Origin of the sequence: Campylobacter concisus, assembly GCF_003048575.1 — a bacterium.
Taxonomy (GTDB): domain Bacteria; phylum Campylobacterota; class Campylobacteria; order Campylobacterales; family Campylobacteraceae; genus Campylobacter_A; species Campylobacter_A concisus_U.
This window is the reverse complement of sequence record NZ_PIRZ01000005.1, coordinates 57,672-114,256: the sequence shown is the minus strand read 5'-3', so window position 1 is coordinate 114,256 and position 56,585 is coordinate 57,672. Positions and strand designations below refer to the sequence as shown.

The following is a 56,585-nucleotide window of genomic DNA, read 5'->3' as shown; positions in this document are numbered from 1 at the left end:
TCAAGGTTCCATTGTTCAAAAATTTTAGCCGTAACTTCTTCATTTGACATATCTAAAATTTCTGTTTCAAATAGGGCAAGATCGATTGGACTAGATATATTTTTAAGTTTTTCTCTAAATTCGACGTCTTGCTTATTTTCAGCTAATTCATGAGCAAGAACTATCTTGCCAATCTCAAGCATAAATGAAGCTGGAGATAGAATTTCTAGACTTTTAGGATTAACTTTAGAATGCCAATTGTACATCAGTGCATTTTGTATTATTGAGATATTTAAAAAATCTTGTGTAGTAATGCCATAAGGTTCTAAATTTATAGAAAAACTCTTTTTAATCGTACTTGAAAGTGCAAAACCACGAATGGTAGCCATACCAAAAAGAGAAATAGCTCTTGCAATGGTTGTGATCTCTTGAGAAAACCCATAAAGTGGAGAGTTTGCTGAACGCAAGATATTTGCTGTTAGCATCGGATCCTTTTCGACCACTTTTGTAAGATCACTTATTGAGCTATTTTCGTCCGCATGTAAGCGTTGAATTTGTATAACTGTGTCATCTAATGGTGGAAGTGCTTTGATTTTTTTAAAAACTGATTCATTCATTGAGTTATCTCTTTTTTTGAAATTTCAGCGTATTTTATCAAAATAAATTATCATAAAACTTAAAAAGAGTTTCTACATATTTCAGCCGAATTTTTGCTGGCTAAAGTTATAATTTTGCCAAATTTTAATAATAGGAGTAACAATGGCTATAAATGTTTATTATGATAAAGACTGTGATTTAAGCCTTATTCAAAGTAAAAAAGTAGCAATCATCGGCTTTGGCTCACAAGGTCATGCACATGCTGAAAATTTAAGAGATAATGGTGTAAGCGTTGTAATTGGCCTTTCAAAAGGTGGCAAAAGCTGGGCAAAGGCTGAGGCAAAAGGCTTTGAGGTAAAAACTGTAAGCGAAGCTACAAAGGGTGCTGATGTGATTATGATTTTAACTCCAGATGAGCTTCAAGCAGAAATTTATAAAAACGAGATCGAGCCAAATTTAAAAGATCACGCTGCTATCGCGTTTGGACATGGTTTTAATGTTCATTTTGGCCAGATAAAAGCTCCAGCAAATATAGATGTCATTATGATCGCTCCAAAAGCTCCAGGACACACAGTTAGAAGCGAATTTGTAAGAGGCGGTGGTATACCTGATCTTATCGCTGTTGAGCAAAATGCAAGTGGAAAGGCAAAAGAGATCGCTCTAAGCTATGCTTGCGGTATAGGTGGCGGCAGAACCGGCATCATCGAGACAACATTTAAAGATGAAACTGAAACAGATTTGTTTGGTGAGCAAGCTGTGCTTTGCGGCGGTCTTTGCGCACTAGTAAATGCTGGCTTTGATACGCTTGTAGAGGCTGGTTATGAGCCTGAGATGGCGTATTTTGAGTGCTTGCATGAGTTAAAACTAATCGTTGATTTGATGTATCAAGGTGGCATGGCCGATATGCGTTACTCTATCTCAAATACAGCTGAATACGGTGATTACGTAAGCGGTGTAAGAGTGGTTGGCGAAGAGAGCAGAAAAGCTATGAAAGAAGTTTTAAAAGAGATTCAAAATGGTAAATTTGCAAAAGACTTCATCCTAGAGAGAAAAGCAGGATATGTTAGAATGAACGCTGAACGCGGTATAGCTGAGAGAAGTTTGCTAAATCAAACTGGAAAAAAACTTCGCGCAATGATGCCTTGGATAACTAACGGCAAACTTATAGATCAAAATAAAAACTAAGCCTTGAGCGAAAAAAAGACTACAAAGAAGCGACCTACAAAAAAGAGTGTAGGTCGCTCTCACAATAAAACCTATCTTGGTATCGGCATTATCGCGGCTATTTTGATAATAGCACTTAGCGTAGCTCTTAGTATAAAAAATAATGGTGCAGAACAGATAAGCAAAACAAATGAGCCAAAGATAGAGAAGCAAATTCCAAAAAAAGCTGAGCCAAAGGTTGCTAATAAAGAGAAAAAACAAGAATACGAGAAGAGAAAATACCCTCTAAAATTTGATGAAGATGAAAATTTAAGTAAAATTTTTACCGATCCTAAGCATAAAAGTGAGCTTGCTTTAAATTCAAAAGTTGAGCCAAAAGAGCAAAAAAAGATAGCTGAAGTAAAAAGCGAAGTCAAAAAAGAAGAGATAAAAAAAGAGCAAAACGATACTAAAAATTTGCTTGCAAGTTATAAGAATACAGAGCCTAGCGTAATAGAAAATGAACAAAAGATAGAGCCATTTTATAGCTCAAAAACCGAACAAGAAACTGAGTTAAAACCTCAAAATTTTGAAGCAAGAATTGATCAAAATAAAAGCACTGAATTTAAAAGTGAGAACACAAAAGTCGAGCCAACTAAAAAAGCTAAAAATTTAACTACCAAAAAGATAGAAAAAACAAAATATGAAGAAAAAAATATAAAAAAAGATAGCTTTGAAGCGGTACCTTTTACGCCAAACGCCAACATAAAAGGGCGCGCAAAGCTCGTTATCATAATAGACGATGTAGCGACATTTGAACATGCGAGTATGATAAAGTCGCTTGGTCTAAAAATCACGCCGTCTATTTTTCCAGCGACAAAGACTCATCCAGATACGCCAAATATCGCAAGAACATTTGAGTTTTATATGATACATCTTCCGATGCAAGCAAAACACTTTGATAGCCCAGAGATAGGCACTCTCACGATCAACGAGAGCTTTGAGAGTATGCTTGAGAAGATAAAAAAGATACGCAAAGACTTCCCGCGTGCAAAATATACAAACAACCATACAGGATCGCGCTTTACAAGCGATTTTGATGCTATGGATAAGGCATATAGGGCGCTGATAGAGCAGGGCTTTATTTTTGTTGATAGTAAAACTATCGCTCAAACCGCAGTAGCAAGAGCTGCAAAAAAACATAATCAGCCATACATTTCAAGAGATATATTTTTAGACGACGATCCATCGGCTAGTGCTGTTAGACGTGAGCTTGTGGCTGCTGTAAATTTGGCTAAAAAAAGAGGCTATGCGATCGCCATTGGACATCCAAAGAAAAATACGATCGCAGTGATAAAAGAGAGCAAAAATAATCTTTTAAAAGATGTTGATGTGGTTTATTTAAAAGATATTTTATGAGACTTGACTTTATCCCAGAGTCACTAAATAGACTAAAAAATCCACCAAAGCAGCTAAATTTTATCGGAGATACTTCGCTTTTATCTTTACCAAAGATCGCAGTTGTTGGCTCAAGAAAGGCAAGTGTTTATACAAAAGAGTGTGTTGTAGCACTTTGCGCAGCACTAAAAAGTGCAAATGTCTGTGTGGTAAGTGGTGGAGCAATCGGCGTTGATATCGTAGCTCATAAAGCTGCTATGCCACGAACAATTGGCATTTTTGCGAGCGGACTTGACACCATCTATCCAAGCCAAAATAAAGCGGCGATAAAAGAAATTTATGAAAAAGCCTTGGCTCTTAGTGAGTATGACAAAGGTGAGCCGCCACTTGCTTATAGATTTTTGGAGCGAAACCGCATAGTAGTGGGGCTTTGTGAAGCTCTAGTAGTCGCGCAAGCTGATCTTAAAAGTGGCTCGATGCAAATTGCAAGGCTTGCAAATGAGCTTAAAATTCCAGTTTATGTGTTGCCACAACGCATGGGTGAAAGCGATGGGACAAATTTTTTGCTTGCAAATAAAAAAGCTGAGCTTATTGATGACTATCATAAATTTGCTTCACTTTTTGGTGAGATAAAAGAGCAAGAAAAAACTAGTGACGAGATCTTAAAATTTTGTAAAAATGGTGTAAGTCTTGATGAAGTTTTGGCAAAATTTGGCGATATCATCTATGAGTATGAGCTTGAAGGACTAGTTGAAATTTCAAATCTAAGAGTAAAGAGCTTGCTATGAGAGAGAAATTTATGGCTATTGATGTTGGGCTAAAGCGAATAGGACTTGCCTTTGGTTTTGGCGAGATCGTGACTCCGCTTGATCCAGTTTTTAGAAAAAATAGAAATCAAGCCGCAAGAGATGTGAGCCAAAAGATAAATGAATATGCTCCAAATACGCTAGTGGTGGGCGTGCCAATCGGTGGTAGTAGCGAAGATGAGATGAGAAGACGCATCGAGCATTTTGTCTCACTTCTTGATGTAAAGGCAAATATTGTCTATCAAGATGAGGCCTTTAGTAGCAGTGAAGCTAGTGAAATTTACACAAATACAAAGCGAGATGGTAGGCTAGATAGCATTTCAGCCACTATTATTTTAAAAAGATATCTTGGGATAAATTAAAAAGCAAAAATCGGTCTATTTCTCAAGCGAATTTTTAAAAGCTAGCTGAAAGCTATCTGTGCTAAAGGGCTGCTTTAATACTGTGACATGATTTGGCAGATCGTTAGCCGACTCATCGTTTTTGCAAATGGCTACAATACGAAAATTTTTAATATTTTTAAACTCAAGTATATCTTCTAGCATCGCTTCATTTTTTAAAATTTTACCATCGATAAAAACAACAAATGGAGTAAAAATAGAATCTTTTATGTGTCTCATTAGATTACTAAGGTCGTTTTTACCGATAACCTTTAGACCTAAAAAATTTATCTGAGTACTAATGGTGTCAAACAAAGCATCGTCATCGCAAGCGATCAAAATATTTGTATTTGTTTGATTTTTGATATTTATTTGTCTTTGGATAGCTCTATCGCCTGTTAGTGCCGCACTAAAAGATATTAAAAATTCCCCATCATTGTGAGAGATCATAGATTCATTTGCTTTTTTTAGATAATCATTTATTTTGCTAAGATAGTAGTGACTTGGTCTCATTACGCTATGGCTAGATTTTATCTTAATGTCAAAATGCACAGATTTGGGACTATAATTTTTAAGCTGAAAGAGAATGTAAATGTCCGCATATTCGGTAGAGTAAAGGAAAAATTTGCAAATATTTTCAAGTGTTTTTATGAGATTTGTGGCATCAAATTTTAAAAACCTTGGATAACTTGGATCGTAACTAAAAATGATGGAATTTTTAGTGTCTTGCGCATCTTGGTATATGGCGCTAAGAAAAATTTCCATTCTGTTTATGATATCGATAGGCTTATCTTTCATATTATCAACATCCCGTCGCCGTATGAGTAAAATCTATATCTTTGCTCAACCGCCGTTTTATAAATTCTCATCGTCTCTTCAAGCCCTATAAAGCTGGTTACTAGCATTATTAGGGTTGATTTTGGTAGATGAAAATTTGTAAGAAGGTAGTTTTGTCTAATTGGCTTATTATTTAGGTTTAAAAATAGCTTGCAAAAGCCGCTTGCTTGCTTACTTCTTGCAAATTCTTCAACGCATCTAGTAACTGTCGTACCAACGCCAAGGATTGGTTTATTAGAATTTATAATCTCTTGAGCTTGCTCGCTTAGCTCGTAAAATTCTGAGTGCATTTTATGGTCATTTATATTTTGGCACTCCACGCCTTTAAATGTCCCAGCGCCAACATGAAGCGTAATGTAGGCTACTTCATGCTTTGCTTTTATCCGCTCTAGCATTTGTTCACTTATGTGAAGGCTGGCTGTTGGAGCTGCCACTGCGCCGCTATTTTTGGCAAATATGCTTTGATACCAGCTCTCATCATCCTTTGTATCAGCCCTTTTAATGTATGGCGGAAGTGGAACATGACCAATCTTTTCAAGTTCACTAAAAAGGTGAACATTATCAAGCAAAATGCCATTTTGCGTAAAATTTACCACTCTTGTGCCATCGTCATTTAGCTCAAGCACATTTACTTTTAGATTATCAGGAAAATTTAAAACGCTACCAGAGCTTACTTTACCTCTTATATAGACGCTAAATTTATTTTCGCCTATGGGCTGATTTAGCATTACTTCGCAAGCCCCGCCGCTTTCTTTTTGTCCTAAAATGCGAGCTTTGATAACTTTTGTGTTATTAAAAATGACCGCTGCGTCCTCTGGGATGAGGTTGGAGAGATCTTTAAATTTGTAGTGTTTTATCTCTTTTGTATTTTTAAAATAGACAAGCAATCTTGCCTCTTCTTTTGGCAAAACTGGCTCTTTTGCGATGAGCTCTTCTGGCAAAAAATAATCATAACTTGAGACGTCGTTTATATTACTCATCGCTTGCTACATCGCTGTCTTGTTCTTCTTTTTCGTCTTCATCGTCGCTCTTGCTAGCTCTTTTAGCGACGATTATTGAAATTCCATAAAGTCCGATGAGTGGTAGTGCCATTAAGACTTGACTTATCACATCAGGTGGTGTAACGATAGCTGCAAAGATAAAGATAATAACAACAGCGTATCTGAAGTAATCTTTTAGCATTTTGTCATCGACAAGTCCGATCTTTGCTAAGAAAAATGTAATGACTGGTAGCTCAAATGAAATTCCAAAGCCAATTAGTAGTTTTGCAAAAAAGCCAACATACTCGCCAATGCTTGGTAGTGCCGTAAAGAGCTGGCCACCAAAATTTACCAAAAATGCAAAGCCAAGTGGAATCACCACGTAATAACAAAATGCCGCTCCACACGCAAACATAAATGAAGCTGAGATGACAAATGGGATCACATATTTTTTTTCATTGTCATAAAGTCCAGGGGCGACAAATAGCCAAAACTGCCAAAAAATGATAGGTAGCGCGATCACGACACCAGCAAAAAATGCAACCTTCATCGCTGTAAAAAATGGCTCTTGAATTTGAGTGAATATGATATTTGAGCCAGCTGGCAAGACCTGTTTTAGCGGTTCGCTCATCCATGCAAGCAGTGGGTTCCAAAACGTAAAGCAGATGCCAAAGCAGACAAAAACGCTTACTATGCTTATAAAAAGTCTCTTTCTAAGTTCGATTAAATGGGGTCTTAACTCTTCAAACATTACGCCTCTTTTTTATCGTTTAAGATCGCATCTTTAACTAAATTTGTTGGATTTTGTATATTTTCTACTGTTGTTTTCGTGTCGCTTACGACATTTTGTATATCGTTTGTGATATCATTTGCGCTTTTTTTGATCTCATCAAGCTCTTCAAAAGTAAGCTTTTTGCGCACACTTTGCGTGCTTTTGGTTATGCTTTCTTTATATTTTTGAGCATCTTCTTTAAGCTCAGCTATCTTCATCTCTTGATCAAAGGTTGATTTTGCGTCATTTATGCCTTTTTTAAACATTTTTAGAAATTTTGCAATCTGAACCATCGCGCTTGGCAGCTTGTCAGGACCTAAAACTAACACTGCAATAATGGCGATAACTAAGATTTCAGAGAAACTCATTCCAAACATTTTTGCCTCTATTAAATTTTATTTAAGCTTTGTATTTTATCTTGACTTTGCTCAAAATTTTATAAATTTAGCCCTCGATAAAGAGTGCGATCTCGTCGCTTAGTAAGAAATTTGGATTGTAAAATTTACCATTTTTAAAGAGTAGTTTTTCATTTTCTACAAGCAGATTTGCTCTTTTTATCTGAGCCTCACTTAAGCGCCCAGCCTCCACGCCAACTATACTTCTAAGCCCTAAAAATATATGCTCTCTTGCTAGCTCACTCTCGTTTAAAATTTCCTTTTCCCTATATGTTGGTTTGGCGATGTAGGTATCTATGTTATTTTTGGCGTAGTATCTGGTGCCATCCACAAAACCCACACTAAAAACCCCTACGCCAAGGTAGTTTTTGCCTTGCCAGTAGCCAAGATTGTGCTTGCAAATTTGACCAAAATTTGAAATTTCATACTGCTTAAAGCCAGCAAGTCCAAGTTGTTCTATCATAAATTTAGCCAGGCTGTCGCTATCCTTTTTATAGCTTTTTTTGCCAGCAAATGGGGTGTTTTCCTCAAGTGTGAGCGAGTATGCGCTAATGTGGGTGATATTAAGATCTTTTAAATTTGCCACTTCAGCTAAAAGGCGTTTTTTAGTATCAAATTTAGTGTCGTAGATAAGGTCTAAATTTATGTTGTTAAAGCCGGCTTTTCCAGCATTTTCTACAGCTTTAAAAATTTGCTCCCTACTGTGAATGCGACCAAGAAATTTAAGCTTATCTTCAAAAAAACTTTGAGCTCCAAAGCTTATGCGATTTGCACCTAAATTTTTTACATGCTTTAGCCAGGCCAAATTTGCAGAATTTGGATTTGCCTCAAATGTGATCTCAGCTTCAGGCGTGCAAAGTGGAGCTAAAATACTAAAAATTTCATCATAAAATTTAGCATTTACAGCACTTGGTGTACCTCCGCCAAAAAATATGCTTGAAATTTCTCTTACATTTTGGCTTTTTAGCTGAAAATTTAGATCAAGGCAAAGCGCCTTAAAATAGGCGCTAACCTTGTTAAATTCATCGTCACTTGAGCCAAAAGCACAATAAGGACACTTGCTTTCGCAAAATGGCACATGGATATAAACTTGCAAATTTCTCTCTTTTTAAATTTTGAGGATTATAAGAAATTTGGCATTTATAGTAGTTTAAAAGTAGCTTTTGGTCTTTAAGAGTTTGCTTGGTAAAAAGCCAAAATTTATCTTAAAAATTTTTGCAAAATGTGCAGTATTTGTATAGCCTACGATATTTGCAGCTTCTTTTATGCTGATATCATTTTGCTTTAAAAGAGTAAAAGCGAGCTTTAGACGCTCTTTTGCTAAGAGCTGGTAGATCGTATCTTTGAAAAATAGCTTAAAATTTTTCTTTAGCCAAAAGTCATTTGTGCCACAAAGATGGGCTAGCTCCTTGATGCTTGGAGGATTTTGCATACGACTTAACAAGATCGTTTTAGCCTTTAAAAGAATCTTTTCTTCATCTCTACTAAGTGAAATTTCGCGCTCTTTTTGTATTTTGCTTTTATAAATAAGCTCTAAAATTTTTGACTCGGTAAAAATTTCCCTCATTGCGCCTTCATATAAATTTGTCGTATCAAGTTCATTTAAAACGCAAATTTGAGCTAAATCTTTTTTGTGTTTCAAAAGCTCAAATTTATCATCAAATCTAAGCCCAGCAAATATCTCAAGCTTATTTGCGTAGCTTTCGTCAAAAAGTAGTGTTTTTGTCTTATAAAATTTATTTTGATACTCAAAGATACCTTTAAAATCGTCATTAACAAGCCCAATGCAAAATTCATCTTTGTTTAAGATATACTCTTTTTTATCAAGCTTAAAGCAAAGATCGTTTTTAGCCTCATTAAACATTAAAAATAGGTATTTTTTAGACTTTTGACGATCTCTTTTTATCCTGCCGTTACATAAAATTTCACTTTTTAGATAGCTAATACCGCTGCTTTGTTTGAAAAACTCTACGCTTATTTGTTTTTCCTTTTGAGATATCTTTCTCGTTCCATATTTTTTGTCTAAATTTATCATTTTATCCCTCAAGCGTTAAATTTAATCCCTTTAGCGTTACGTATGATATTGATAACGATTATTTAATTTTAGTAAAATGTGCATTAAATTTTTATAAGGAGTTTTTGTGAAAAGTGCATTAAAATTTTCTATTTGTGCGGCAATTTTTATAAATTTACCGCTTTTTGCAAATGAAGATAAGGTTCTACCAGAAGTTAAAGTAGTGAGTGCAACAGGGTTTGAGCAAAATATCAAAGACGCACCAGCAACGCTTAGCGTTATAACCAAAGAGGCATTAGAAAAGAAAAATCACAAAGATATCGAGAGCATGACCAAAGATATCCCAAGTCTTTTTGGGACAAGTCCCGCAGCGGCAAATAGACGAGGAATTTCTATACGTGGATTCTCTCCAAGATTTACTAAAATTCTAGTAAATGGCATGCCAGTACCAGGCGATAACGCCTATAAAGGACTTAGAAGTGTTGGAGGCTCATATAGTTTCGTCCCACCAGCAAGTGCGATAAGCCGTATTGAAGTGATACGTGGACCTATGAGCTCGCTTTATGGAAGTGACGCACTAGGCGGAGTTATAAATATCATAACAGATGAGTTTAGCAATGAATTTGGTGCAAATCTTGGCTCAAGCTATAAATTTGCAAGAAATAAAAATATAAGTGGCGAGCTTTACAATAGCCTTTATTTGCACTCTGGACTAATTGATGATGTTTTAAGTGTTTCTGTTTATGGTAAAAATTTAAATAAATCAGAAGATAAAATTTCTTATGGAATCAGAGAGCAAAAGGATAGAAATTTTGGTGCAAAACTATTTTTTAAGCCAAATGAAAATAATGATCTTATACTTGAGCTTGCAAGAAGCGATGTGAAATATAAAAGAACTAAAGGCAAAACACTATCAACTGGTACTAACTCGGTTGCTAGCGAGAGAATAGAGGGAGATATGATAAATTTAAGCCACGAAGCAAGGCTTGATAATATCTTGCTTCAAAGCTATTTATCTTATGGCAAGATAAAAGAGACAGCTCAACAAAATTTGACGTTAAAGACTCTAAATTTTGATACAAAAGGCTCATATTTTACTGATAATAATGCCTTTACATTAGGACTAAACGCTAAAAAAGAAAAGCTTGACGAAAAGGCTACCACAGCAGATGCGGCAAATGTAAAAAGGTATGATGTTTCGCTTTACGGCGAAGATGATTATCATCTTACAAAAGACTTTATCTTAAGTACTGGTATTCGTTATAACTACGATGAACACTATGGATCGCACGTTTCACCAAGAATTTATGGCATCTATAGCTTAAACGACTTTTTCGCCTTAAAGGGTGGAGTTAGCACAGGTTATGCAACACCCGATATCAAGCAACGAACACAAGATCTTGCGTTGCCATTTGCTGGAGGACGTGGAGCACAGCTTGGTAGAAGCAGTCTTAAGCCAGAGTCAAGCGTAAGCTATGAATTTGGCGGCGTTTATAATAATAATGAAGGTTTTGAAACGTCTTTAACTGGCTTTTACACAAGTTTTAAAGATATGTTAAGCTATAACCCTATCTGCTCAAGAGGCAGTGTTTGCAGGCATAAAGGCAAAATTTATCCAAATGGTATTTGGGAGAGTATAAATATCGGTAAGGCTGAAATTTACGGAGTTGAGCTAACAAATGAGTGGCAGGTGACAAATGCTCTTAGACTAAATCAAAGCTATGTTTATACAAAATCAAAACAAAAAGATGGACCAGAAGCTGGTAAAACCTTAAACAACTATCCGCTTCATACATTTAAATTTGGAGCGAACTACGAGCTAAATAGATGGCTAAATTTCTGGTCACAGATAAATTACTATGGTAGAACTAAAAACTCTTTTAACTATGCTAATGATATGAGAGCTTACGTTATTGCAGATCTTGGCATAAACTACAATGTAACTAAAAATTTCAGCCTAAATTTAAGCGTTTATAATCTCTTTAACGAGTTTTTTACGACAAGATCAAACGGATATGATATCTTAATAGCCGATGGGCAAAAGATCGAGCTTGGCTTTAATCTAAAGTTTTAAAATGTTTAAAATTTGGCGGAAATTTCATTTAATTTTAGCTCTTATCTTTGCTTTGCCACTTTTGATAATCTCAATTAGTGGAGCGATTATTTCGTATCACGATGAGATAATTGAGACTTTTAGCAAAGATGAGATAGAGATAACGACTAATAAAAGTGCTCTAAAAATAGATGAAATTTTAAAGGTCTTTAGTAAGACTTGGCCAAATTTTAACCTTAGTTATATAAAGATAAAAGGCGAGGCAAATAGAGCTTATGTGGTAAGCGGCACAAGCCAGAATGGCGAGTTTAAGTCATTCTTTGTAGATCCTTATACGGGCGAGGTAGTCTCTGAAAATAGCGTGGAAAAATTTATAGGGCTAGCCTTAAATTTGCATAAAAATCTAGGACTAGCTCTATTTAAAAATGAAAATTTATCTAAATTCGCAAGTGAGCTAGTGGCGATTTCGACGCTTGCACTACTTGTGACTTTAATAACCGGGGTACTGATACATTTTTGGAGATTTAGAAGTAAATTTATTAGCGCCTTTAAGCTAAATCTAAAGGCGAAGAAATTTGCATTTTTATATTCGCTACATGGATTTTTAGGGCTTTATTTGGGGGTTATTTTGCTTATTATTTGTGTTAGCGGTCTATACTTTTCTTATGAGAGCTTTGCTAAGGTCATAAATCAAATTTATGGCGAGCAAAAGGTATTTAAAAAGCCAAATTTCACTAGCAAAAATGGCTTTAGTTTAAATGATGAGCCAAAGGTAGAAAACCTTCAAAAAGCTTATGAAATTTTTACTTTAAAATTTGGAAATGAGTTTGATGCTTTAAATTTTATCCTCAATAAAGACGGCGTAAAATTTATGATCTTTTACTTGCCAAAAGGTGCTAGTGAGAGTGACGGCGTTAGGCTTATAGTCGATACGGCAAGTGGAGAAATTTTAAAAAATACCATGCCAAAATCTTTTGAAATTTATAAATTTATGCTTGATCTGCACGCTGGATATATATTCGGAGAGGCTGGGAAATTTATCTTTTTTATGGCTTCTTGTGGAGTTGGCGTGCTACTTTTTAGCGGCTGTGTGATTTATTATAGACGGCGTAAAAAGTAGTTTTTATTTATCTATCTCTTAACTCTTTTTAGTTATTATCCCAAATAAAATTTTTGGAAAAATCATGCAAAAAAAATACAGACCAAATGTGGCAGCTGTTATTTTGTCTAGCTTGTATCCATTTAAATGTGAAATTTTAGTCGCAAAAAGGGTGGATATGGACGATATTTGGCAGTTTCCTCAAGGCGGAATAGACGAAGGTGAGAGTCCAAAGCAGGCTTTAAAAAGGGAGCTTAAAGAAGAGATCGGAACTGATAAAATCGATATTTTAGATGAGTATCCGCAGTGGCTAAGCTACGACTTTCCAGCAAACGCGGCAAAGAAATTTTATCCATTTGATGGACAGACACAAAAGTATTTTTTGGTTAGACTTAAAAATGGTGCCAGCATAAATTTAAAGACAGAGCATCCAGAGTTTAGCGAGTATAAATTTGTAGATTTTGGTAGAAGTTTAGAGGGAATAAATCACTTTAAAAAGCCTATTTATGAAAAGGTTTTGAGTTATTTTAAAGAGAAAGGATATTTTTGATGTTGATCGTTCAAAAATTTGGCGGAACTAGCGTAGGAACACTTGAACGCATCGAAGCTGTGGCAAATAGAGTCATTGAGACAAAAAATAGCGGTGCAGACGTAGTTGTGGTAGTTTCTGCGATGAGCGGAGTTACAAATCAATTGGTTGAATATAGTGAGTATTTTTCAAAACATCCAGATGGCGTCGCCACTGATATGCTTTTAAGCTCTGGAGAGCAAGTAACGACCGCGCTTTTAACGATCGCACTTAATGCAAAAGGCTATGCGTGTGTGGGTATGACAGGTGCGATGGCAGGCATAATTACTGATGATATTCATACAAAAGCAAGGATCGAAAGGATAGAGACTGCTAGGCTAAAAGCCGAGCTAAAAGCTGGCAAAATCGTAGTTGTGGCTGGCTTTCAAGGTATAGATGAAAAAGGTAATATCACAACCCTTGGTAGAGGCGGTAGTGATCTTAGTGCGGTTGCTTTAGCAGGGGCGCTTGATGCTGACCTATGCGAAATTTTTACCGATGTTGATGGCGTTTATACGACTGATCCAAGGATAGAAAAAAAGGCAAAAAAACTGGAAAAGATAAGCTATGATGAGATGCTAGAGCTCGCTTCTGCTGGGGCAAAGGTACTACAAAATCGCTCAGTCGAGCTAGCAAAAAAACTAAATGTAAAACTCATTACAAGAAGTAGCTTTAATCACAACGAAGGTACATTAATAGCAAAGGAAGATGACAATATGGAAGCAGTTTTAGTAAGCGGAATAGCACTAGATAAAAATCAAGCAAGAGTAACACTAAGAGGCGTAGTTGATAAACCTGGCATCGCAGCAGAAATTTTTACAGCTTTAGCTCATGAAAACATAAACGTAGATATGATAATCCAAAACGTAGGACATGACGGTACTACAAATTTAGGCTTTACAGTGCCACAAAACGAGCTTGAGCTAGCAAAAGAGACTATGCAAAAGCTCTCAGCTGCAAAACATATAGAATTTGATGACGCGATCGTAAAAGTTTCAGTTATTGGCGTCGGCATGAAGAGCCATAGCGGCGTAGCATGTCTAGCATTTGAAACGCTTGCAAAAGAGGGTATAAATATCCAAATGATCTCAACAAGCGAGATAAAAATTTCTATGATCGTTGATCAAAAATATGGTGAGCTAGCAGTTCGCGTACTTCATGATGCTTATAAGCTAGATAAATAATGCAAGATTTTATTCAGTGGACGTTAAAGGCTATTAGGGATGAGGGCCCTTTGATGAGCTGGATGGAGGAAAGGCGTGTCGAATGGACGCCTTTACTCGCATCTAGGCTTAAATTTTTGCTTGAGGGAAGGGCTTTTATAACTATAAGTGATGAAGAGCGAAGATGGTTTGAAATTTATCTTTTAAAAAAGATGAACCATTCAAAAAGCATAAGGCCATTTTTGCCATTTTTTAGCCTAAGATCACTCTATCCATCACTTGATGAGATAGAGACAAATGAGCAAAAGCAGCTTCTAAAAGATATGCTAAGTCTTGCTTTTCCAAACGGTTACTTGTTTTTTTATATCGGAAAGAGCCTTGATAAATATGCGAATTTAGCCAAAAGCGATGAGGATAGCTATATGTGGTTATTTGACGAGCAGGCACAAAATAGCTTTACGCTTAGCTCAAGTGATGAAAATTTAGACGTTAAGCTAATAAGCCTTTGCAAAATTTTTGATAAAAGCATCGATGCGGCGCTTTTTGCCAAGGTGATACTCTAAATGCTTAATAAAATCGTAGTTACAAGCGATTTTGAAAATTTAAAAGCCAAACTTGAAGATGAGTTTGGCATTAATAATTTAAGATTTTATATAAGTGATGATTTTTTGCTAGAAAATGCAAAGGAGGTCATCGCAGAAGCATACATTGCTGAAAAAGATGAAAAAATTTTAGTAATACATGCTAATTCTTTTAGGACAGAGGCTCAAAATGCACTTTTAAAGATCATCGAAGAGCCTCCAAGAAATATCAAATTTATAATAGTAACGCAGAGTAAAAATTTACTTCTACCAACGATTAGATCAAGAATGCTCATAGAAAATAATCTCACAAAAAAGCCAAAAATAACTCTTGATCTAAACTTAAAATCGCTTAGTTTAAAAGAGCTAACAAGCTTTATCGATCAAAAGATCGCAGACGAACAAGCTCAAAAATTTGGCAAAAATGAGCTAAAAGAGCTTGTGGGCGTTATCGTGACAAAGGCGGTTGATAGCGGGTATAAATTTAGCGGCGATGAGATGGATTATTTTTTCTCGCTTATTAAGCTAGCAGATCTAAATGCCAAGTCTCACGCCGTGCTAACGCCACTACTGCTTACTATATTTCAAAAAGGACGACGTTGAAATTTTATAAGATAAATAACAAAAGTGACTTTGATGAAATTTGCAAAGCCATCTCGCCAAGTCCTGCTGGCATTAAGCTTATGCATGAAAAAAGTGAGATAAATTTTATTTACATAGATGAGATAAAAACCCCAGCGGCAAATATCCTAAAGCAAGATGCGCTTAGTGTTGGAGCCGAGCTTGTGACGCATAGAGATACGATCTTGGGCAAAGAGAGCCTAAGCAAAGCCTTACTAATGGCGACAGATGCGCAGCTAAGCCAGCTAGCTAAAAAAGAGAAGCTACAAGACTTTGGGCTTAAAAAGCTTGCCGTCTTTTTAGAGACTAAATTTATAAAGCCCGCAAAGCCTCTTATAATGGGCGTTGCAAATATAAACACAGATAGCTTTAATGAACAAAGCCGTATAAATACTCAAAATGGCATAGCAAAGATAGAAAGTATGATCGAAGCAGGTGCAGACTACATCGACCTTGGTGGCGTTAGCTCAAGGCCAGGGAGCGAGTACTGCGGACGCGAGGAGGAATTTAGGCGTATAAAAGATGTCGTGGAGGAAATTTACAAGCTAAATTTACATGAAAAGGCGAAATTTAGCCTTGATAGCTTTGATCCTTATTGCCTTGAATTTGCTCTAAATCACGGCTTTAAGATGATAAATGACATCACGGCAAATGCCTCACTTGCCACGCTTGCGGCGCGATATGATGCTGAGTTTTGCATGATGCATATGCAAGGCGATCCTGCGACTATGCAAGTCGCGCCAAAATATAGTGACCTAATCGGCGAGATAGCAGGCTTTTTTGAGCAAAAGATAGTCCTAGCAAAGGAGCTTGGCGCTAAAAAGCTAGTGCTTGATGTGGGTATTGGCTTTGGTAAGACGGCTGAACAAAATTTGCTGCTTATCAAGCATTTGGAGCATTTTTTAAAATTTGATTGCCCACTACTAGTAGGTGCGAGCCGCAAATCAGTCATAAATCACTACCACCCAAGCGAGGTCAAAGACCGCTTGCCAGGCTCGCTTTATCTGCATCTAAAAGCCTTCGAAAACGGCGCGCAGATCATTAGGACGCACGATGTAGCCGAGCACAAGCAGCTTTTTAATATGCACGAGGCGATGAAGCAAACCACGCTTTGGTAGAGTTTATGGCTAAAAGCCGAGCGCGTGGTGATATAGAAATTTGGAGCAAATTTTGGCTGCTAAAGATCCGGCACAGATGAAGGCGCTTGGCAGGCAAGTGCGTAGCTTTGATGCTAAGGTCTGGGATGAGGTCAAATTTAGTGTCGTGCTAAATGCGAGCTATCTAAAATTTAGCCAAAATACCCCTTTGCGAGACTTTTTGCTCCAAACTGGGAGTAAAATTTTAGTTGAGGCAAGCCCAGTTGATAAAATCTGGGGCATAGGTTTGGCCGCAAGCGATGAAAATGCGCAAAATCCTATGAAGTGGCGAGGGCAAAATTTACTTGGCTTTGCGCTGATTAGGGTGAGGGATGAGATAGCAAAGGTCTATAAAAATGTCCATCTTTGTGACGCAAGAGAGCTAAATTTGGATCATTTATAAAGTATGTTTAAGATAAAATGCGGTGTAAATTTGGAGCAAAAATGACAAAACAAGAGTACGAACGAGCGATAGATACGCTAAATGCGTGGGCAAAGGCCTACTACGATGACGATGAGCCACTTGCAAGCGACGAGGAGTATGACGCACTCTATCACGCAGTGTTGGCCTTCGAGCAGGCAAATCCAAGCGAAATTTCTATCTTCTCACCGACAAAACGTGTAGGTGGTGCCGTAAAAGAGGGCTTTAGTAAGGCCAATCACATCAAGCGCATGTGGAGTATGGAAGATATCTTTGATCTTGGCGAGCTTGATGCGTGGCTAAAGCGTGGCGAGAAAGAGAATTTAACTTTTGTAGCCGAGCCTAAATTTGACGGAGCGAGCTTAAATTTACTCTATGAAAATGGCGTTTTGGTTAGGGCGATTACTAGGGGTGATGGCATTACAGGCGAAGACGTGACGCAAAATGCAAAGACGATAAATTCTGTTTTAAAGAACATTGATTACAAAGGGCTTATAGAAATCAGGGGTGAGGTAGTTATAAGAAAGGAAGATTTTGAGCTACTAAACGCAGAGCGCGCAAAAGAGGGCGAGGCACCACTTTCAAACCCTAGAAACGCCGCAGCTGGTAGTCTAAGACAGCTTGATAGCGCAGTGACTGCTAAAAGAAAGCTACTTTTCATACCGTGGGGCGTTGGAGAGCAGAGCCTTGGGCTAAAAGATCACAGCGAGGTGATGAAATTTGTGCGTGATCTTGGCTTTGAAAGAGATGATTTTTTTAAAATTTTAACAAAAGACGAGCTTGAGGCTGCATACAACGAGCTTTTGGCGAATCGTGACTCAAAAAGCGTGATGATGGATGGTATGGTGATACGTGTAAACGATCTCACACGCTGCGAAGAGCTGGGCTATACTGTTAAATTTCCAAAATTTATGGTGGCGTTTAAATTTCCAGCTATTGAAAAGGTGACTAGGCTAAAAGATGTTGCACTTCAGGTTGGTAGAAGCGGTGTAGTAACTCCTGTTGGCGTGCTTGATGAGGTAAATATAGATGGCGCAAATGTGAAATCTGCCACGCTTCATAACTTTGATGAAATAGAGCGCCTTGGAGTGATGAAAAACGACTATATCGGCATTATCCGCTCAGGAGATGTCATACCAAAGATCACAAAGGTTTATAAGGATAGGCGCGATGGCAGCGAAGAGGCGATAGATAGGCCAAAATTTTGTCCAGTTTGTGGCTCGCACCTACTTGATGAAGGGGTCTTTGTAAAGTGTCAAAATTTAAGCTGCAGGGCAAGAGTGGTAGGCTCAATAATTCACTACGCATCGAAAAAATGCTTAAATATAGACGGTCTTGGCGATGCGATCGTAAATTTGCTATTTGACAAGGGGCTAATTTCCTGCATAAAAGACATTTACGGCCTTAAATTTGATGATCTCATTGCGCTTGAGGGCTTTAAAGATAAAAAGATAAATAACCTTTTAAATGCGATCGAAGCTAGCAAAGGTGCGGAGCTATCGCGCTTTATCACCGGCCTTGGTTGCGAGCACATCGGCGAGGTGGCGGCTAAAAAGCTTGCAAGTAGCTTTGGACATGGCTGGCTTGATGCTAGCTTTGATGAGCTTGTCTCGCTTGAAGGCTTTGGTGCGGAGATGGCAAATAGTTTAACAGACTTTGCCGAGGTAAATAGGGACGAAATTTTAGCACTAAGCCAGATCGTGCAGCCAAGCGTGACGCAGGTGCAGAGCATCTCAAATGCACTAAGCGGCAAGACTGTCGTTATAACTGGCACGCTAAGTCGCCCAAGAGATGAGATAAAAGCCGAGCTTGAGAGCTTTGGCGCAAAGGTTTCTGGCTCAGTTTCTAAAAAAACGGACTTCGTGCTAGCTGGCGAGGAGGCTGGCAGTAAGCTAGAAAAAGCAAATGAGCTAGGCGTGCCGGTGATCGATGAGAGCGAATATGAGAGGCTAAAACTTGAGGTTTGATAACTACGTCGCAAGCGTTTTAAACATAAGTAGAAACAAGGCGAGCGAGCTTATAAAATCTGGCAAGGTGCTAACAAACGGCGAAATTTGCACCAAGGTTTCAAGCGAGGTTAGCGAGGCTAAAATTTCACTGCTTGATGAAATTTACGTTGGGCGAGGTGCTTTGAAGCTAAAGAGCTTTTTAGAGGCGATGAAATTTGATCTAGCAGGCAAAAACGCACTTGATATCGGCAGTTCAACTGGTGGCTTTATGCAAATTTTGCTTGAGCGTGGCGTAAAGAGCGTGACTGGCGTCGATGTTGGCACCGATCAGCTGGACACTAGCCTAAGAGGCGATGAGCGAGTAAAAATTTATGAAAAAACTGACGTCAGGGAGTTTGCCAAAACACACCAAAATAAATTTGATCTAATAACTTGTGACGTGAGCTTTATCTCTTTGGCTGAAATTTTGCCTGCCATTTGTGAGCTAGCAAGTGAGAATTCGCTCATTATCACGCTTTTTAAACCGCAGTTTGAAGTGGGTGTTGGCGTAAAACGAAATAAAAAAGGTGTCGTCACTGATATGAAAGCTATAAATTTAGCGATGAAGAGATTTGAAGTGATGGCTAATAGCTTAGGATTTAAAATGATAGCTTGCAAAGAGTGCGAAGTAAAAGGGAAAGAGGGAAATGCCGAATTTTTCTACGCTTTTAACAAAAGATAACATCACTGCCGTTGCGATCGGGCATTTTGACGGCGTGCATAGAGGGCATAAACAGCTTTTAAAGCAGCTTGGCGAGTTTGGCGGACTTGTCGTGATCGATAAAAATAAAGCCAACATCACGCCAAAGCTAAAGCGAGCGGAGTACTCAAATTATCCTTGCTTTTTATATGATTTTGATACCATTAAAGGGCTTAGCGGTGAGGAATTTATCGCGCTGCTAAAACATGATTTTAAAAATTTAAAAAAGATCGTTGTTGGATTTGATTTTAGATTTGGCAGAAACAGAGCGTGGGACAAGCACGATCTGAAAAGAATTTTTGATGGAGAGGTGGTTGTCGTTGATGAGGTTTGTTATGACGGCATGGGCGTGCATAGCTCATCCATCAGAGAGCTGATACGCCAAGGCAACATCGATGAGGCAAACAGGCTAATAGGCAGGGAGTACTCGATCGAGGGTAACGTGATAAAAGGGCAGGGTATCGGCGCAAAAGAGCTGGTTGCCACGCTAAATTTGGATGTAAAAAATTATCTTTTGCCTAAAGACGGTGTGTACGCCACAAGAACTAGGATAGGCTCATATACCTACGGCTCGGTCACATTTATAGGCAATAGGCTTAGCACAGATGGAAATTTTAGCGTCGAGACACACATCTTAGACGAAGTCGCACCAAAAGTAGCGAAGCATGTCGCGGTTTGTTTTATAAAACGTTTGCGAGATAATAAGAAATTTAACACACTTGAAGAGCTAAAAGAACAGATCAAATGCGATATAAACGGGGCTAGAGCTTGTGTTGGAGTGTGCGATCTTTTTGGCAATGAGACAATGAGATACTTTGATGGATACGGAGCCGGCATATGAGAGATGAAATTTTTAAAGAGCCTATAAGTAAGCAGTTCGAGTTTGACGACTTTGTGGCGAGCGTATTTGATGATATGATCTCGCGCTCGGTGCCATTTTACGATGTGAGCTCAAATCTAAACGCAAAACTGCTAGCTAAAATTTTGCCAAAAGATGCAAGTGTATGCGACCTTGGCTGCTCGACGGCAAATAGCTTACTTTTACTAAATAATCTTAGAAACGATCTCGTGCTAAGCGGCGTGGATAACTCTGAAGCTATGCTAGCAAATGCCAAAAACAAGGCAAAAGCTTATGGGGCAAAGATAAAATTTTTACTTGATGATATTTTAAAGTGCGAGCTAGCGGGCTTTGATGCAGTTTTAGCAAACTATACTTTGCAGTTTATTAGACCACCAAAAAGAGCTGATCTGGTGCAAAAAATTTATAACGGACTAAATGAAAATGGAGTTTTTTTGTTTAGCGAAAAGATCATCTTTGAAGATAAAAAGCTTACTAAAAGTGTCATAGAAATTTATGAAGACTACAAGCAGGCGCAAGGCTACTCACGCTACGAGATCGCTCAAAAAAGAGAGGCGCTTGAAAATGTGCTGGTGCCATACACCGAAGAAGAAAATAGAAATTTAGCCCTAAATGCTGGCTTTAAGCGAGTCGAGAGTACATTTAAATGGGGAAATTTTATGAGTTTTTTGGCGTTTAAATAAATTTAAAAATATCTGCTTTTGTGTTTAATATAAAATTTAACTACAAACAGTAAAGTTAAAATTTAGATTTTTTGGCTTCGCAATGTCAAAATTTTTGGATTATGAAATTTGGTAGTAAAGAAATTTAGCGGGAGTTACCCGCTAAATTTACTCATTTATCGCTGCATTTCCGTGATGGTGGAAGTCGTCGTAGATGATCTTTGAAGTTTGGAATTTTATGCGTTTTAGTTCGCGAACTCGTAAAAATTCTTCTTCATCGATCTTTTTGATCTGAATAGCTGCTTTAAATGTCGGAGTCTTACTGATGTAGTCCCAACCGCTGCTTGTTAACTCATTGCAAGAGCTCTCCCAGTAGTGGAAAGTCATCTGGATGATGCCATCAGGCACGATGTCTGTTACTTCAGCTTTTACGACAATGTAGCCGTATCTACTCCATGCTTTGATGAAGTCGCCTTGTTTTAAACCGTATCTTGCTGCAAGTGCTGGATTCATCTCGGCGATAGGTCCGATGCTATCTCCGCCTTCTTCAATCGCTCGTGAGCGTCTTGTCATAGTGCCAACGGTGTATTGATAGACCTTTCTAGTGGTTAGAAGCTGTATCGGATACTCATCGTCAGTCTTTTCATCGACTGAGCCAGCCATGATAGGATACTCAGGCGACATATTCATCTTCTTAGCAAACTCAAGTTTTGCACTTTCGATCTTATCGGCCTTATCCACAAAGAGTCATGGCACAAAACGACCTTTGCCATCAGGTGTGAAAAATTTCTTATCAAGATAGAGGCTCTGACCGCCCATGTCATCTTCATTTGGACATGGCCAGTGAAGTCCATGATATTTTTTGATACGGTAATAACTCATGCCACCATATCGTCTTGGGTCGCATTTTCTAACTTCTTCCCAAATTTCTTCTGGTGAGTTGAAGTTAAATCCCTCTGTTGCACCTAAACGGCGTGCGATCTCGCAAACGATCCACCAGTCTTGTCTAGCATCTCCTGGAGGTGTGATGACTGCTTCGTTGTGCTGTACGCGGCGCTCTGCGTTTGTATAAAGTCCTTCTTTCTCACTACTTGCAACACCTGGAAGTATGACATCAGCTTTTAGTGAAGTCTCAGTTAAGAATAGATCTTGCACGACGTAGAAATCAACATGAGCGATACCTTTTAAGAAGTGGTTTGTATTTGGTTCAGAGATGACTGGATTTTCGCCGATAGTCCAGAAGAAATGCACTTTGCCATCAAGGATCGCATCAGGTACTTCGGTTTTGTGAACGCCTATTTTTGAGCTCAAAAATCCAGGTTCTAGGTGCCACATTTTTTCAAACCAAGCTCTTTGTTCTGGATCAGTGACTGAGCCAAGATTTGGGAAGATATTTGGCAAAACACCCATATCGCAGCAGCCTTGAACATTCTCTTGGCCCCTTAGTGGCAGGTCGCCTGTGCCAAGCTCGCAGATGTTACCAGTGATCAAGAATAAATTTGATACGTCGCAAACTCCGCCAACGCCGTGGTTAAAGTGAGTTACACCCATGCCGTGAGTGATGACAGCTGGCTTTGTGGTAGCGTACATTCTAGCAGCCGCTCTGATATCCTCTGGATTTAGCCTTGTGTATTTGGCCACGACCTCTGGAGCATAGTCTTTTACAGCCTCCTTGACATACTCAATGCCGATTGTGTGATCTCTTACAAATTCCTCATTTACAAGGCCTTCTTCGATGATAGTATAAAGAAGTGCATTGATAACTGGGATATTGTGCTCTGGCTCTAGCTGTAAGTGAATGTCTGCTCTGCTTGCAAACTCAGTCTTAATAGGATCAATAACGATCAGTTTTGCGCCGCGATTTAGCGCTCTTTGGATGTGCATAGCTGCGATTGGGTGACCATTTTCTGGATTTGAGCCTATCATTAATATACAGTTACTATAAGTGCCAATCTCCGTAAAGCTATTTGTGGCAGCTCCGTTTCCGATTGTTTTAGCAAGTACTGCTGCTGTCGGAGCGTATCAAATTCTAGCGCAGTGATCGACGTTGTTTGTGCCAATTACTGCACGCATTAATTTTTGAGCAACGTAGTTGTCCTCAAGTGTACAACGTGCTGAGAAATTTCCAGCTAATGCGTCTGGGCCATATTTTGCTTTGGTCTCTTTCATTTTCTCTACAACAAGATCAAGTGCCTCGTCCCAGCTGGCCTCTTCAAATTCGCCATCTTTTGAAAACACACCGTTTTTCTTTCTGATGAGTGGTTTTGTAAGTCTGTCCGGACTTGCTACATAGTCCCAGCCGTAAAAGCCTTTTAAGCATAAATTTCCTTGATTGACTGGATTGTCTCCAACGCCAGTTGCGGCACGAACGACGTTATTTTCCACATGTAAGGTAACCTGACAGCCCGTCCCACAATAAGGACAGATGACTTTGCCTTCTTTCATCATTTTCTCCTTTACTATGCAATATTTGCATATTTCTATATGGGTAATATTAGTAGTCAGATTCTTAATCTTTAATAAAAATTATTTATCTATAAAAATAAATTTATATTTTAAGTTAAAGTTAAATTAATTTATAAAAATCGCTTATTTTAGGGTTTTATGACAAATATAAATTTTGTATAAATTTAATATTTTAGTAAATAAATAACAAAATACTTAAAATTGTTATTTAAACTAAAACAAAAAAACTAATTTTGATTTAACCTTATTAAAAAAGATTAGTAGTATTAAAGAGAGATAAATTAATACTTAAAATAAAAAATTTAGTAATGAAATAGAAAGTTAAAGAAACAGAATTAATAAAATATAAGGAAACGAATTTAAATGGAGAGCAGTCGCTCTCCGTGATTATTTATCTCTTAAGCCAAGCTCAGAGATTAGTTTTGAATATGTAGTATAGTCTTTATTTTTAAGATACTTTAAAAGTCTTTTTCTTTGACCAACTAGTTTCAAAAGACCTAAACGTGATGAAAAGTCTTTTTTGAAAATTTTAAGGTGTTCTGTAAGTTCAGTTATTCTAGCTGTTAAAAGAGCTATTTGAACTTCTGGAGAGCCTGTATCTCCCTCTTTTCTAGCGAATTTCGCAACTATTTGAGCTTTTTTAGCCGAATCCAAAGCCATAATGACCTCCTGATTGGTGAATTTTGAAAGAGCGATTATAGCATTTAAAACATAAAGTTAGATAAAACTACGCTTTTTAAAAATTAATGAAAAATGCAGTAAAAATTTTATAAAATTAGGGCTATTTAAAGACCTAAGGAAGATAAATGCTTTTTACAAAGGCAAGCGAATATGCTCTACTTTCACTTATTTTAATATCTCAAAAATCATCTCCAGTTGATGTTGATACGATCTCTAATGAACTTAAAATTTCAAAAAGCTTTTTAGCCAAAATTTTACAAAATCTTGCAAAAGATGGAATTTTAAAGTCGTTTAAAGGGGCAAATGGCGGTTTCGCGCTAAATAACGAACCTGAAAATTTAAGCATAAAAAAGATAATAGAGTGCGCTGAAAAACGTGAACTTAATGTCTTTGAGTGCTCATCTTCTGCAGATGGCTGCCCGTCAAATAAAGCCTCAAGCTGTCAAATTTGGTCGATGTTTAGTGGTCTTCAAAGCAAGATCGACGAGATGCTTGATGCGATCAAGCTAAGTGACATCGTTAAGAAGTAGAATTGGCAAAGCAAAAAAATAATATCTTAACTCTTATTGCACCGTTTATTGCGCCAATTGTTAAGTTTAAAAGTCTTAGTATCGTTGGTATCATTGTTGCCATCCTTGCTATCATCATTGTACCGCTTCCAAGCGCGGTGCTTGACTTTTTCCTGGCACTTTCGATCTCGATTTCTGTGCTTATAATCTTAATTTCGATTTATGTGCCAAAACCAACCGATCTTAGTACATTTCCGACGCTCATTCTCATCATCACGCTTTTTCGTCTCTCGCTAAACATAGCAACCACACGTATGATTTTAAGTGAAGGTCACAACGGCCCAGAAGCGGTCAGTGAGATCATCTCAAGCTTTGGAAATTTTGTCGTTGGTGGCAACTTCGTCATCGGCACCATCGTATTTTGTATCTTGGTGCTCATAAATTTCATGGTCGTAACAAAGGGCTCAACCCGTGTGAGCGAGGTGCAAGCTCGTTTTACACTTGATGCGATGCCAGGTAAGCAAATGGCGATAGATGCGGATTTAAACGCAGGTTTGATTGACGAAAAAACAGCGCGTGAAAGACGTCAAGCCATCATCGGCGAGGCAAATTTCTACGGCGCGATGGATGGTTCGTCTAAATTTATAAAAGGTGACGCCGTAGCTGGCATCATCATCACTATCATCAACATCATCGGTGGCTTTGCTATCGGCTCGTTTCAGCACGGCCTTGATATGGCGACATCGGCTCAGTATTATACGATCCTAACTATCGGTGATGGCCTTGTGAGCCAGATCCCAGGACTTATCACATCAACAGCGACTGCTATCATTATCACAAGGGCTAGCAAGGACGATGAGGATTTTGCAGAAGGCACATTAAATCAGCTCTTAGGGGATTATAAAACCTTGTTGATAGTGGGCTTCATACTATTTATGTTTGCCCTTGTCCCTGGACTTCCAACTCTTTCTCTTGGCTTTATTGCAGTGCTATTTTTGGGACTTGGCTACATCATCAAGCAGACCAAAGATGGCGGGCTAAATTTAAGCCTTGCGTCAAAAGATAAAACAGCTTCTAAAAAAGCTGGAGCCGCTACGCAAAGTGGGGCAGGGGCAGCTGCTAGTAGTGCCACTACTAAGGTGCCAAAGAAGAGCGATGAAGAGATCGCAAGAGAAGAAGAGACGAAGATAAATGATATCTTGAAGCTTGAAATTTTAGAGCTCGACCTTGGATATGGCCTACTAAAGCTAGCTGATGTGGATCTCATTGAGAGGATTCGTGCTATGAGGCGAAATATCGCTTCAAGTCTTGGCTTTTTGATGCCAAAGATAAGAATTCGTGACAACCTTCAACTACCGCCAAACGAGTACCGCTTTAAGCTAAAAGGTATCGTGATCGGTCAGGGTGAAATTTATGCGGATAAATTTCTAGCGATGGATAGTGGACTAGTTAGCGAAGATATCGAGGGGATTCCGACAAAAGAGCCAGCTTTTGGGCTGGACGCACTCTGGATCGATGCTAGCGTCAAAGAGGACGCCATACTTAGCGGCTACACGATAGTTGATCCTGCAAGCGTCATATCAACGCATATGAGTGAGCTTATCAAGCAAAATGCAGCTGAGCTTCTAACTCGCCAAGAGACGCAAAATTTATTAGACAAACTAAAGATCGACTACCCAGTTGTAGTCGAGGATACGCTAAGGATCGCACCTATAAATTTGATCCAAAAGGTTTTAAAAGCGCTGCTTAAAGACAATATACCGATCAAAGACCTACTTAGTATACTTGAATCAATTAGCGACATCGCCGAGGTTAGCAAAAACTTAGATATGATCATCGAGCACGTGCGCGCAGCGCTCTCACGTGTCATCACTTCGCTTTATGTCGATGAGAAAGGTCAGCTAAATTTTTACATTTTAGATAGTACTGCACAGCAAAAGCTTATGGACGCGGTGCAGTATAAAGACGGTGCGTATCACCTGATGATAAATGTAGCTCAAACTTCATCGATCGTTCAGGCTCTAAGACATGAAAAAGAGAAACGTCCGATGAGTCAGCACGGCGAAATGGTGCTTTGCGTGGAGCCAAGCCTAAGAAAATTTATAGCAAATATCTGCGCAAATTTTGCCATCGATATAGTGGTGCTAAGCTTTGCTGAGATCTCGGCAAATACGCCATTTGAAACGGTTGGCGTCATAGAAATAGAAAATTTATAAAGGAAAAAGATGAAAATTTATCACCTCTCGCACACCGATCTTGACGGATACGGCGCGCAATACATAACAAATTTTTACTTCAAAGATGTGAAATTTTTAAACTCAAATTACGGCAGAGAGATAGATGATAAATTTGCTCAAATTTTAGCTGAGATAGATGCCTCAAACGATGATAAAAACATCATTTTGATTACTGATCTAAATTTAACTCTAGCTCAGTGCGAGAGTTTTACTGAGATGATAGAAGGTAAAAATATAAAGCTATTTTTGCTTGATCATCACCAAAGCGGTGCAGAGTGTGCAAGCGCCTATCCGTGGTATTTTTTGGATAGTTCAAGGTGCGCTACAAAGATCACTTATGACTTTTTTGCAGGAATTTTTGGTAAAAATAAAGAGCTTGAAATTTTTAGTGACGTCGTAAATGCCGTAGATATCTGGCTAAAAGATGATAAAAATTTTGAGATGGGAAAGGTCTGCTTGGGGCTTGTTGCAAATGCTAAAGAGATAAATAAAGTGATGTTTGAAGCTGAAAATAACCTCTATATGGATCATCTTTTAAAAGAAGCTAGCAAATTTTTTAACGAGAGAAACGACTATATCGGGCTTGATATGCAGGTACATGCGATTAAGAAGTCGTTTTTCAAAGAGGACAAAGACGATACGTTAAGTAATCTAATCTCAAACTACGTCGTAAAAAAACTTAGTGAAAATAAAGAGAAATTTAGCATAAACTATAAAGATCATAAAGGAATTTTAACCTACAATATCGGCAACGTTTCGGTTATTGGCAACGACTTTTTAGTGGCAAATCCTGAATTTGACTTCTTTATCGATGTAACAAACAAAAAAACGCTAAGTTTTCGTGCAAATGGCAAGCTTGACGTTAGCGCCATGGCAAAGCACCTAGTTGGCGGTGGCGGACACGTGAACGCAAGCGGTGGATTATTTGCAAATTTTAAAGATAGCTTTAGCTATGAGCCGATTAAAGCCCAGATAGTAGATCTAATAACCAAAAAAACACAGGAGGATATATGAAAGAAGAAGAGGTAAGCGTAGAAGAACTTAGCTATGAGCTTAGTATGGTGCTTGAGGCGATGTTCTACTATGCTGGAGTAAAAAAAGACAAACTTGAAGAGGCGGCAAATCTTTATGTTGAGTGCATCGATGATGCGTTAGAAAATTCTGACGCTAGCGGAAGCGACGAGGTCATAGAGATAGTTGAATATATGAAAAAACATCATTCGAAATTATTTAAATAAGGAAAGAAAATGAAGAAAATTTTAGTTTTAGTGGCAGCAGTTTTTGCGTTAAATGCTATGGCAAATGAAAATTTAGACAAAGCAAACGAGCTTTATGCAAAGAAAAATTTCAATGAAGCTTATCTTTATTTCAACAAGGCTTGCGGAGAGGGCGAGAAAAAAGCTTGCACGATGAATGCGATCATGCTATTTAACGGCGACGGTGTAGCAAAAGATAGAGTTCAGGCTGAGAAAATTTTTACAAAAATGTGTGACGAAAACGAGGGTATGGCTTGCGAAAAACTAGGCGAAATGATCGCTTATGGCCTAATAAAAGATAAAGATGGAAATGAAGCAAAGAACGAAGAAAAAGCAAAAGCTTTATTTAAAAAAGCTTGTGATAACGGCTACCAACCAGCTTGCGACTTTGTGACAAAATAAATTTAAGAGGCTTAAAATGGGCTACAAACATAAAGATTTGATAGGAACTAGAGAGCTTAGCAAGGAAGAAATTTTATATTTTCTAGAGGCGGCGAAAGAGTTTAAGGAGCTAAATTTAAGCCAAGTGAAAAAAAATGACTACCTTCGTGGAAAGACCACGATCAACGCATTTTATGAAAACTCGACAAGAACTAGAACATCCTTTGAGATCGCAGCAAAGAGACTTGGGGCTGATACGATAAATTTCAGCTCATCAAGCTCGAGTGTGACAAAGGGCGAGAGCCTAAATGACACGATGAACAACATGGCTGCTATGAGAAGTGACATCATCGTGCTTCGTCATCCAAGCTCTGGAGCTGCGAAATTTGCAGCTGATAGGACAGAGGCTAGCGTCGTAAACGCAGGGGACGGTACAAATGAGCATCCAAGCCAAGCTCTGCTTGATCTTTTCACACTAAGAGAGCATGGCAAAATTTTAGATAAAAATTTAAACGTGGCGATCATCGGCGATATCGCTAGAAGCCGCGTGGCAAGGTCTGACATCTGGGCGATGAAGAAATTTGGCATAAATTTAAAGCTCTTTGCGCCAAGGATGATGATGCCAAAAGATGCTGAGGTCTTTGAGTCTCAAATTTGCAAAAATATGGAAGAAGCCTGCGAGGGCAGTGATGTCATCATCATGCTTCGCATCCAGCTAGAGCGCGGCGGTGCAGACGTGGCATTTCCGAGCTCGAGGGAGTACTCAAAATTCTTTGGACTAAATAAAAATAGGATAAAGCTAGCAAAACCCGACGCGATCGTACTGCATCCAGGACCGATAAATAGGGGTGTAGAGCTAAACTCTGACGTGGCTGATGGCACGCACTCAGTCATACTAAATCAAGTTGAAAACGGCGTTGCTATAAGAATGGCGATACTAAATACGCTTGCAAAAAATAGGGGCTAACGATGAAAATAGCAATAATTAACGGCACTATCGTAAATAGCGACGAGAAATTTAAGGCAAATATCCTAATAGAAAACGGCAAAATAGCCAAAATCGGAAGTGAGAAATTTGAGGCTGATAAGGTCATCGACGCTACAAACAAGCTAGTCATGCCAGGACTTATCGATATGCACGTGCACTTTCGCGATCCTGGTCAAGAGTACAAAGACGACATCATCTCAGGCTCGCAGGCAGCCGTAGCTGGAGGAGTGACCACCTGCCTTTGCATGGCTAACACAAACCCAGTAAATGACAACGCCTCAATCACAAGGGCAATGATAGAAAAGGCTAAAAACTGCGGACTGATCGATCTTTTGCCAATAGCAGCCATCAGCAAAGGACTTGGTGGCAATGAGATCGTTGAAATGGGCGATCTTATAGAGGCTGGAGCAGTTGCATTTAGTGACGATGGCCTACCAGTGACTAGCTCAAGCGTGATGAGAGCGGCACTTGAGTATTCAAGCATGTTTGGTAGCTTTTGTATAAGCCACTCAGAGGATTGCTCGCTTTGCAGGCAGGGCGTCATGCACGAGGGCAAGGTCTCGGCGATCCTTGGCCTTCGTGGCATGGCAAGGGAGAAAGAGGAGATCGCAGTGAGCCGTGATATGCTACTTGCAAAGCTTACTAAAGCGCACATCCACATCGCTCACGTAAGCTCGGAGTACTCGCTAAAGATCATCGAAATGGGCAAAAAAGAGGGCATAAACATCACTTGCGAGGCCACACCACACCATTTTAGTTTTAGCGATGATGAAATTTTGAAAAATGCTTACGATACAAATTTCAAAATGTCACCGCCACTTCGTGAGATAAGCGACGTAAAAGCTGTGAGAGAGGCGCTAAAAAGTGGCCTCATAGACGTCATCGCAACCGATCATGCACCGCACCACACAGATGAAAAGATAGTGGAATTTGACAAGGCGCCATTTGGTATCATCGGACTTCAAACCCTTGTGCCACTCACTCTTAAGCTCGTAAATGAGGGCGTTATAAGCTTAGAGCGCATGGTGGAGCTAACATCGACAAATGCAGCCAAGATGCTAAATTTAAAAGACAAGGGTAAGCTCGCAGAGGGCATGCTGGCTGACATTGCAGTGATCGATCCTGAGATTGAGTACGTTTATGATGAAAAGATAAACCGCTCAAAATCTATAAATTCTCCACTCTTTGGTAAAAAACTAAAAGGCGCAGCGACCACCACGATAAAAAGTGGCAAGATCGTTTATGAGTTTGGAAAATAATATAAATTTGCTCGCGTTTGCGGGTAAATCCTAAATCTTCAAAATCCAAAATTTGCTAGAAATTTCTAGCAAATTTTATTTTTTATGAGTTGTATTTTTTAACGATACCGCGAACTACTTTTTCTATAAAAAGTGTAGATTCAACTTCGCAGCATTCTCTTGTTGAGTGAGGTGAGTGGATGTTTGGTCCTATTGAGCAAGCGCTAAGACCCGCTTTTTTCTCTAAAAGCACGCCGCACTCTAAACCAGCGTGAACGGCTGTTATCCTTGCATTTGGCTTATAAATTTTTAGCTCTTCTAAGATATCGTTTGCAAATTTATCATTTATAGGCTTCCAAGCAGGGTTTCTATCTTTTGCAATGACGCTAAAGCCAAGTGCTTTTGCAAGCTCTGAAATTTCAAATTCCATCCTATTTAGCCCGTCTTTGCTCATAGACCTAGCGAAAAACTCCACTTCAAGTATGCCATCATCTTTGATCTTTGCAAGTGAGAGATTGACACTATCTTGTGGTATGCCTAGCTCGCAGTTATAGGCTCTTACGCCTTGAGAAAATGAGTTAATAAGAGCTAAAATTTTCTCGCCATTTTCTAAAATTTCTTCACCCATGCCAAGCTTTTTCACACTTAAATTTTCACACTCGCTTTTTAGCTCTTTGTCGCTTAGCACAAGAGCTGTTGCGCCACTTGGGATAGAGTTGCTTCGCTCGCCACCTTCAAATTTAACAAGCTTGCAGCCATTTTTAGTCACAAATGCCGCCAAAACCTTGATTGCATTTGGGATATTTTTGTGTATCTCATTGCCAGAGTGTCCGCCAGGCAGTCCGCTTACTTTTACTTCATAAAGCGTGTTCCCTTTTGTTTTTTTACTATTTAGTGCGATAGTGGCAAATAAATTTACACCGCCAGCACAGCCGATAGTGACTCTATCGTCCTCTTCGCTGTCTAAATTTAAAAGCTTATCGGCTTTTAACTCACCCTTAAAGCCAGTAGCTCCGATCATGCCGACTTCTTCATTGTTTGTAAAGAGACACTCTATGTCGTCAAATTCGCTTATCATCTGCATCATGATAGCTACGCCGATGCCATTATCTGCGCCAAGAGATGAGTTTTTAGCTCTCATGTAGCCATCATCGCCATAAACTATCTCAATATTTGGAGCATCACCCATGCAGACCATATCGTAGTGGCTTTGCAAGCAAATTTTTGGCTTACCTTTAAACGCATGAATGTTGCCAAAGTTATCGACTGTAACCTCACAGCCCTTATCTTTTGCAAAATCAGCTAAAAAATCACGCATCTTATCGGTCTCATAACTGCAGTGCGGTATCGCAGAAAGTGTCTCAAATTTCTTTAAAATTTCACTATTTGACATATTTGCCTCCTTTAAATTTATTTTATCTCGCCCTTATAGCCAGTCGCATCGACCGCCTTTAAAAGCTCTTTTTCATCAACCTTGTCATCTGCTATAACGACAGCTTTTCGCTCTTTTAGCGATACGTCTGCCTTTTTTACGCCCTCAACGCTAAGTGCGGCCTTTCTTACTATCGCCGTGCAAAGCGGACAGTGCATGCTAGGCACTGAAATTTCTATAGTTTTCTCAGCGTAGCAACTAAGTGCAAGAAGGACTAAAACTAAAATTTTACGCATAAATTTCTCCTAAAAGCTCTGGATATGTAAGGAGTAAAAGCAAAATCACTCCAAAAAGTATATATATAAGTATCCATTTTTTCTTTTTATAGCTTAGGTTGCAGCTTTTTGGCTTGTAAAACAGAGCGATACCTGAGATCACAAAGCAAATGACTGCCACGACGCTTAAAGGCACGCGGTACTCGTATAAATTTTGTGTCCAAGATAGAAATGAAAAAGATGTGCCAAAAAGCAGAAAAAGAAGTGCCGGCAAGCAGCACAAGGTAGCGCCGATAGCACTACCTATGGATGTTAGTATCAGCCAAAAGGCTCTCATTTTAGCTCTGTTGATACGTAGTCGTAGCTAAATTCTTTTGGCGAATAGTAGTTTTGCGTGTTGCCATCAACCTCAGCGTATGGATAGCCAAAGTTGTTTAGTGGAGTTTGCTCTGGGGTTGGCTTTAAGATAAAGTCACGGCCGTAGTTAAAGCCTATCCAGCACATCTCCCAGTTACCAAAGCAATAATCCCTAACAGCTACGATTTTAGCGTCGTCGTTTGTAAGCTTTTCACCAAGTCTTACCTTTGTAACGTCAGCTGGATCAACTGGTATCCAACCATAGCCTTTTAGGTAAAACTCAGCCCTGCAGTGCTGTCCGCCTGAAATTTTAGCCACGCCGTCTTTTGCGCTACCCATCTGGTCTGAAAATCTAGACTGACCAACTCTAATGCCAAAAATTTCTCTAGCAGGTATGCCAACTGATCTGCAGAGTCCCACAAAAACTGAGTTTATATCGGTGCATTTGCCAACTAGTTTGCCACTTTCAAGTATGGCTTTAACGTCACCTGTGCCGCATCCTAGGATGCTGTTATCACGCTGCATAGTATTTGCAACCCACGTATAGATCGCTTTTGCACGCTCCAAATCGCCTTTAGTATCGCCGATAATCTCTAGCGCTTTTGCTCTTACTACGCCGTCAGTTGGGATGTGTGAAGTTGGTTTTAAAAACTCTAAAACTGCAGGATCAACCTTCTCATTTGGATCGTAATTTACCTTGCTAAAGTCAGTGTTACGCTCTGTTGTTTGAATTTTAAACTGCACATTTAAGATAGGTCTTGGCTCATTTTCTTCAAAATCAGCATACATTGTAGGTATTAGCGTATCTGAAATATAGACGTTTTTAGCGGTTGTGTTTATGACGTAGTCTTGGGTTAGTTGCTGATAAGTGGTGCTTAGTGGGAGCGGTAGCCAAATTCTTGAGCTTTTGCCCTTTTCAAGTAAGAAATGTTTGAAATTTACGTCGAAATTTCTAACTACTGGGTTTGCTGGTTCATCGCTAGCTAAACTAACATTTGGAAGCAGACTAGCTGCACCTAAAAAACTACTGAATTTAAAAAAATCTCTTCTTTGCATAAAATGCCTTTTTTGCTTAATATTAGCCAAACTTGGCTCTAAAACTGCCTGCTATTCTAGCATAAAAATTTTATTTATGATAAAATCCGCCACATGAAAAAGATTATATTTTTAGGCTTTATAGCGTTATTTTGCAACGGTTGTCTTTACATGAATGAGCGCGGAGTTTCGACTCAATATTATAATGACTGTAAAGAGTATTATGACGCGACTGGCACCTACCAAAAAGAGTGCCCACACAACATCGTCGACTGGAAATAGCGTGAATCTTAGTAAATTTAATGAGCAGCAAAAGCAAATTTTTAATAGGATAGAAAATTTAGCAAATTTTGACTGCGAGCTTGAGCTAAAAGATAGTGTAAATGTGAAATTTAAAAATTTAGACCAAGCCAAAAAAGATGAAATTTATGACCTCGCCCTTAGCCTAAAGCCTTGGCGAAAAGGGCCATTTGAAATTGATGATATATATATAGATAGCGAGTGGCAAAGTTTTATTAAATTTAATATCCTCGCCCCACATCTAAATTTAGCTGGCAAAAGCGTGGCTGATGTTGGTTGCAACAATGGATATTATATGTTTAAGATGCTTGAATACGGTCCAAAAAGCATAACCGGCTTTGATCCTAGTGTGCATACATATTTGCAGTTTGCTTTTTTAAATAAATTTATCCGCTCAAATATCGCTTATGAGCTTCTTGGCGTTGAGGGCTTGCCAGAGTTTGGAGCGAAATTTGACACCATTTTTTGCCTTGGCGTGATATATCACAGAAGCGATCCTATAAAAATGCTAAAAGAGCTAAAAACTGCGCTAAATCCAGGCGGCGAGCTATTTTTAGATACTATGTATATTGATATGGATGGCGATTTTGCGCTTAGCCCAAAAGATAGGTATTCGAAAATTCCAAATATCTACTTTGTACCGACTCTCTCGGCATTACAAAACTGGTGCGAGAGAGCTAAATTTAGGGATTTTACCCTGCTTGAAACAAAGGCTACTGATCTAAATGAGCAGCGAAAAACACAGTGGATAGATGGCGAGAGCCTTGGAAATTTCTTAGACCCAAATGACAGTACAAAAACAGTCGAGGGCTACCCAGCGCCAAAAAGAGCATATGTTAGAGTTAAAATTTAAGGATAAAAATGGCAGAAGAAAATATCTATGATACAAAAGATGAATCGCAAATAATCTTACCAGAAGATGAAAACCCATTAAGAAACGAGATCAAAACTGCTCCACTTGCAAAGCTAAATTTTAGTGGAACGGCATTTTTACTTGAAAAAAATCACGCAAAGACTAGATTTTTTACTACGGATGATATGGTGTGCGATACTGAGGGGCTTATTCATAGTGGGTTTGTTTTTATGGGGGCAAATCACGCTGCGCTTTTAGCCATAAATGAAGAATTTTGCGTTAGTATCGGTGCTAGGATAAATTTCTTTGGACCGCTAAAGCTTGGTGACGTGGTGGAATTTGACGCGCAAGCAAGATTTGAAGAGAGCAGAAAAAGAGAAGTGAAAGTACTTGGATATGTTAAAGATATAAAAATTTTTGAAGGAATATTTCAACTTGTCACACTTGAAGAGCATATCTTCTTGGCTCAACAAAAAAATATCCAAAAAGAAGCTGCTATAAGGCAGAAAAAAGAACGAGAAGAAGCTAAAGATAATAGCTAAAAGTAAGTAAAAATTTTTGATTTTCTTGCAATTACTCCCAAATAAAGTGAAATTTTAAAAAGACAATCTTTATCTCATTATCCTATTTTGGTAAATAATTGGTAACATTTTTTAAATTTTTAAGAAAAATTAAGCAATAAAATTAATTTTCTATGATAATATCCTTTCAAAACTTTTTATCAAAAGGAGATTTAGATGAAAATTACAAAAGTTAGCTTAGCTGCTCTGGTTGCTTTAGGTGCATTTTCAAGCGTTGCAAGTGCAACTCCACTTGAAGAAGCTATAAAAAATGTAGATCTTTCAGGATTTGCAAGATATCGTTATACAAATGATAGTACTAAAAAAACTACAGCTGATACTGTCAAGGGTAATAGTGCTGGTCATGCGTTTAGAATGGAGACAGCATTTAAAGCTGCGATAGACGATAACTTTTTTGGTGTTTTAAGACTAAGATATTCTGCCACTGATGATTCAGGCGATAAAGTAGCAACTGGTACAGATAAAACAAATACAACAAATTCTTTTGGTGTATATGAGATGTATCTAGGATACAAAGTATCTAACACTACTATTACAGCTGGTAAACAACTTATCAAAACTTTCTATGATGATGGTGATATAGCAGCTACTGGTCTAAAAGTGGTAAGTACAGATGTATCTGGTCTTACTTTAACAGCTGCTGCTTATGATGCCATAGAAAACAATAGTGATGAAGTAGATGGACCTTTCCTAAAAGAAGTAACGGATGGTACAAAATTCCATGACGCTCCTGCTAACCTCTATTATTTAGGTGCAGTTGGTAGCTACGACCCAGTATCGTTTAAGGTAGCTATTGCAAATCTACAAGAAATTGCTACACTTTATGGTGCTGAGGCAGCATTTAGCTTTAATGTAACCGACGATATAAACCTAAACCTAAAAGGTCAATATGTTTATAGTGATTCAGATCACAAAAAAGTAACTGATGCTGACTTTTGGGCTGTTCAAGCTGGCACAAAACTATTTGGTGCTAAATTTAATGCTGGCTACTTAGAATTTGACGCTAAAAATAAAGATAATGATGCTAGAAATAGTGGTAAAATCGCATTTACATCAATCGATGCAAATGGCCAGCTAATCAACCCAGCTAAAATACTAAATAGCGTAATGAGTGGTGGTGGCAAACAATACTATAATAATATCAAAGGTGACAACGATTACTGGTTTGTTAATGCTGGATATGATATAGATAAATTTGGTCTTGGTGCTGGTTATACTCAAGGTAAAGGCACAAGCTATGCTCTTAATAAAGAGAGAGCAAAAAGAAATGAGTGGTATACACAAGCTAGCTACAAATATAGCAAAAAGCTTAATTTCCTAACTTGGTATGCAGCTGCTAAAGACAAAAAAGATGGTGAAAGCTTTAAACAAAATCGTATAAGATTTGAAGCAAAATATAGCTTCTAAAACCTTTATCCGAGCGAGCTTTCGCTCGGATCTCTTTTAAAATTTAATAGACTCCATATAAAATTTATCTACCCTTTTTGATTGACTCTTAGTTTTATAAAAAATATAAATTTTTAATAGCGATTAAGTGTATTTTAAAAGTTTGAAAATTGAAATTAATACCACCGAAATTTTTAGCTATTTTTTACTATATCTATCCAATAATTAATATTATTTTGCTCGGCCTCTAGTGTACTACTTTCTCCGTGCCCTGGATAAAGTGCGAAGTCGCCCTTTAGATTTTTACACTTTTCTAAACTAGCTAACATTTCGTTTTTATCTGAAAAAGGAAAATCCCAGCGTCCTATGCTTCCTTTAAATAAAAAATCTCCACTAAACATCACATCTTCTATCTCTATCATCGAGCAACCTGGCGTATGTCCTGGGAAATGATGAAATTTAATGCAAAAATCATCAATGTTAAAATTTTCATCATTTTCAACCAAAACATCTGGAGTAAAAGTATCTTTCATATAGCCAAAAATATCACTCTCACACATGAAAGCATCAAATTTGTTAATATAAACTGGAATTTTTAGCTCATTTTTTAGTTCGCTCACGTCAAAGATGTGGTCAAAATGCCCGTGAGTACAAAGGATGGCTTTTAAATTTTTAGCATTTTGTAAAACCCATTCTTTTGCCCCATCTCCCGGATCTATCACTATAGATGAGCTATTTTTTGTAACTATGTAACAATTAGTGCCAAAATCTCCAAAACTTTTGTGTATTACTCTCATTTTTTACCTTAAATTTATTATTTCTTAAAATTTTACATCTTTTTACTTAAACTTAAAGAAAAATTTTAAATTTACTTAGTATAATTTTTGCAAAAGGAAGCAAATCTAGGCAAAGGAAGAATGAAGGAGTATCAAAAGATCGAAGAAACTTTAGTTTTTAGCTTAAAAGATAAAACTAAAGATAAAAATTTGTTGTTGGGTGTTAGTGGAGGTATTGATTCTGCTGTAGTAGCGACTTTGTGTGCAAGAGCAAAACCAAATGAAACTCATGCACTCATCATGCCAACAGCATCATCAAACAGACAAAATATGGATGATGCCTTAAATTTATGCGAAAAATTAAACATAAAATATAAGGTTTTATCCATAGAGGGTATTTTAAATGCCTTTTACGAAACGATAGATGTAAATTTAAGCAATTTAAGAAAAGGGAATTTAGCAGCTAGAGTTAGAATGAGCTTGCTTTATGATTATTCATCTAGTATAAACGCTCTAGTTATCGGAACAAGCAACAAAAGTGAGCTTATGCTTGGATACGGTACGATATTTGGGGATTTAGCATGTGCAATAAATCCTATCGGAGAGCTTTACAAAAGTGAAATTTTTGAATTTGCAAAACATCTTGGGGTTGATAAAAATTTTATCAACAAAGCACCTTCGGCTGATTTGTGGGATGGACAAAGTGACGAAGGCGACATAGGTTACAGTTATGCTGTTATTGATGAGATTTTAGAAAATTTAGAAAATAACAAGGAGCAAGTCATCAAAAAGTTCGGATTAAAAGCAGTATCGGATATAGAAAATAGAGTTGTTTCAAACAGGTTTAAACGACAAATGCCGTTGATAGTGAAAATTTAAAGGATTAAAGATGAGAGAGATTCCGTTTTATAGACCAACTATCACTGAGCGTGAAAGTGAGCTTATTGAGGAGGCTTTGCACTCTGAAAATACTACTAATATCGTTGCTAGATTTGAAGAGAAGTTAAAAGAGTATTTTGGTGCAAAATTTGTAGTTACCACAAATAATATCGCAGCTACACACCACTTGGCACTAAGCGCGCTTGACACTAAACGCGGAGATAAGGTCATTTGCTCCATAAATGCCTTTCCTAGCATTGCACAAGCTGTTAGACATTTTGATGCTGAGCCTATTTTTGTGGATGTTGATGAAGAAGATTTTAACATCTGTCCAGATGCCCTTGAGAAAGTACTAAAAGAGCAAAATCATAAAAAATTAAAATGTGCTTTTATCTCTCATATCGCAGGTCAAAGTGCTAGGATGGATGAGATAACGGCGGTTTGTGAGAAATACGGCGTAAAAATTTTAGATGATGCAAATCGCGGTATGGGCTTAACATACAATGGCAAAAAAGTTGGCTCAGACTCCTTTTTGTCATGCTTTCAAACACATTCGCGTGTGCAAAATCCTATATCAACGGTTGGATTTTTTACGACAAATGATGAGGAAATTTATAAAAGAGCAAAACTACTTCGCAACTATGCTCTTGTAAATGGCATTGATAAATTCGGTAGCTTGAGTTATATTTATGATGTCGTTGATATTGGCTTAAAGTATGATATAAACTCGATAAATGCAGCATTTTCTATTGCGCAGCTAGAAAGAACAGATAAGCTCATACAAAGAAGACAAGAGATCGCAAAAATTTATGATAAAGAGCTTGGTGAGTGCCGCAATATAACAATCCCTGTCAAAAAACGCGAGCATATTTACACTCAGTATATTATTAAGATAAACAAAAATCGTGATGGCTTTGCCAGAGAGCTTTTGGAGCACGGAATTCACACATCATTGCACTACATACCGATACATTTACTAAGTTATTATAAAAACAAATACTCGCTTAAAGTAAATGATTTTCCAAATGCTTTAAAAAATTATCAGCAAGTGTTGTCACTACCTATTTATCATAGTTTGAGTGACGAAGAAGTGCAATACATCTGCAGCAAAGTAAAAGAAATTTCTAAAACTCGTGTTTAAGAAATTAAATATTTTCTTGCATACTTGGGCGAATGACTACTTTTTTCGCCCAAATTTCTTTCAAATTTTACTAGCATTTTTACTTTTGCCATTAAGTTTTATCTATTTTCTTATTGTTGTGCTTAAGAAATTTACTGCTAGAAAAATAGACTTTGGCATAAAGGTAATAAGCGTTGGAAATTTGACCCTTGGAGGAAGCGGGAAGACTCCACTTTGCGTGGCAATTGCTAAAAATTACGAGGGCGCTTTTATTATCCTTAGAGGATATAAAAGAAAGAGCAAAGGCATGCAAGTTGTCGCTCATGATGGCGAAATTTTACTTGACGTCTCAGCTAGCGGCGATGAGGCGATGATATACGCTACAAGTATTAAAAACGCAAATGTGATAGTAAGCGAAGATAGAAAGGTAGCCATAGACTACGCCAAAGAGCATGGCGCAAAGTATATCTTGCTGGATGATGGATTTTCTAAATTTGACATAGCCAAATTTGACATATTAGTGCGTCCAAATCCTGAGCCAAGGCTAAAATTTTGCCTACCAAGTGGGGCTTATAGATATCCATTTAGCTTTTATAAATTTGCTGATTTTGTGGCGATTGAAGGGCAAACTCATTTTAGAAAGAGTGAAATTTTAAATAAAAGCAAAAAAATGGTACTAGTAACCGCCATAGCAAACCCAGAGCGCCTCAAGCCATTTTTTGATGAATGCGTAGCTCAAGTATTTTTTCCTGATCATTATGATTTTTCAAAAGATGAGCTGAGTGAAATTTTGCAAAGTTACGGTGCCACCTCGCTTTTGATGACGCAAAAGGACTATGTAAAGGCAAAAGATTTTGGGCTGAGAGTATCGCTTATCACGCTTGGAGTTACGTTAAGCGAGGAGTTTAAAAAGGTTTTAGCGCAGCAAATTTAAGCCCATTTTGTTATAATGAGCCACTTTTTAAAAGGAAATTTTGATCAAAATGAGAATTTTAATCACCTCAGTCGCAAAGAAAAAAGAGGCAAAAAATCTAAGCAAAAAGCTCGTGAAAAAGGGACTTGCAGCTTGCGTGAGTAGCTTTAGTGCAAAGAGCATTTATCTTTGGCAAGAGAAGCTTTGTGATGAAAAAGAGCAAATTTTACTCATAAAAACGGACGCGAAATTTAAAAAAGTAGCTAAATTTATAAGAAAGCACCACATCTACGAAACTCCAGAAATTTTGGCGCTTAAGCCAAAAGAGGTTTTTAAAAAATACGAAAATTGGATAAAAAAATCAACCAAAAAAGGCAAAAAATGAGACTAACACCAACTAGAAGCGTAAAAGATGAAAAGGTAAAAAATGTAAATTTAAGCACAGCCATGCTTAGCCCAAGCTCCGCTCACGGCGGACTTTACGCGCCAAAGAAGCTACCAAAGATCACAAAGGTAAAGTGGCAAGAGCTCTCAAGTCTAAGCTACGAAAAGCTCGCACTTCACATCATCTCGCTATTTAAATTTGACGTGTCAGAGGCGTTTTTCAAAAAAGCGCTCAAGAGATACGCAAGCTTTGATGACCCAAAGCACCCTGTCATTTTTAAAAAAATAGATAAAAATTTATATGTAAATGAGCTCTATCACGGCCCAACTAGGGCATTTAAGGATATGGCGCTTCAGCCTTTTGGCTCGCTACTTAGCCAGCTAGCAAAGGAGAGGGGTGAAAGATACCTTATCATGTGTGCAACGAGCGGTGACACTGGCCCTGCGACACTTCAAACCTTTGCAAACGATGAAAATATCAAGGTCGTTTGCCTCTATCCAGACGGCGGCACGAGCGAAGTGCAAAAGCTTCAGATGCAGACCATGCAGGGTGAAAATTTAAAGGTTTTTGGCATAAAAGGCGACTTTGACGACGCTCAAAGAGCGCTAAAAACGCTGCTTGCAAATGATAAATTTAAGGCCGAGCTTAAGAAAAAGCGCCTTAAACTAAGCGCGGCAAACTCGGTAAATTTTGGCAGGATCCTCTTTCAAATCATCTACCATGCCTATGCCTACGCAAATTTACTAAAACAAAAGGCGCTTAAGGCAAACGAGAGCTTTGACATCATCGTACCAAGTGGAAATTTTGGTAATGCACTTGGGGCGTACTATGCTAAAAAAATGGGCGCAAAGATCGGCAAGATCAAGATCGCTTCAAACGCAAACAACATCTTGACGCAGTTTTTTACTACCGGCGTTTACGACCTCAGGGACAAAAAGCTGGTTAAGACAATAAGTCCTGCCATGGACATTTTGATCAGCTCAAACGTCGAGCGTTTGCTGTTTGATAAATTTGGCAGCGTTAGAGCAAATGAACTCATGCAAAGTCTTGCAAAAAATAAATTTTATAAGCTTAGCAAGCAGGAGCTTGAAGTGCTAAAAGAGGACTTTGAGGCTAGCTGGTGCGACGATAAAGAGTGCGAGGCATACATCGCAAAGCTCGCAAAGGGCGGCTATGCGATCGATCCGCATACGGCTACTTGCTTTAAGATGGTAGAGGCTGGCCGCATAAATGTCATTACATCGACCGCACACTGGGTGAAATTTACGCCAAGTATGATCAAAGCGTGCCAGATCAAAGATACGAAAGATGAAAAAGATGCGCTGGCAAAGACCGCTAAAATCTTAAATGATAGCGTGCCAAGCTCGATAAACTCGCTATTTAGCGCAAAAATTTTACATAAAGATGTTATTAGTGAAGATGAGATAGACAAATGTGTCTTAGAATGGATCGAGCAATGATAATCATCCCAGCCCGCCTTGCTTCGACAAGGTTTAGTAACAAAATTTTAAAAGAGATAAATGGCGTGCCGATGTTTGTGGCGACGGCTCTTAGAGTAAGTGGTGTGGATAATGTGGTGGTTGCTGTGGATGAGCAAAGCATACTAGAGATCGCCAAGGCTCACGGCATAAAAGCGGTGCTAACTAGCAAAGATCATCAAAGTGGCACTGACAGGATAAACGAAGCTGCACAAATTTTGGGGCTAAGCGAGAGTGAGATCATCATAAATGTTCAGGCTGATGAGCCATTTATTGAACCTGAAAATATCGCTAAATTTAGGGCGTTTTGCGAGCAAAACAAAGGGAAAGCCTTTATGTTTTCTTGCTATAAAAAGATAGACGATGAGTTTGCGGATGATAAAAATTTAGTTAAAGTGGTGACTGATTTTGAGGGATATGCGCTTTACTTTTCAAGATCAAGGATACCATTTAACAGAAGCGAGTGCAAAAGCTACAAGGCTCACCTTGGTATCTACGGATACAGCGTAAAAAGCCTAAAAGAGTTTTGCGCGCTCATGCCTTCAAGCCTTGAAAATACCGAGAAACTCGAGCAGCTGCGCGCCCTAGAAAATGGCAAAAAGATAGCGATGCTAGAGGTAAAGAGCCAAAGTATCGGTATCGATAGCGAAGAGGACTACCAAAGAGCGCTAGCTAAATTTGGTAAGAAATAAGTCGGCAAATTCTCTTTAAATAAAGTCAATATTTAAGGAGAATTTATCTAAATTATTAATCTTTAAATGCAGCAAAAAATATTTTTCTACTCAAATAATATAAAACTAATTTTTCTTGATTTTTATTTTTTTAATTCTGTCTTTAACTACGTAAAATTTTAAAATCGCACTCGAGTAAAAGTCTTTATAGAAACCTAAAAATTTAGGCTCTTTCTTAGTGCAGATAGCTGCAAACACGCTCTCAAGGTCTATTCTCTCTTTTTGTGTCAAATTTTCCATCTATTTTCCTAATAACTTTCTCATCTTATTGATAACAAATAATATTTCATCGTCGTCAAGCTCACAAAGAAGTTTGCAAACTGCAGCAGCAGCTTGTGGCTTTGAGTTGCCAAGCCTCCAATCTTGATACGTTCTCATTGGTACACCAAGCTCTTCTGCCATTTTTGCCTGTGAAATTTTCTTACCGATATTTTTTGCCTCAACTGCATTATGAAGCAAATTAAATATATCACTTGTTTCAATCATTAAAGTATTATACGGATTATTTTATTAAATATACATAAAACAATATATAAATAATAGTAATACGTATAAATAAATTAAAATATATTATATATTATACTATAAAACATTATATTAATACGTAAAAACGTATAAAAACATTAGAACATATTAGAACATAGAGGTAATATAAAAGACTTTTAAATTTGTTTAATTATTTTTATAATTTTATTTTCGGAAATGCTTATACGATTAATATTAAATAAGCTTAGTTATATAGACTAAAGATACATAAATAAATTATTTTAACTTAAATACTTGACATTAATAAACTAAAGTTGTATAATCTGTTTAGCAATTAAAAAGAAAGAGTGCTAAAAGTGAGTAAAACAAATAAACGCGATTTAATACTAAACTCTATTATTGAAGCTTATTTGCAAGATAATATGCCTATTGGTTCAAATGAGCTTGGCTCTCGTATGAGCGCGGCTATTCCGGCTTCTACGATACGCGTTTATTTTAAAAAGCTTTCAGATGAGGGCGAGATCACAAAGCTTCACATTAGTGGCGGTCGGATACCAACAATCGCTGCGATGAGAAGATATTGGAGTGAAATTTTTGCTATAAGTGATATAAATTTAGAGATAAATGATGCCGAAGGATTGAAAAAGTTATGTGATGAATTTGAGCTCTATTGTATGATTTTTGGCACAATCGATAATGAATTGCTAGAAATTTTAAATTTAAATAATAGATATATGATCTTAAATTTTGGTGAAGATGAGATCGTTATCAAATTTGATGCTAGGATGTATAAATTTTTAAGTAATCTTGCTGGAGTTAGTTTAAACAAACTTGAGCTTATCTGCTCTCAAGTTGGTTTAAGCGAACTAAAAAGTAAAATAAGAGAGCTTAGAAGGACTAAAATTTACTTCCAAGAAAATGAAATTTTAGCCTTTGATATGTTTAAAGATAGACGTTTTAAGATGGTTTTTGACCCAAGTTTTAGCTTACAAATGGATGAGAAACTTACATTTTCTCCTATGTTTGATGAAAATTTTATGGGACTTAAATTTAGTGCAAACTATCTTGGCAACGAGGTACAGATGATCTGTGCTGGCAGTGTTTATACTGATTATGTGAAATTTATAAATCTAATAAAGGAGGCCGCGTGAGCGAAGAGGTAAAAGAGCAAAATCTACCTGAGGTCGAGCCTGTGCAAGAACTAGCTAATGATAGCGTAAATTTAGATGCACTTGGTGATATCTCAAAAGTGGAGAAGCTCGAAAAAGAGCTTGGCGAGATTACTGATAAATACTACAGAGCAAATGCTGAGTTTGAAAATATTAAAAAGCGTTATGAAAAAGAGAAAGCAGATGTTGCAAGCTATGCAAATGAGAAATTTGCAAGGGACTTGCTACCAGTCATCGATGCGCTCGAGATCGCTGCAAATTTTGATCCAGAGGATGATGAATTTGCTAAAAAGATCAAAGAGGGCATTTTGATAACGATAAATCAGTTTAAGAAATGTTTTGAAAAGCATGGCGTGAGCGAGATCGCAACTGATGTCGAGTTTGATCCAAATGTGCATAATGCCGTTTTAAGGGTCGATAGCGAGGAGAAGCAAAGCGGTCAGATCGTGCAAGCTTTACAAAAAGGCTATATGATAAATGGCAGGGTTTTGCGCCCAGCTATGGTCAGTGTGGCAAACTAAATTTAAAAAATAAATCTAATAAAGGAAAAATATGTCAAAAGTTATAGGTATAGACTTAGGTACAACAAACTCTTGCGTAAGCGTTTTTGAGCGCGGTGAGAGCAAGGTTATCCCAAACAAAGAGGGTAAAAACACAACTCCATCTGTTGTTGCTTTTACAGACAAAGGTGAAATTCTAGTAGGTGATGTTGCAAAACGTCAAGCAGTTACAAACCCTGAAAAAACGATATATTCTATCAAACGTATCATGGGTTTGATGAGTAATGAAAAAAATGCTGAAGAGGCAAAGGCTCGCTTGCCATATCACGTTGTAGATAGAAACGGTGCTTGCGCAGTTGAGATCGCTGGTAAGGTCTATACTCCGCAAGAAATTTCAGCAAAAATTCTTATCAAACTAAAAGAAGACGCTGAAGCATATCTTGGCGAGAGCGTGACAGACGCAGTTATTACCGTGCCTGCGTATTTTAATGATAGCCAAAGAAAGGCTACAAAAGAAGCTGGAACTATCGCAGGACTAAACGTGCTTCGTATCATCAACGAGCCAACAGCCGCAGCACTTGCTTACGGCCTTGATAAAAAAGAAGCTGAGAAAATTTTAGTTTATGACCTAGGTGGCGGTACATTTGACGTTACAGTGCTTGAAACTGGCGATAACATCGTTGAAGTTTTGGCAACTGGTGGTAACGCATTCTTAGGTGGCGATGACTTTGATAACAAGATCATTGACTGGCTAGTAAGTGAGTTTAAAAACGAAACTGGTATTGATCTAAAAGGCGATATCATGGCACTTCAACGCTTAAAAGAAGCAGCTGAAAACGCTAAGAAAGAGCTAAGCTCAGCTCAAGAGACTGAGATAAATTTACCATTTATCACAGCTGATGCTACTGGCCCAAAACACCTTGTCAAAAAGCTAACTCGCGCTAAATTTGAAGGCATGATCGACTCACTTGTTGGCGAGACTATCACTAAGATAAATGAAGTCATCAAAGATGCAGGACTAAGCAAGGGTGACATCAAAGAGGTCGTAATGGTCGGTGGTTCAACTCGTGTGCCACTTGTTCAAGAAGAGGTTAAAAAAGCATTTGGCAAAGAGCTAAATAAGAGCGTAAATCCAGATGAAGTTGTGGCTATCGGTGCTGCTATCCAAGGTGCGGTTATAAAAGGCGATGTTAAAGACGTGCTGCTTCTTGACGTTACTCCACTTAGCCTTGGTATCGAGACACTTGGCGGCGTGATGACTAAGATCATCGAAAAAGGCACAACTATACCAACTAAGAAAAGTCAAGTTTTCTCAACTGCAGAAGATAACCAAAGTGCCGTTACCATCATGGTTTTACAAGGTGAGCGTGAGTTTGCAAGGGATAATAAATCACTTGGTAACTTCAACCTCGAAGGCATCCCAGCAGCTCCAAGAGGCGTGCCTCAAATCGAAGTTGAATTTGACATCGACGCAAACGGAATTTTAACCGTTTCTGCAAAAGATAAAGCAACTGGCAAAGCTCAAAACATCACCATCTCTGGATCAAGCGGCTTAAGTGAAGAAGAGATAAACAACATGGTAAAAGATGCTGAGCTTCATAAAGAAGAGGATAAAAAACGCAAAGACGCAGTTGAAGCTAGAAACCAAGCTGACGCACTAGTTCATCAAACTGAAAAGAGCATGAGTGAGCTTGGCGAGAAAGTTCCAGCTGAGGATAGAAGCAACATAGAAGCTGCGCTAAACGATCTAAAAGAGGTCTTAAAAGATGAAAATTCTTCAAAAGAGCAAATCGATACAAAAGTAGAAGCCCTAAGCAAAGCTAGCCACAAACTTGCAGAAGCTATGTATAAAAAAGATGAAAACGCTGGAGCAAACGGCGGAAATAATAAAAAAGACGACGACGTTATAGACGCTGAAGTCGAGTAAAATTCCTAGAGCAGGGCACTTGCCTTGCTCTTTTATAAATTTATCTTCATAAATTCTTAAAATTGATTCAAAATAAGTATTTTAAATAGTTAAAATTTATATAATGCCAAACAAAAAGGCTAAAAAATGTACTTATTTTTTTTGATTACTCATTTAATTTGTGCCATTGTATTTATAGGATACGTATTTTTCGATGTTTGCATATATCCATTTGCTAAAAAAACGGTTGATACTAAAACCCTTGAAATAGTTAAAAAAGCCTATACAAAAGGCAGCGCAAAGGTTTTTGGCACGGCATTTTTATTGCTTTTAATAAGTGGCGCTTATATGGCAAAAGACTATTTTGGAGGCGAGCTTGGCTGGTGGCAAAGCAACTTTCAAAAGCTACTGCTTGTAAAAATTTTTGTTTTACTTATAATGTGCCTTGTAACTTTTATATCTGTTTTTAATGTCGTTATTTTAAAAAAGCCTGATCCATTTGGTAAATTTTCACATTTAATAGCTCTAGTACTTTGCCTAATAATGGTCGTTTTAGCAAAAGTAATGTGGTGGGCTTAAAAATTTAGCTAACAAATCTAAGTAAATCGCCAGCTAGAAGTTAAAAATTCTTTAATCGATACTCTTTAACTTATCTTTATTTAGCCCTTCTTCTATGCGTTTTATCTCTTCACTTCCGTCTCTTACGACGTTTTTGTCAAATTCCAAGTAGTCATTTATCTTTTTTGGATATTCAACGTGACTTAGGATAAATTTAAAGACATTTAGCCTAGCTTCTTTTTTGTTATCGCTTGAGACGATGACCCATGGTGAAATGCTATTGTGAGAGGCAAGAAGCATAGAATATTTAGCGATAGAGTACTGATCCCAAAGTTCTTGTGCTTTTTGATCAACGGGTGAAATTTTAAATTGCTTTAACGGATCATTTTGCCTCTCTTTAAAGCGTTTTTTCTGCTCATCTTTTGTGATTGAAAGATAAATTTTAAAGAAAATTATGCCGGAGTTTATGATCATCTCTTCAAATTTTGGCACTTCACGTAAAAATTCTTTATGCTCTGCTTGCGTGCAAAAGCCCATCACTGGCTCAACACCAGCTCTATTGTACCAGCTTCTATCAAAGATCACGATCTCTCCGGCACTTGGTAGATGAGTCACATATCTTTGAAAATACCACTGCGTTTTTTCGACGTCACTTGGCTTAGCAAGCGCTACTATACGGCAACCCCTTGGATTTAGATGCTCGGTTAGGCGTTTTATCGTTCCGCCTTTGCCGGCTGCGTCGCGCCCTTCCATTAGCATAAGTACTCTAAGACCTTTTTCTTTTACGTAATTTTGAAATTTTAAAAGTTCAATTTGAAGCAGTCTAAGCTCTTCCTCATAGCCAAGTTTCTCGCCTTTTTGGTGTTTTTTGTCTTTTGACATCTTTGCTCCTTTAAAATTTCACATATTTTCACGATTTTACAATAAAATAGAATAAATTTAGGAATTTAGACTAAAATCATCTTTTTTAATTTAGCAAGGATTAGTATGTTTTTAAAATTTCTTTTTTCGATTATTTTATTTGTAGGCTCGCTTTTTGCCGAGGTTTTAGATGTTAGCAAAGCCTTTGTTTTAACTCCAAGCGTTGATAGTCAAAATGTTGAAGTAAAGTTTAACTTTGGTGAAAATATCTATCTTTATAAAGAGAGTTTTGAGATTAAGCTAGCTGGCAAAAAGATAAATGAGCTATTAAATTTACCAAGTAGTGAAAATACGGGAGAATATGAAATTTATCCAAAAGATTTTTCGATTTTTATCCCATTAAATTTAGTAAAAGAAAATCTTTCAAATGGCAAAGCAACACTTGACATTAACTATCAAGGCTGTGCTAAAAACGGCATTTGCTACCGTCCACAAAGTAAAATTTATGAGATAACTGACCAAGCTGGAAAATTTAGCATCGCCACTTTTAAAAAAGAGCAAAAAAGCGATACCGACAGCTTTGCTGAAGAATTTTCTAGCGAGCAAGATATCGCAAATGGGCTTGGAGATAAAAATTTCTTTATCTCGCTTCTTACTTTTTTTGGTTATGGTCTCTTGCTTTCACTAACACCTTGTGTCTTTCCGATGATACCGATACTTTCAAGCATAATCGTCTCAAAAGGCGCTAATTTAAATGCAAAAAAAGGCTTTTTATTATCATTCATTTATGTTGTCGCGATGAGCCTGGCTTACGCACTAGCTGGAGTGGCAGCTAGCCTACTTGGTTTTGGTATCGCAGGCACTTTGCAAAATATCTATGTACTTGGCGCTTTTGCAGCCATTTTTGTTATTCTAAGCTTTAGTATGTTTGGATTTTATGATATAAAATTGCCAGCAAAATTTGAAAATTTGATAAGTAAAAAATCTCAAAATAGTTCAGGCTATGTTGGAATTTTTATTATGGGCTTTGCCTCAGCTCTCATCGTATCGCCTTGCGTTGCAGCACCATTAGCGGGTGCGCTTCTTTATATTGCCCAAAGTGGAAATGTCTTTTATGGTGGCATTATGCTTTTTGCCATGGGGCTTGGCATGGGCGTGCCGCTACTTATTATCGGGCTAAGCTCTGGAAAGCTCTTGCCAAAACCTGGTAGTTGGATGGATGAAGTGAAAAAATTCTTTGGTTTTTTGATGCTCATCATGGCAGTTTGGATCCTTGCACGTGTGCTCGGAGAATTTTTTGAGCTATTAGGATATGGCATTATAGGCGTTTTTATGGCAGTTTATTTTGGGGCATTTGAAGTAGCAGAGCAAAGCTGGGCTAAGTTCAAAAAAGCGTTTTTTATCCTAGTTTTTATATATTCAGTTATGCTAATAGTTGGTTCATTTTTGGGCTCAAAGGAGGCTTTTTCTCCGCTTTCTGGACTAAATTTGGCAAAAAGTGATAGTGCGTTAAAATTTAATTCCGTTAAAAATTTAGATGAACTAAATGAGATAATAAAAAACTCAACCAAACCCGTTTTAGTAGATTTTTATGCTGATTGGTGTGTAAGCTGCAAAGAGATAGAAAAGAACACTTTTAAAGATAGTGATGTTATGGATGCTTTGGCAAATTTTGCACTTATTCGTATCGATGTAACAAATGGTGGATCACAAAATGATGAAATGCTAAGAAATTTTGGACTTATTGATCCGCCTGCGCTTTTGTTATTTAATGGTGGCGATGAGCTAAAATTTCTTAGAACTATCGGTTTTATAGATGCTAAAAATTTTCTAGCAAAGCTTGAAAAAATTAAATAATCTTGTCCTTGCTGTTGCAAAGATCATTTAAGATACACTCATGGCAAAGCGGCTTTTTGGCTTTACAGGTGTAACGTCCAAAGAGCACCATGGCTTGATGAAGCTTGCCAAGATCTGTTTTAAAGGCATGGCTAAGATCAGCTTCAGTAGCTTCTGGCGTTTTTGCATGGCTAAGATCAAGTCTGTGCGCCACCCTAAAAACGTGCGTATCAACAGCCATAACATTTGCATTTGTAGCTTCTAAAAGTACGACATGAGCGGTCTTTTGTCCAACTCCAGCAAGCGCTTTTAGCTTCTCTTCATCAAGCGGAATTGCTCCATTATAAAGCTCAACCACGCTATTTGCCATTTTGATTAAATTTACCGCTTTGTTATTAAAAAAGCTACACGAGTTTATCATTAGTTTTAGGCTTGCTAAATTTGCGCTAGCTAGCTCATAGACATCTTTATACGCTTCAAATAAAGCTGGAGTTATTAAATTTACTCTTTTGTCGGTGCACTGGGCTGAGAGCATGACACAGACAAGTAGCTCATATAAATTTCTAAATTTAAGCTCGCTTTTAGCGTCTTTAAACTCTTCTAGAAGTCTTCTTTTTATCTCTAAAATATCTTTTTTTGTTCTCATTTTCGTATTTTACCTTATTTTCTTAAGTTAAATGAAAAGTTATCGCTTTATTTGATATAATCTTGCCCATAAAATCAATTTTTTAAAGGATTTATATGAAAAAAATTTTGTTTCCAGCAGTTTTAAGTTTAGCTGCAGCTGTCACTCTAAACGCAGCAGTAGTTGCAACAGTTGATGGTGATGCTATAAGCGATAGCGATATTTCAAGCCTTTTATCAGCAGCTATGCCAGGATTTGACGCTAGCAAGCTTCAACCAAATGAGAAAAAACGTATAATCGACGATCTAATAAATAGAAAACTTCTTTTAAAAGATGCTAAGTCTAGCGGTATCGAAAAAGATGTAGAGTACATCAAAGCTGTAAAAGCAGCGCAAGAAGGCATCGCGGTTGAGCTTTATATGAGAAAGCTTTTTGACGGTATAAAAGTAAGTGATAACGAACTAAAAGATTTTTACAACAAAAACAAAGCTAGCATGAACCAACCAGCTCAAGCAAGAGCGAGACATATCTTAGTTGAAGATGAAAAAACAGCAAACGATATTATTGCTCAACTTAAAAATTTAAAAGGCGAGGCATTAACAAAGAAATTTGCAGAGTTAGCAAGCCAAAAATCAATCGACAAAGGCTCAGCAGCACACGGCGGCGAGCTTGGCTGGTTTGGTCAAAGCCAAATGGTAAAACCTTTTGCAGATGCAGCATTTTCAATGGCAAATGGCACAGTTTCAACAAAACCAGTTAAGACTCAGTTTGGATACCATGTTATCTTAAAAGAAGATGGCAAAGCTGCTGGCACTGTAAGCTTTGAGCAGGCAAAACCAGAGATTGAGCAAGCTGTAAAAATGGAGAAATTCCAAGCTGCTGTTAGACAAAAAAGTGAAGCTCTACGCCAAAAAGCAAAGATAGAATATAAGTAAAATTTGGAGGATAAAATGGGCGTTTTAGATATCGTAAAACCTGGTGTTTTAAGCGGAGATGATGTAACAAAACTTTATGCTTATGCCAAAGAGCAAGGTTTTGCAATACCTGCTGTAAATGTCGTAGGCAGCGACTCAGTAAATGCTGTTTTGGAAGCAGCAAAGGTTGCTAACTCGCCTATTATCGTTCAGTTTAGTAATGGCGGTGCAGGTTTTTACGCTGGTAAAGCCTGCGAAAACGCAGCCGTTCTTGGTGCGATCGCTGGAGCAAAGCATGTTCATCTGCTTGCCAAGGCTTATGGCGTACCAGTCATTTTACACACAGACCATGCCGCAAGAAAGCTTTTGCCTTGGATAGATGAGCTGATCCTTGCTAGTCGCGAGCATAAAAAAGCCCACGGTGTGCCACTTTTTAGCTCCCACATGCTTGATCTTAGCGAAGAAAATATCAACGAAAATTTAAGAACATGTGAGAAATACCTAAAAGAGCTTAGTGAGCTTGGCATCAGCCTAGAAATCGAGCTAGGCGTCACTGGTGGTGAAGAAGACGGCGTGGATAACACAAGTGTTGATAACGCACTTCTTTACACTCAGCCAGAAGATGTCGCGCTTGCTTATGAAAGACTAAGTAAGATAAGTGATAAATTTAGCATCGCAGCTAGTTTTGGCAACGTCCATGGTGTCTATAAACCGGGTAATGTCGTGCTAAGACCAGAAATTCTTAAAAACTCACAAGCCTATGTTGCTAAGAAATTTAATACAAAAAGCGACAAGCCTGTAAATTTTGTATTTCACGGCGGCAGCGGCAGTGAGCTAAAAGATATCAAAAATGCTGTAAGCTACGGCGTTATTAAGATGAACATTGATACCGATACGCAGTGGGCATTTTGGGACGGCGTGCGCGAGTATGAGGCTAAAAATAGAGCGTACTTGCAAGGGCAGATCGGCAACCCAGAGGGCGATGATAAGCCAAATAAAAAATACTACGACCCAAGGAAATGGCTAAGAAGTGGCGAGGAGAGCATGGTTAAGCGTCTTCAGACTGCTTTTAGCGACTTAAACTGCCTAAATAGGAACTAATCCTATGCAAAATCAAAATGATTTTAGTGAGCTAAGCGTGCCAAAAGAGCGCCAAGCTCACTCTTTCTTTGTCTTTTTTAAAGTTATCTTTATCCCTTTAGCTATCTACATCTTGGCGGTACTAGCCTATCTTGGCGTTATAAATTTTCAGATGAAGCTTCACACCATCGTGATGATGGGCGTTATACTCTTTGTCGCTTTTATATTTTCACGTCACAGTGCTTTGGTAGCTTACTCAAATTTCTTGGCAAATGCCAAAGACTACAAGATAAGGCTAAAAGAATTTATCATCGCTCATCTTTTTGAAATTTCAGGCGTCAAAAAGGCAAACGCTAAATTTGAAGATTTTTTCGAGAGCTACACAAGAAATTTTAGAAATGACAACCTAGCAAATATCGGCCAAGCAGTCTTTCCTATGCTTGGAATTTTGGGCACATTTATCAGTATCGCTATCTCTATGCCAAGCTTTAGCTCAAGCACCGCAAACGGACTTGAAAAAGAGATCGCTATACTGCTAAATGGCGTGGCTACGGCATTTTATGTATCGATTTACGGCATATTTTTAGCACTTTGGTGGATGTTTTTTGAAAAGATCGGCATTAGTAAATTTGAGAGATTTTACAGCGAGCAAAAAGAGCTAAGCCGTGAGTTTTTCTGGCAGGAAAATGAGCTAAATGCAAATTTCATGAAAGCAAGTGTAGGCTACTTTAAAGATAGCCACGACGCCTTTAAAATGGTGCTTGATGATAAATTTGTAAAAGAGCTAAGCGAGCAGACAAATGAGAAATTTAACAGCCTAAAAGAGCTTTGTGAGGTTGAAAAAAATATCATCAATCAAAGCAAGGCAGAGCTTAGCGCAAATTTAAAAATGCTAAATGAAGCTAGCCTAAAACAAGATGAATTTGTAAAAATCCACTCTGATATGCTAAAGGCAGTAAGCGCGTTTTCTAATGCCTTTAAAGATATGGAGGTTAAAATTTTAACCGAGCATGCAAAGCTTAGCGAAATTTTTAGCAGAAATTTAAACGCTACAAAAGAGAGTCAGCTTAAACTTGAGCAGACTATCAAAAGTTTTGACAAAGTTTTAAGAGAGTTTTCTTACTCGCTCATGAAAGAGCAAAACGACGCACTAAAGGAATTTAGAGCCTCACTCGTGGAGAGTGTGACGATATTTAAGGCGGCATATGAGCAAGAGGGCAGGAGCTTGGAGCGTGAAAAAGAGCGCGAGAGCTTGATAGCTGAGCTTAAGAAAAACATAGACGAGATCGACAAAGAAGCAAATTCTGTAATAGAAAAAATCGAAAATCTAGTGCAATGAAAATAAACAAAAATAATGAAGATCAATCAAGCTTTTGGGTTTCGTACGCGGACTTGATGGCGGGTCTGCTCTTTGTTTTTATGCTGCTAATCGGCGCTATCGTCGTAAAATACGTCCTAACTCAAAACACCCTTGAAAATAAAGAGCAAGCTATCATCGCAGCTTTAGCAAATTTAAAAGACGCCCAGGGTAAAAATTTTACACTCGAAGAGCTAAATGACGCCCTAAAAAGTGAGCTTTCAAAGATAAGCGATGAAAACATAAATTTAAAAAAATCAAATGAAATTTTTGTCATCCAAATAGACGCCCTAAAAGAAAAACTAGCCCAGCTCATAGAGGAAAATAGGGATTCAAACACGAGCATAAAAGAGCTAAACGCCAGCATTTTTGATCTAAATCAAAAGATGATCGTGCTAAATGATGAAATTTCATCAAAAGATAGGGCGCTTAGCGACGCAAACGAAAGCAGTGAGAAAAATTTAGCCAAGATCGCCTTTTTGCTTGAGCAAGTGAGCCAAAGAGAGGCTAGATATGACGAGCTTTTAAGGGACTTAAACATCACTCGTGACAGAGTGAAAAATTTAACCGGTATCAGGGTAAAAGTGATCTCAGCCCTAAAAGATAGGCTAGGCTCAAGCATCGAGATCGACCCAAATTCAGGCGCGCTAAAGCTTAGCTCCTCAGTGCTTTTTGATAAAGGCAGTGCAGTCTTAAAAGAAGAGGTCAAAGAGGAGCTAAAGGCCACGCTTAGTAAATATTTCGACGTGCTTTTAAATGATAAAGATATCGCGTCAAATATTGATCAAATCATAATCGAAGGCTTTACAGATAGCGACGGAAGCTACATTTATAATCTAGAGCTTTCACAAAAAAGAGCTTACGCAGTGATGGAGTTTATAAACTCATTTAGTGGCGATACTCGCCTTAGAAAGCTACTTGTCGCAAGCGGACGAAGCTACAACGAGCTAATTTTTAAAGACGGAGCCGAGGACAAGGACGCTTCAAGGCGCATCGAGATCAAATTTTCACTCTCAAATAAAGAGGCTATCAACGAGATAGAGAAATTTTTGGAGTTTAAGGGTGATTGATAAAATTTGCTTAAGAGGACGAGAATTTTGGCTTTTAAGAGATGATCTGCTAGGCGAGTTTAACGGCAACAAAGCAAGAAAGCTAGAGTATTTTTTAAACGCTGATCTTGGCGGCATCAAAGCCATCGTTTCTCACGGCTCAAGCCAGTCAAATGCGATGTATAGCTTAAGCCTTTTTGCTAAGATAAAGGGGCTTAAATTTTACTACGTCATATCTCATCTTAGCTCAAATTTAGAGCAAGATCCAGTTGGAAATTTCAAATTTGCACTTGAAAATGGCATGGAAATTTTTATAAAAGAGGAACGTGAGAAATTTGCTAAAGAGCTGGCAAAGAGCCAAAATGCACTTTTTATAAATGAGGGCGTGGCGCAAAGTGAAGCCGAGCTTGGCTTTATCGCGCAGGCAAATGAGATAAATGAGTGGAGCAAAAAAAGTGGGATAAGGCCTGATATTTTTTTACCATCAGGCACAGGTACAAGTGCTTGCTATCTGGCAAAGCATACCGATCTTAGCGTTTATACTACTCCATGTGTAGGGGATAGTGACTATCTAAAAAAACAAATTTATGAGCTAGATAAAAATAGCAAGGTGCAAATTTTAAATCCGCCAAAGAAGTATCATTTTGGGAATTTATACCCAGAGCTTTATGAGATTTGGCTAGAGATTTGCAAAAGTGGCGTGGAATTTGACCTAGTATATGACCCTGTTGGCTTCATCACGCTTTTTGCAAATTTAGATAAGCTTGGGGACCAAATTTTATACATCCACCAGGGCGGAATTTTAGGTAACATTACACAAAAGCAAAGATATGAGAGAAAACTAAAAATAAAGGATCACAAATGAAATTTTTACACAGCAGCGACGCTGACTTTG

Annotated in this window: 61 protein-coding genes and 1 pseudogene (2 of these 62 cut by a window edge); 44 read left to right on the top strand and 18 right to left on the bottom strand. The window is 37.9% G+C overall.

Translation table 11 applies throughout. From position 1 onward, the window contains the following. On the bottom strand, positions 1-596 hold the 5' portion of the coding sequence (locus CVS84_RS07265; protein WP_021091523.1) for an HDOD domain-containing protein. Its footprint begins 223 nt before the window's first position; the window shows 596 of its 819 coding nt (coding positions 1-596); the start codon lies at positions 594-596; its stop codon lies beyond the left edge, outside the window. 142 nt (positions 597-738) lie between these two features. Here CVS84_RS07265 and ilvC point away from each other — a divergent pair, with 142 nt between their 5' ends. From ilvC to ruvX, 4 genes are read left to right on the top strand one after another with little or no spacing between them, the layout of a single operon-like run. Beyond that, a complete protein-coding gene (gene ilvC, locus CVS84_RS07260; RefSeq protein ID WP_084109385.1) occupies positions 739-1,761 on the top strand; it encodes a ketol-acid reductoisomerase in 1,023 nt (340 codons plus the stop codon). A gap of 3 nt (positions 1,762-1,764) precedes the next feature. Further along, the gene (locus CVS84_RS07255; protein WP_107691736.1) at positions 1,765-3,138 is read left to right on the top strand and encodes a divergent polysaccharide deacetylase family protein; all 1,374 of its coding nucleotides are present in this window, start codon (positions 1,765-1,767) and stop codon (positions 3,136-3,138) included. Then, positions 3,135-3,905 carry a DNA-processing protein DprA gene (locus CVS84_RS07250; protein ID WP_107691735.1) on the top strand — a complete coding sequence of 257 codons (771 nt, stop codon included), beginning with the start codon at positions 3,135-3,137 and terminating at the stop codon, positions 3,903-3,905. Before CVS84_RS07255 ends, CVS84_RS07250 begins: the two co-directional genes overlap by 4 nt. After that, positions 3,902-4,285 carry a Holliday junction resolvase RuvX gene (gene ruvX / locus CVS84_RS07245; protein ID WP_107691734.1) on the top strand — a complete coding sequence of 128 codons (384 nt, stop codon included), beginning with the start codon at positions 3,902-3,904 and terminating at the stop codon, positions 4,283-4,285. The genes CVS84_RS07250 and ruvX overlap by 4 nt, the downstream gene beginning before the upstream one ends. A 15-nt stretch (positions 4,286-4,300) precedes the next feature. Here ruvX and CVS84_RS07240 read toward each other — a convergent pair whose 3' ends face one another. From CVS84_RS07240 to CVS84_RS07210, 6 genes are all read right to left on the bottom strand, one after another. Continuing rightward, positions 4,301-5,101 carry a hypothetical protein gene (locus CVS84_RS07240; RefSeq protein ID WP_107691733.1) on the bottom strand — a complete coding sequence of 267 codons (801 nt, stop codon included), beginning with the start codon at positions 5,099-5,101 and terminating at the stop codon, positions 4,301-4,303. Then, positions 5,098-6,120 (bottom strand): tRNA preQ1(34) S-adenosylmethionine ribosyltransferase-isomerase QueA, encoded by a 1,023-nt coding sequence (gene queA, locus CVS84_RS07235; RefSeq protein ID WP_107691732.1) that lies wholly within the window; start codon positions 6,118-6,120, stop codon positions 5,098-5,100. Before queA ends, CVS84_RS07240 begins: the two co-directional genes overlap by 4 nt. Continuing rightward, complete coding sequence (gene tatC, locus CVS84_RS07230; RefSeq protein WP_107691731.1) at positions 6,113-6,871, bottom strand: twin-arginine translocase subunit TatC; 759 nt, start codon at positions 6,869-6,871, stop codon at positions 6,113-6,115. The genes queA and tatC overlap by 8 nt, the downstream gene beginning before the upstream one ends. Next, complete coding sequence (gene tatB / locus CVS84_RS07225; protein WP_107691730.1) at positions 6,871-7,269, bottom strand: Sec-independent protein translocase protein TatB; 399 nt, start codon at positions 7,267-7,269, stop codon at positions 6,871-6,873. Before tatB ends, tatC begins: the two co-directional genes overlap by 1 nt. 67 nt (positions 7,270-7,336) lie before the next feature. Further along, positions 7,337-8,383, bottom strand: coding sequence for a radical SAM family heme chaperone HemW (gene hemW / locus CVS84_RS07215; RefSeq protein WP_107691729.1), 1,047 nt, complete (start codon positions 8,381-8,383; stop codon positions 7,337-7,339). A 54-nt stretch (positions 8,384-8,437) separates the two neighbouring features. Continuing rightward, positions 8,438-9,322 carry a helix-turn-helix domain-containing protein gene (locus CVS84_RS07210; RefSeq protein WP_107691728.1) on the bottom strand — a complete coding sequence of 295 codons (885 nt, stop codon included), beginning with the start codon at positions 9,320-9,322 and terminating at the stop codon, positions 8,438-8,440. A gap of 106 nt (positions 9,323-9,428) precedes the next feature. Here CVS84_RS07210 and CVS84_RS07205 point away from each other — a divergent pair, with 106 nt between their 5' ends. The 12 genes from CVS84_RS07205 (at position 9,429) to cmoA (ending at position 21,173) form a co-directional block, all read left to right on the top strand. Continuing rightward, a complete protein-coding gene (locus tag CVS84_RS07205; protein ID WP_107691727.1) occupies positions 9,429-11,375 on the top strand; it encodes a TonB-dependent receptor domain-containing protein in 1,947 nt (648 codons plus the stop codon). 1 nt (position 11,376) lies between these two features. Then, a complete protein-coding gene (locus CVS84_RS07200) occupies positions 11,377-12,474 on the top strand; it encodes a PepSY-associated TM helix domain-containing protein (protein ID WP_107691726.1) in 1,098 nt (365 codons plus the stop codon). A 64-nt stretch (positions 12,475-12,538) separates the two neighbouring features. Further along, positions 12,539-13,003: an RNA pyrophosphohydrolase gene (locus CVS84_RS07195; protein ID WP_021091471.1), complete on the top strand. Its 465-nt coding sequence runs from the start codon at positions 12,539-12,541 to the stop codon at positions 13,001-13,003. Next, complete coding sequence (locus CVS84_RS07190) at positions 13,003-14,205, top strand: aspartate kinase (protein ID WP_021091541.1); 1,203 nt, start codon at positions 13,003-13,005, stop codon at positions 14,203-14,205. The genes CVS84_RS07195 and CVS84_RS07190 overlap by 1 nt, the downstream gene beginning before the upstream one ends. Next, positions 14,205-14,747, top strand: coding sequence for a HobA family DNA replication regulator (locus tag CVS84_RS07185; RefSeq protein WP_085658247.1), 543 nt, complete (start codon positions 14,205-14,207; stop codon positions 14,745-14,747). The genes CVS84_RS07190 and CVS84_RS07185 overlap by 1 nt, the downstream gene beginning before the upstream one ends. Then, complete coding sequence (locus CVS84_RS07180; protein ID WP_107691725.1) at positions 14,748-15,368, top strand: DNA polymerase III subunit delta'; 621 nt, start codon at positions 14,748-14,750, stop codon at positions 15,366-15,368. After that, positions 15,365-16,504, top strand: coding sequence for a dihydropteroate synthase (gene folP, locus CVS84_RS07175; RefSeq protein WP_107691724.1), 1,140 nt, complete (start codon positions 15,365-15,367; stop codon positions 16,502-16,504). The genes CVS84_RS07180 and folP overlap by 4 nt, the downstream gene beginning before the upstream one ends. Positions 16,505-16,544: 40 nt before the next feature. Continuing rightward, positions 16,545-16,925: an NADAR family protein gene (locus CVS84_RS07170; protein ID WP_413784323.1), complete on the top strand. Its 381-nt coding sequence runs from the start codon at positions 16,545-16,547 to the stop codon at positions 16,923-16,925. 41 nt (positions 16,926-16,966) lie between these two features. Beyond that, positions 16,967-18,910 (top strand): NAD-dependent DNA ligase LigA, encoded by a 1,944-nt coding sequence (gene ligA, locus CVS84_RS07165; protein ID WP_107691723.1) that lies wholly within the window; start codon positions 16,967-16,969, stop codon positions 18,908-18,910. After that, positions 18,900-19,613: a TlyA family RNA methyltransferase gene (locus tag CVS84_RS07160; RefSeq protein WP_107691722.1), complete on the top strand. Its 714-nt coding sequence runs from the start codon at positions 18,900-18,902 to the stop codon at positions 19,611-19,613. Before ligA ends, CVS84_RS07160 begins: the two co-directional genes overlap by 11 nt. Beyond that, the gene (locus CVS84_RS07155) at positions 19,579-20,472 is read left to right on the top strand and encodes a bifunctional riboflavin kinase/FAD synthetase (protein WP_107691721.1); all 894 of its coding nucleotides are present in this window, start codon (positions 19,579-19,581) and stop codon (positions 20,470-20,472) included. The genes CVS84_RS07160 and CVS84_RS07155 overlap by 35 nt, the downstream gene beginning before the upstream one ends. Further along, positions 20,469-21,173 (top strand): carboxy-S-adenosyl-L-methionine synthase CmoA, encoded by a 705-nt coding sequence (cmoA, locus tag CVS84_RS07150; protein WP_103648276.1) that lies wholly within the window; start codon positions 20,469-20,471, stop codon positions 21,171-21,173. Before CVS84_RS07155 ends, cmoA begins: the two co-directional genes overlap by 4 nt. Positions 21,174-21,320: 147 nt before the next feature. Here the strand turns inward: cmoA and CVS84_RS09655 are convergent. Beyond that, positions 21,321-23,600 (bottom strand): annotated as a pseudogene (locus CVS84_RS09655) (molybdopterin oxidoreductase family protein). Between the two features lie 405 nt (positions 23,601-24,005). Next, positions 24,006-24,278, bottom strand: a complete 273-nt coding sequence (gene rpsO, locus CVS84_RS07135; protein WP_004317763.1) for a 30S ribosomal protein S15 — start codon at positions 24,276-24,278, stop codon at positions 24,006-24,008. Positions 24,279-24,424: 146 nt separating this feature from the next. Here rpsO and CVS84_RS07130 point away from each other — a divergent pair, with 146 nt between their 5' ends. From CVS84_RS07130 to CVS84_RS07100, 7 genes are read left to right on the top strand one after another with little or no spacing between them, the layout of a single operon-like run. Continuing rightward, complete coding sequence (locus CVS84_RS07130) at positions 24,425-24,829, top strand: RrF2 family transcriptional regulator (RefSeq protein WP_054196916.1); 405 nt, start codon at positions 24,425-24,427, stop codon at positions 24,827-24,829. A gap of 2 nt (positions 24,830-24,831) precedes the next feature. After that, positions 24,832-27,024, top strand: coding sequence for a flagellar biosynthesis protein FlhA (gene flhA, locus CVS84_RS07125; RefSeq protein WP_107691719.1), 2,193 nt, complete (start codon positions 24,832-24,834; stop codon positions 27,022-27,024). Between the two features lie 9 nt (positions 27,025-27,033). Further along, positions 27,034-28,059, top strand: a complete 1,026-nt coding sequence (locus tag CVS84_RS07120; RefSeq protein WP_107691718.1) for a DHH family phosphoesterase — start codon at positions 27,034-27,036, stop codon at positions 28,057-28,059. Further along, positions 28,056-28,283, top strand: coding sequence for a hypothetical protein (locus CVS84_RS07115; protein WP_021089755.1), 228 nt, complete (start codon positions 28,056-28,058; stop codon positions 28,281-28,283). The genes CVS84_RS07120 and CVS84_RS07115 overlap by 4 nt, the downstream gene beginning before the upstream one ends. A gap of 9 nt (positions 28,284-28,292) precedes the next feature. Beyond that, positions 28,293-28,703 (top strand): tetratricopeptide repeat protein, encoded by a 411-nt coding sequence (locus tag CVS84_RS07110; protein ID WP_107691717.1) that lies wholly within the window; start codon positions 28,293-28,295, stop codon positions 28,701-28,703. Positions 28,704-28,719: 16 nt separating this feature from the next. Next, complete coding sequence (locus CVS84_RS07105) at positions 28,720-29,649, top strand: aspartate carbamoyltransferase catalytic subunit (protein WP_107691716.1); 930 nt, start codon at positions 28,720-28,722, stop codon at positions 29,647-29,649. Between the two features lie 2 nt (positions 29,650-29,651). Then, complete coding sequence (locus CVS84_RS07100; protein WP_107691715.1) at positions 29,652-30,929, top strand: dihydroorotase; 1,278 nt, start codon at positions 29,652-29,654, stop codon at positions 30,927-30,929. Positions 30,930-31,011: 82 nt separating this feature from the next. Here the strand turns inward: CVS84_RS07100 and CVS84_RS07095 are convergent, their stop codons facing one another. Genes CVS84_RS07095 through CVS84_RS07080 form a run of 4 tightly spaced genes read right to left on the bottom strand, consistent with a single transcriptional unit; the run spans position 31,012 to position 33,968 of the window. Further along, positions 31,012-32,301, bottom strand: a complete 1,290-nt coding sequence (locus CVS84_RS07095) for a M28 family peptidase (protein ID WP_107691714.1) — start codon at positions 32,299-32,301, stop codon at positions 31,012-31,014. A gap of 17 nt (positions 32,302-32,318) precedes the next feature. Next, positions 32,319-32,576, bottom strand: a complete 258-nt coding sequence (locus CVS84_RS07090; protein ID WP_107691713.1) for a heavy-metal-associated domain-containing protein — start codon at positions 32,574-32,576, stop codon at positions 32,319-32,321. Continuing rightward, a complete protein-coding gene (locus CVS84_RS07085) occupies positions 32,569-32,892 on the bottom strand; it encodes a hypothetical protein (protein WP_021090140.1) in 324 nt (107 codons plus the stop codon). The genes CVS84_RS07090 and CVS84_RS07085 overlap by 8 nt, the downstream gene beginning before the upstream one ends. Then, on the bottom strand, positions 32,889-33,968 hold the full coding sequence (locus CVS84_RS07080; RefSeq protein WP_107691712.1) for a transglutaminase-like domain-containing protein: 1,080 nt from the start codon (positions 33,966-33,968) through the stop codon (positions 32,889-32,891). The genes CVS84_RS07085 and CVS84_RS07080 overlap by 4 nt, the downstream gene beginning before the upstream one ends. A gap of 93 nt (positions 33,969-34,061) precedes the next feature. Between CVS84_RS07080 and CVS84_RS09545 the strand changes: the two genes are divergently transcribed. The 4 genes from CVS84_RS09545 (at position 34,062) to CVS84_RS07065 (ending at position 37,088) form a co-directional block, all read left to right on the top strand. Continuing rightward, positions 34,062-34,229, top strand: coding sequence for a hypothetical protein (locus tag CVS84_RS09545; RefSeq protein ID WP_002942642.1), 168 nt, complete (start codon positions 34,062-34,064; stop codon positions 34,227-34,229). Position 34,230: 1 nt separating this feature from the next. Further along, positions 34,231-35,100 carry a tRNA 5-methoxyuridine(34)/uridine 5-oxyacetic acid(34) synthase CmoB gene (gene cmoB / locus CVS84_RS07075; RefSeq protein ID WP_234411920.1) on the top strand — a complete coding sequence of 290 codons (870 nt, stop codon included), beginning with the start codon at positions 34,231-34,233 and terminating at the stop codon, positions 35,098-35,100. Positions 35,101-35,108: 8 nt separating this feature from the next. Beyond that, complete coding sequence (locus CVS84_RS07070) at positions 35,109-35,642, top strand: thioesterase (RefSeq protein WP_107691710.1); 534 nt, start codon at positions 35,109-35,111, stop codon at positions 35,640-35,642. Between the two features lie 195 nt (positions 35,643-35,837). Next, the gene (locus CVS84_RS07065; protein WP_107691709.1) at positions 35,838-37,088 is read left to right on the top strand and encodes a major outer membrane protein; all 1,251 of its coding nucleotides are present in this window, start codon (positions 35,838-35,840) and stop codon (positions 37,086-37,088) included. A gap of 173 nt (positions 37,089-37,261) precedes the next feature. Here CVS84_RS07065 and CVS84_RS07060 read toward each other — a convergent pair whose 3' ends face one another. Then, positions 37,262-37,864, bottom strand: a complete 603-nt coding sequence (locus CVS84_RS07060; RefSeq protein ID WP_107691708.1) for an MBL fold metallo-hydrolase — start codon at positions 37,862-37,864, stop codon at positions 37,262-37,264. 120 nt (positions 37,865-37,984) lie between these two features. On the opposite strand from CVS84_RS07060, the gene CVS84_RS07055 reads away from it, so the two are divergent. From CVS84_RS07055 to kdsB, 6 genes are read left to right on the top strand one after another with little or no spacing between them, the layout of a single operon-like run. After that, positions 37,985-38,722, top strand: a complete 738-nt coding sequence (locus CVS84_RS07055) for an NAD+ synthase (protein ID WP_103580590.1) — start codon at positions 37,985-37,987, stop codon at positions 38,720-38,722. 10 nt (positions 38,723-38,732) lie between these two features. Then, a complete protein-coding gene (locus CVS84_RS07050; protein ID WP_107691707.1) occupies positions 38,733-39,863 on the top strand; it encodes a DegT/DnrJ/EryC1/StrS family aminotransferase in 1,131 nt (376 codons plus the stop codon). After that, on the top strand, positions 39,856-40,776 hold the full coding sequence (locus tag CVS84_RS07045; protein ID WP_107691706.1) for a tetraacyldisaccharide 4'-kinase: 921 nt from the start codon (positions 39,856-39,858) through the stop codon (positions 40,774-40,776). The genes CVS84_RS07050 and CVS84_RS07045 overlap by 8 nt, the downstream gene beginning before the upstream one ends. A 49-nt stretch (positions 40,777-40,825) precedes the next feature. Beyond that, complete coding sequence (gene cutA / locus CVS84_RS09825; protein WP_199906119.1) at positions 40,826-41,140, top strand: divalent-cation tolerance protein CutA; 315 nt, start codon at positions 40,826-40,828, stop codon at positions 41,138-41,140. After that, positions 41,137-42,600, top strand: coding sequence for a threonine synthase (thrC, locus tag CVS84_RS07035; RefSeq protein WP_107691705.1), 1,464 nt, complete (start codon positions 41,137-41,139; stop codon positions 42,598-42,600). Before cutA ends, thrC begins: the two co-directional genes overlap by 4 nt. Then, positions 42,597-43,310: a 3-deoxy-manno-octulosonate cytidylyltransferase gene (gene kdsB, locus CVS84_RS07030; protein ID WP_107691704.1), complete on the top strand. Its 714-nt coding sequence runs from the start codon at positions 42,597-42,599 to the stop codon at positions 43,308-43,310. Before thrC ends, kdsB begins: the two co-directional genes overlap by 4 nt. Before the next feature lie 105 nt (positions 43,311-43,415). Here kdsB and CVS84_RS09540 read toward each other — a convergent pair whose 3' ends face one another. Then, positions 43,416-43,589 carry a hypothetical protein gene (locus tag CVS84_RS09540; protein WP_021091517.1) on the bottom strand — a complete coding sequence of 58 codons (174 nt, stop codon included), beginning with the start codon at positions 43,587-43,589 and terminating at the stop codon, positions 43,416-43,418. After that, positions 43,590-43,835, bottom strand: coding sequence for a DNA-binding protein (locus tag CVS84_RS07025; RefSeq protein ID WP_072594609.1), 246 nt, complete (start codon positions 43,833-43,835; stop codon positions 43,590-43,592). It lies immediately after the preceding gene. Positions 43,836-44,191: 356 nt separating this feature from the next. Here CVS84_RS07025 and CVS84_RS07020 point away from each other — a divergent pair, with 356 nt between their 5' ends. The 4 genes from CVS84_RS07020 (at position 44,192) to CVS84_RS07005 (ending at position 47,989) form a co-directional block, all read left to right on the top strand. Continuing rightward, complete coding sequence (locus CVS84_RS07020; protein ID WP_107691752.1) at positions 44,192-44,986, top strand: HrcA family transcriptional regulator; 795 nt, start codon at positions 44,192-44,194, stop codon at positions 44,984-44,986. After that, positions 44,983-45,525 carry a nucleotide exchange factor GrpE gene (grpE, locus tag CVS84_RS07015; protein WP_107691703.1) on the top strand — a complete coding sequence of 181 codons (543 nt, stop codon included), beginning with the start codon at positions 44,983-44,985 and terminating at the stop codon, positions 45,523-45,525. The genes CVS84_RS07020 and grpE overlap by 4 nt, the downstream gene beginning before the upstream one ends. A gap of 31 nt (positions 45,526-45,556) precedes the next feature. Beyond that, complete coding sequence (gene dnaK / locus CVS84_RS07010) at positions 45,557-47,431, top strand: molecular chaperone DnaK (RefSeq protein WP_107691702.1); 1,875 nt, start codon at positions 45,557-45,559, stop codon at positions 47,429-47,431. A gap of 126 nt (positions 47,432-47,557) precedes the next feature. Next, positions 47,558-47,989, top strand: a complete 432-nt coding sequence (locus tag CVS84_RS07005) for a trehalose-6-phosphate synthase (RefSeq protein WP_103604784.1) — start codon at positions 47,558-47,560, stop codon at positions 47,987-47,989. Between the two features lie 51 nt (positions 47,990-48,040). On the opposite strand, the gene ppk2 is transcribed toward CVS84_RS07005, so the two are convergent. Beyond that, a complete protein-coding gene (gene ppk2, locus CVS84_RS07000) occupies positions 48,041-48,850 on the bottom strand; it encodes a polyphosphate kinase 2 (RefSeq protein ID WP_107691701.1) in 810 nt (269 codons plus the stop codon). 105 nt (positions 48,851-48,955) lie between these two features. On the opposite strand from ppk2, the gene dsbD reads away from it, so the two are divergent. Then, on the top strand, positions 48,956-50,686 hold the full coding sequence (dsbD, locus tag CVS84_RS06995) for a protein-disulfide reductase DsbD (protein WP_107691700.1): 1,731 nt from the start codon (positions 48,956-48,958) through the stop codon (positions 50,684-50,686). On the opposite strand, the gene nth is transcribed toward dsbD, so the two are convergent. After that, positions 50,679-51,311: an endonuclease III gene (gene nth / locus CVS84_RS06990; protein WP_107691699.1), complete on the bottom strand. Its 633-nt coding sequence runs from the start codon at positions 51,309-51,311 to the stop codon at positions 50,679-50,681. The genes dsbD and nth overlap by 8 nt on opposite strands. Before the next feature lie 95 nt (positions 51,312-51,406). Between nth and CVS84_RS06985 the strand changes: the two genes are divergently transcribed. The 6 genes in view from CVS84_RS06985 to hisD are tightly spaced (at most 15 nt apart) and all read left to right on the top strand, a layout consistent with a single transcriptional unit that may run on beyond the window. Then, entirely contained in the window at positions 51,407-52,225 is an 819-nt protein-coding gene (locus CVS84_RS06985) for a peptidylprolyl isomerase (RefSeq protein ID WP_107691698.1), read from the top strand. A gap of 15 nt (positions 52,226-52,240) precedes the next feature. Beyond that, positions 52,241-53,305: a class II fructose-bisphosphate aldolase gene (fbaA, locus tag CVS84_RS06980; RefSeq protein WP_107691697.1), complete on the top strand. Its 1,065-nt coding sequence runs from the start codon at positions 52,241-52,243 to the stop codon at positions 53,303-53,305. Positions 53,306-53,309: 4 nt separating this feature from the next. Beyond that, a complete protein-coding gene (locus CVS84_RS06975; RefSeq protein ID WP_107691696.1) occupies positions 53,310-54,623 on the top strand; it encodes a MotA/TolQ/ExbB proton channel family protein in 1,314 nt (437 codons plus the stop codon). After that, a complete protein-coding gene (locus tag CVS84_RS06970) occupies positions 54,620-55,711 on the top strand; it encodes an OmpA family protein (protein WP_107691695.1) in 1,092 nt (363 codons plus the stop codon). Before CVS84_RS06975 ends, CVS84_RS06970 begins: the two co-directional genes overlap by 4 nt. After that, on the top strand, positions 55,704-56,555 hold the full coding sequence (locus tag CVS84_RS06965; protein ID WP_107691694.1) for a pyridoxal-phosphate dependent enzyme: 852 nt from the start codon (positions 55,704-55,706) through the stop codon (positions 56,553-56,555). Before CVS84_RS06970 ends, CVS84_RS06965 begins: the two co-directional genes overlap by 8 nt. Next, on the top strand, positions 56,552-56,585 hold the 5' end (the start) of the coding sequence (gene hisD, locus CVS84_RS06960) for a histidinol dehydrogenase (protein WP_107691693.1). 1,259 nt of this gene lie beyond the right edge of the window; 34 of the gene's 1,293 nt are visible here — the first part of the coding sequence; it begins with the start codon at positions 56,552-56,554; its stop codon lies off the right edge, out of view. The genes CVS84_RS06965 and hisD overlap by 4 nt, the downstream gene beginning before the upstream one ends.

Coding starts and splice junctions, on each gene's coding strand:
- CVS84_RS07070 (WP_107691710.1), top strand. CDS start 35,109: ATGGCAGAAGAAAATATCTATGATACAAAAGATGAATCGCAAATAATC.
- CVS84_RS07025 (WP_072594609.1), bottom strand. CDS start 43,835: ATGATTGAAACAAGTGATATATTTAATTTGCTTCATAATGCAGTTGAG.
- CVS84_RS07200 (WP_107691726.1), top strand. CDS start 11,377: ATGTTTAAAATTTGGCGGAAATTTCATTTAATTTTAGCTCTTATCTTT.
- CVS84_RS07005 (WP_103604784.1), top strand. CDS start 47,558: ATGTACTTATTTTTTTTGATTACTCATTTAATTTGTGCCATTGTATTT.
- CVS84_RS07130 (WP_054196916.1), top strand. CDS start 24,425: ATGCTTTTTACAAAGGCAAGCGAATATGCTCTACTTTCACTTATTTTA.
- thrC (WP_107691705.1), top strand. CDS start 41,137: ATGAGACTAACACCAACTAGAAGCGTAAAAGATGAAAAGGTAAAAAAT.
- CVS84_RS07055 (WP_103580590.1), top strand. CDS start 37,985: ATGAAGGAGTATCAAAAGATCGAAGAAACTTTAGTTTTTAGCTTAAAA.
- CVS84_RS09540 (WP_021091517.1), bottom strand. CDS start 43,589: ATGGAAAATTTGACACAAAAAGAGAGAATAGACCTTGAGAGCGTGTTT.
- CVS84_RS07210 (WP_107691728.1), bottom strand. CDS start 9,322: ATGATAAATTTAGACAAAAAATATGGAACGAGAAAGATATCTCAAAAG.
- CVS84_RS07100 (WP_107691715.1), top strand. CDS start 29,652: ATGAAAATAGCAATAATTAACGGCACTATCGTAAATAGCGACGAGAAA.
- ilvC (WP_084109385.1), top strand. CDS start 739: ATGGCTATAAATGTTTATTATGATAAAGACTGTGATTTAAGCCTTATT.
- CVS84_RS07080 (WP_107691712.1), bottom strand. CDS start 33,968: ATGCAAAGAAGAGATTTTTTTAAATTCAGTAGTTTTTTAGGTGCAGCT.
- cmoA (WP_103648276.1), top strand. CDS start 20,469: ATGAGAGATGAAATTTTTAAAGAGCCTATAAGTAAGCAGTTCGAGTTT.
- cutA (WP_199906119.1), top strand. CDS start 40,826: ATGAGAATTTTAATCACCTCAGTCGCAAAGAAAAAAGAGGCAAAAAAT.
- tatC (WP_107691731.1), bottom strand. CDS start 6,871: ATGTTTGAAGAGTTAAGACCCCATTTAATCGAACTTAGAAAGAGACTT.
- CVS84_RS07090 (WP_107691713.1), bottom strand. CDS start 32,576: ATGCGTAAAATTTTAGTTTTAGTCCTTCTTGCACTTAGTTGCTACGCT.
- CVS84_RS06975 (WP_107691696.1), top strand. CDS start 53,310: ATGCAAAATCAAAATGATTTTAGTGAGCTAAGCGTGCCAAAAGAGCGC.
- ligA (WP_107691723.1), top strand. CDS start 16,967: ATGACAAAACAAGAGTACGAACGAGCGATAGATACGCTAAATGCGTGG.
- CVS84_RS07065 (WP_107691709.1), top strand. CDS start 35,838: ATGAAAATTACAAAAGTTAGCTTAGCTGCTCTGGTTGCTTTAGGTGCA.
- CVS84_RS07105 (WP_107691716.1), top strand. CDS start 28,720: ATGGGCTACAAACATAAAGATTTGATAGGAACTAGAGAGCTTAGCAAG.
- ruvX (WP_107691734.1), top strand. CDS start 3,902: ATGAGAGAGAAATTTATGGCTATTGATGTTGGGCTAAAGCGAATAGGA.
- fbaA (WP_107691697.1), top strand. CDS start 52,241: ATGGGCGTTTTAGATATCGTAAAACCTGGTGTTTTAAGCGGAGATGAT.
- CVS84_RS07195 (WP_021091471.1), top strand. CDS start 12,539: ATGCAAAAAAAATACAGACCAAATGTGGCAGCTGTTATTTTGTCTAGC.
- CVS84_RS09545 (WP_002942642.1), top strand. CDS start 34,062: ATGAAAAAGATTATATTTTTAGGCTTTATAGCGTTATTTTGCAACGGT.
- CVS84_RS07050 (WP_107691707.1), top strand. CDS start 38,733: ATGAGAGAGATTCCGTTTTATAGACCAACTATCACTGAGCGTGAAAGT.
- CVS84_RS07115 (WP_021089755.1), top strand. CDS start 28,056: ATGAAAGAAGAAGAGGTAAGCGTAGAAGAACTTAGCTATGAGCTTAGT.
- CVS84_RS07110 (WP_107691717.1), top strand. CDS start 28,293: ATGAAGAAAATTTTAGTTTTAGTGGCAGCAGTTTTTGCGTTAAATGCT.
- CVS84_RS07240 (WP_107691733.1), bottom strand. CDS start 5,101: ATGAAAGATAAGCCTATCGATATCATAAACAGAATGGAAATTTTTCTT.
- CVS84_RS07180 (WP_107691725.1), top strand. CDS start 14,748: ATGCTTAATAAAATCGTAGTTACAAGCGATTTTGAAAATTTAAAAGCC.
- queA (WP_107691732.1), bottom strand. CDS start 6,120: ATGAGTAATATAAACGACGTCTCAAGTTATGATTATTTTTTGCCAGAA.
- dsbD (WP_107691700.1), top strand. CDS start 48,956: ATGTTTTTAAAATTTCTTTTTTCGATTATTTTATTTGTAGGCTCGCTT.
- CVS84_RS07155 (WP_107691721.1), top strand. CDS start 19,579: ATGCCGAATTTTTCTACGCTTTTAACAAAAGATAACATCACTGCCGTT.
- CVS84_RS07185 (WP_085658247.1), top strand. CDS start 14,205: ATGCAAGATTTTATTCAGTGGACGTTAAAGGCTATTAGGGATGAGGGC.
- kdsB (WP_107691704.1), top strand. CDS start 42,597: ATGATAATCATCCCAGCCCGCCTTGCTTCGACAAGGTTTAGTAACAAA.
- CVS84_RS07095 (WP_107691714.1), bottom strand. CDS start 32,301: ATGTCAAATAGTGAAATTTTAAAGAAATTTGAGACACTTTCTGCGATA.
- CVS84_RS07085 (WP_021090140.1), bottom strand. CDS start 32,892: ATGAGAGCCTTTTGGCTGATACTAACATCCATAGGTAGTGCTATCGGC.
- CVS84_RS07190 (WP_021091541.1), top strand. CDS start 13,003: ATGTTGATCGTTCAAAAATTTGGCGGAACTAGCGTAGGAACACTTGAA.
- nth (WP_107691699.1), bottom strand. CDS start 51,311: ATGAGAACAAAAAAAGATATTTTAGAGATAAAAAGAAGACTTCTAGAA.
- CVS84_RS07060 (WP_107691708.1), bottom strand. CDS start 37,864: ATGAGAGTAATACACAAAAGTTTTGGAGATTTTGGCACTAATTGTTAC.
- dnaK (WP_107691702.1), top strand. CDS start 45,557: ATGTCAAAAGTTATAGGTATAGACTTAGGTACAACAAACTCTTGCGTA.
- tatB (WP_107691730.1), bottom strand. CDS start 7,269: ATGTTTGGAATGAGTTTCTCTGAAATCTTAGTTATCGCCATTATTGCA.
- ppk2 (WP_107691701.1), bottom strand. CDS start 48,850: ATGTCAAAAGACAAAAAACACCAAAAAGGCGAGAAACTTGGCTATGAG.
- CVS84_RS06970 (WP_107691695.1), top strand. CDS start 54,620: ATGAAAATAAACAAAAATAATGAAGATCAATCAAGCTTTTGGGTTTCG.
- rpsO (WP_004317763.1), bottom strand. CDS start 24,278: ATGGCTTTGGATTCGGCTAAAAAAGCTCAAATAGTTGCGAAATTCGCT.
- CVS84_RS07250 (WP_107691735.1), top strand. CDS start 3,135: ATGAGACTTGACTTTATCCCAGAGTCACTAAATAGACTAAAAAATCCA.
- CVS84_RS07120 (WP_107691718.1), top strand. CDS start 27,034: ATGAAAATTTATCACCTCTCGCACACCGATCTTGACGGATACGGCGCG.
- CVS84_RS06985 (WP_107691698.1), top strand. CDS start 51,407: ATGAAAAAAATTTTGTTTCCAGCAGTTTTAAGTTTAGCTGCAGCTGTC.